This is a genomic window from Haloferax gibbonsii ATCC 33959 (assembly GCF_000336775.1).
Lineage (GTDB): Archaea > Halobacteriota > Halobacteria > Halobacteriales > Haloferacaceae > Haloferax > Haloferax gibbonsii.
On record NZ_AOLJ01000003.1, the window covers coordinates 1 to 57,166 of the forward strand.

General features: G+C 66.1%; 53 protein-coding genes (1 of these 53 cut by a window edge). 32 read left to right on the top strand and 21 right to left on the bottom strand.

Annotation, left to right across the window (positions count from 1 at the left end; all coding sequences use genetic code 11):
• Positions 1–195 precede the first annotated feature (195 nt).
• A complete protein-coding gene (locus tag C454_RS00525; protein WP_004971461.1) occupies positions 196–933 on the bottom strand; it encodes a sporulation protein in 738 nt (245 codons plus the stop codon).
• 318 nt (positions 934–1,251) lie between these two features.
• Here C454_RS00525 and C454_RS00530 point away from each other — a divergent pair, with 318 nt between their 5' ends.
• On the top strand, positions 1,252–1,815 hold the full coding sequence (locus C454_RS00530) for a hypothetical protein (RefSeq protein WP_233516867.1): 564 nt from the start codon (positions 1,252–1,254) through the stop codon (positions 1,813–1,815).
• Positions 1,816–1,903: 88 nt separating this feature from the next.
• On the opposite strand, the gene C454_RS00535 is transcribed toward C454_RS00530, so the two are convergent.
• The gene (locus C454_RS00535) at positions 1,904–2,119 is read right to left on the bottom strand and encodes a hypothetical protein (RefSeq protein WP_004971465.1); all 216 of its coding nucleotides are present in this window, start codon (positions 2,117–2,119) and stop codon (positions 1,904–1,906) included.
• Positions 2,120–2,512: 393 nt separating this feature from the next.
• On the opposite strand from C454_RS00535, the gene C454_RS00540 reads away from it, so the two are divergent.
• Positions 2,513–2,740, top strand: a complete 228-nt coding sequence (locus C454_RS00540) for a hypothetical protein (protein WP_004971467.1) — start codon at positions 2,513–2,515, stop codon at positions 2,738–2,740.
• A 38-nt stretch (positions 2,741–2,778) separates the two neighbouring features.
• Here the strand turns inward: C454_RS00540 and C454_RS00545 are convergent, their stop codons facing one another.
• A complete protein-coding gene (locus C454_RS00545) occupies positions 2,779–3,465 on the bottom strand; it encodes a diadenylate cyclase (protein ID WP_004971469.1) in 687 nt (228 codons plus the stop codon).
• Positions 3,466–3,489: 24 nt separating this feature from the next.
• Between C454_RS00545 and C454_RS00550 the strand changes: the two genes are divergently transcribed.
• Positions 3,490–3,918 carry a DUF7539 family protein gene (locus tag C454_RS00550; protein WP_049904867.1) on the top strand — a complete coding sequence of 143 codons (429 nt, stop codon included), beginning with the start codon at positions 3,490–3,492 and terminating at the stop codon, positions 3,916–3,918.
• 331 nt (positions 3,919–4,249) lie between these two features.
• Here C454_RS00550 and C454_RS00555 read toward each other — a convergent pair whose 3' ends face one another.
• On the bottom strand, positions 4,250–5,458 hold the full coding sequence (locus C454_RS00555; RefSeq protein ID WP_004971474.1) for a CBS domain-containing protein: 1,209 nt from the start codon (positions 5,456–5,458) through the stop codon (positions 4,250–4,252).
• A gap of 318 nt (positions 5,459–5,776) precedes the next feature.
• Between C454_RS00555 and C454_RS00560 the strand changes: the two genes are divergently transcribed.
• The 4 genes from C454_RS00560 (at position 5,777) to C454_RS00570 (ending at position 9,293) form a co-directional block, all read left to right on the top strand.
• A complete protein-coding gene (locus tag C454_RS00560) occupies positions 5,777–6,205 on the top strand; it encodes a universal stress protein (RefSeq protein WP_004971475.1) in 429 nt (142 codons plus the stop codon).
• Positions 6,206–6,328: 123 nt separating this feature from the next.
• Positions 6,329–6,622, top strand: coding sequence for a heavy-metal-associated domain-containing protein (locus C454_RS21160; protein ID WP_338072484.1), 294 nt, complete (start codon positions 6,329–6,331; stop codon positions 6,620–6,622).
• A gap of 11 nt (positions 6,623–6,633) precedes the next feature.
• On the top strand, positions 6,634–8,493 hold the full coding sequence (locus C454_RS00565) for a heavy metal translocating P-type ATPase (protein ID WP_394324750.1): 1,860 nt from the start codon (positions 6,634–6,636) through the stop codon (positions 8,491–8,493).
• A gap of 128 nt (positions 8,494–8,621) precedes the next feature.
• The gene (locus C454_RS00570; RefSeq protein WP_004971481.1) at positions 8,622–9,293 is read left to right on the top strand and encodes an SdpI family protein; all 672 of its coding nucleotides are present in this window, start codon (positions 8,622–8,624) and stop codon (positions 9,291–9,293) included.
• Positions 9,294–9,474: 181 nt separating this feature from the next.
• Here C454_RS00570 and C454_RS00575 read toward each other — a convergent pair whose 3' ends face one another.
• From C454_RS00575 to C454_RS00585, 3 genes are read right to left on the bottom strand one after another with little or no spacing between them, the layout of a single operon-like run.
• Entirely contained in the window at positions 9,475–10,284 is an 810-nt protein-coding gene (locus C454_RS00575; protein WP_004971482.1) for a molybdate ABC transporter permease subunit, read from the bottom strand.
• On the bottom strand, positions 10,265–11,227 hold the full coding sequence (locus tag C454_RS00580; protein ID WP_004971484.1) for an extracellular solute-binding protein: 963 nt from the start codon (positions 11,225–11,227) through the stop codon (positions 10,265–10,267). The genes C454_RS00575 and C454_RS00580 overlap by 20 nt, the downstream gene beginning before the upstream one ends.
• 4 nt (positions 11,228–11,231) lie before the next feature.
• The gene (locus C454_RS00585) at positions 11,232–11,705 is read right to left on the bottom strand and encodes a molybdopterin-dependent oxidoreductase (protein ID WP_004971485.1); all 474 of its coding nucleotides are present in this window, start codon (positions 11,703–11,705) and stop codon (positions 11,232–11,234) included.
• A gap of 298 nt (positions 11,706–12,003) precedes the next feature.
• On the opposite strand from C454_RS00585, the gene C454_RS00590 reads away from it, so the two are divergent.
• From C454_RS00590 to C454_RS00620, 7 genes are all read left to right on the top strand, one after another.
• Complete coding sequence (locus C454_RS00590; RefSeq protein WP_004971487.1) at positions 12,004–13,266, top strand: glycosyltransferase family 2 protein; 1,263 nt, start codon at positions 12,004–12,006, stop codon at positions 13,264–13,266.
• A 122-nt stretch (positions 13,267–13,388) separates the two neighbouring features.
• Entirely contained in the window at positions 13,389–13,979 is a 591-nt protein-coding gene (locus C454_RS00595) for a hypothetical protein (protein ID WP_004971489.1), read from the top strand.
• A 93-nt stretch (positions 13,980–14,072) separates the two neighbouring features.
• Entirely contained in the window at positions 14,073–14,798 is a 726-nt protein-coding gene (locus tag C454_RS00600; protein ID WP_004971491.1) for a hypothetical protein, read from the top strand.
• A gap of 58 nt (positions 14,799–14,856) precedes the next feature.
• A complete protein-coding gene (locus C454_RS00605) occupies positions 14,857–16,692 on the top strand; it encodes a spermidine synthase (protein WP_004971492.1) in 1,836 nt (611 codons plus the stop codon).
• Between the two features lie 6 nt (positions 16,693–16,698).
• A complete protein-coding gene (locus C454_RS00610; protein WP_004971494.1) occupies positions 16,699–17,229 on the top strand; it encodes a DUF2617 family protein in 531 nt (176 codons plus the stop codon).
• 22 nt (positions 17,230–17,251) lie between these two features.
• Positions 17,252–18,223 (top strand): hypothetical protein, encoded by a 972-nt coding sequence (locus tag C454_RS00615; protein WP_004971497.1) that lies wholly within the window; start codon positions 17,252–17,254, stop codon positions 18,221–18,223.
• A 201-nt stretch (positions 18,224–18,424) separates the two neighbouring features.
• Positions 18,425–20,728 (top strand): pentapeptide repeat-containing protein, encoded by a 2,304-nt coding sequence (locus C454_RS00620; RefSeq protein ID WP_004971501.1) that lies wholly within the window; start codon positions 18,425–18,427, stop codon positions 20,726–20,728.
• 27 nt (positions 20,729–20,755) lie between these two features.
• On the opposite strand, the gene C454_RS00625 is transcribed toward C454_RS00620, so the two are convergent.
• Together C454_RS00625 and C454_RS00630 are read right to left on the bottom strand one after the other, a co-directional pair.
• Complete coding sequence (locus tag C454_RS00625; RefSeq protein WP_004971503.1) at positions 20,756–21,586, bottom strand: carbon-nitrogen hydrolase family protein; 831 nt, start codon at positions 21,584–21,586, stop codon at positions 20,756–20,758.
• 42 nt (positions 21,587–21,628) lie between these two features.
• A complete protein-coding gene (locus C454_RS00630; protein ID WP_004971504.1) occupies positions 21,629–21,982 on the bottom strand; it encodes a cupin domain-containing protein in 354 nt (117 codons plus the stop codon).
• 253 nt (positions 21,983–22,235) lie between these two features.
• On the opposite strand from C454_RS00630, the gene C454_RS00635 reads away from it, so the two are divergent.
• Positions 22,236–22,661 carry a DUF5518 domain-containing protein gene (locus C454_RS00635; protein ID WP_049904869.1) on the top strand — a complete coding sequence of 142 codons (426 nt, stop codon included), beginning with the start codon at positions 22,236–22,238 and terminating at the stop codon, positions 22,659–22,661.
• Positions 22,662–22,858: 197 nt separating this feature from the next.
• Here C454_RS00635 and C454_RS00640 read toward each other — a convergent pair whose 3' ends face one another.
• From C454_RS00640 to C454_RS00650, 3 genes are all read right to left on the bottom strand, one after another.
• Entirely contained in the window at positions 22,859–23,581 is a 723-nt protein-coding gene (locus C454_RS00640; protein ID WP_004971509.1) for a ThuA domain-containing protein, read from the bottom strand.
• A 490-nt stretch (positions 23,582–24,071) separates the two neighbouring features.
• A complete protein-coding gene (locus tag C454_RS00645) occupies positions 24,072–26,006 on the bottom strand; it encodes a hypothetical protein (protein ID WP_004971510.1) in 1,935 nt (644 codons plus the stop codon).
• A gap of 258 nt (positions 26,007–26,264) precedes the next feature.
• Entirely contained in the window at positions 26,265–27,203 is a 939-nt protein-coding gene (locus C454_RS00650) for a dihydrodipicolinate synthase family protein (protein WP_049904870.1), read from the bottom strand.
• A gap of 114 nt (positions 27,204–27,317) precedes the next feature.
• On the opposite strand from C454_RS00650, the gene C454_RS00655 reads away from it, so the two are divergent.
• The 6 genes from C454_RS00655 (at position 27,318) to C454_RS00680 (ending at position 34,165) form a co-directional block, all read left to right on the top strand.
• Positions 27,318–28,370 carry a Gfo/Idh/MocA family protein gene (locus tag C454_RS00655; protein ID WP_004971515.1) on the top strand — a complete coding sequence of 351 codons (1,053 nt, stop codon included), beginning with the start codon at positions 27,318–27,320 and terminating at the stop codon, positions 28,368–28,370.
• Between the two features lie 84 nt (positions 28,371–28,454).
• Positions 28,455–29,696, top strand: a complete 1,242-nt coding sequence (locus tag C454_RS00660) for a mandelate racemase/muconate lactonizing enzyme family protein (protein WP_004971517.1) — start codon at positions 28,455–28,457, stop codon at positions 29,694–29,696.
• Between the two features lie 98 nt (positions 29,697–29,794).
• Complete coding sequence (locus C454_RS00665) at positions 29,795–30,931, top strand: mandelate racemase/muconate lactonizing enzyme family protein (RefSeq protein WP_004971518.1); 1,137 nt, start codon at positions 29,795–29,797, stop codon at positions 30,929–30,931.
• 119 nt (positions 30,932–31,050) lie between these two features.
• Positions 31,051–31,500, top strand: coding sequence for a universal stress protein (locus C454_RS00670; protein ID WP_004971521.1), 450 nt, complete (start codon positions 31,051–31,053; stop codon positions 31,498–31,500).
• Between the two features lie 64 nt (positions 31,501–31,564).
• Positions 31,565–32,998, top strand: coding sequence for a family 4 glycosyl hydrolase (locus C454_RS00675; RefSeq protein WP_004971525.1), 1,434 nt, complete (start codon positions 31,565–31,567; stop codon positions 32,996–32,998).
• 84 nt (positions 32,999–33,082) lie between these two features.
• A complete protein-coding gene (locus tag C454_RS00680) occupies positions 33,083–34,165 on the top strand; it encodes an LLM class flavin-dependent oxidoreductase (protein WP_004971527.1) in 1,083 nt (360 codons plus the stop codon).
• 56 nt (positions 34,166–34,221) lie between these two features.
• Here C454_RS00680 and C454_RS00685 read toward each other — a convergent pair whose 3' ends face one another.
• The 3 genes from C454_RS00685 to C454_RS00695 form a co-directional block, all read right to left on the bottom strand.
• Positions 34,222–34,467, bottom strand: a complete 246-nt coding sequence (locus C454_RS00685) for a hypothetical protein (protein WP_004971529.1) — start codon at positions 34,465–34,467, stop codon at positions 34,222–34,224.
• A gap of 60 nt (positions 34,468–34,527) precedes the next feature.
• Positions 34,528–35,181: a ThuA domain-containing protein gene (locus C454_RS00690; protein WP_004971532.1), complete on the bottom strand. Its 654-nt coding sequence runs from the start codon at positions 35,179–35,181 to the stop codon at positions 34,528–34,530.
• Positions 35,182–35,274: 93 nt separating this feature from the next.
• On the bottom strand, positions 35,275–35,958 hold the full coding sequence (locus C454_RS00695) for a carbohydrate-binding family 9-like protein (protein WP_004971534.1): 684 nt from the start codon (positions 35,956–35,958) through the stop codon (positions 35,275–35,277).
• An 86-nt stretch (positions 35,959–36,044) separates the two neighbouring features.
• On the opposite strand from C454_RS00695, the gene C454_RS00700 reads away from it, so the two are divergent.
• The 6 genes from C454_RS00700 to C454_RS00725 all read left to right on the top strand — a co-directional run bounded on the left by C454_RS00700 (position 36,045) and on the right by C454_RS00725 (position 42,394).
• Positions 36,045–37,235: a UxaA family hydrolase gene (locus C454_RS00700; RefSeq protein ID WP_004971537.1), complete on the top strand. Its 1,191-nt coding sequence runs from the start codon at positions 36,045–36,047 to the stop codon at positions 37,233–37,235.
• Positions 37,232–37,543 (top strand): UxaA family hydrolase, encoded by a 312-nt coding sequence (locus C454_RS00705; RefSeq protein WP_004971538.1) that lies wholly within the window; start codon positions 37,232–37,234, stop codon positions 37,541–37,543. Before C454_RS00700 ends, C454_RS00705 begins: the two co-directional genes overlap by 4 nt.
• Positions 37,540–38,709 carry a UxaA family hydrolase gene (locus tag C454_RS00710; protein ID WP_004971539.1) on the top strand — a complete coding sequence of 390 codons (1,170 nt, stop codon included), beginning with the start codon at positions 37,540–37,542 and terminating at the stop codon, positions 38,707–38,709. The genes C454_RS00705 and C454_RS00710 overlap by 4 nt, the downstream gene beginning before the upstream one ends.
• A 150-nt stretch (positions 38,710–38,859) precedes the next feature.
• On the top strand, positions 38,860–40,044 hold the full coding sequence (locus C454_RS00715; protein ID WP_081605169.1) for an MFS transporter: 1,185 nt from the start codon (positions 38,860–38,862) through the stop codon (positions 40,042–40,044).
• 127 nt (positions 40,045–40,171) lie between these two features.
• On the top strand, positions 40,172–41,197 hold the full coding sequence (locus C454_RS00720; protein ID WP_004971543.1) for a Gfo/Idh/MocA family protein: 1,026 nt from the start codon (positions 40,172–40,174) through the stop codon (positions 41,195–41,197).
• A 75-nt stretch (positions 41,198–41,272) separates the two neighbouring features.
• Positions 41,273–42,394, top strand: a complete 1,122-nt coding sequence (locus C454_RS00725) for a Gfo/Idh/MocA family protein (protein WP_004971545.1) — start codon at positions 41,273–41,275, stop codon at positions 42,392–42,394.
• A gap of 113 nt (positions 42,395–42,507) precedes the next feature.
• Here C454_RS00725 and C454_RS00730 read toward each other — a convergent pair whose 3' ends face one another.
• Entirely contained in the window at positions 42,508–43,623 is a 1,116-nt protein-coding gene (locus C454_RS00730) for an ABC transporter ATP-binding protein (protein WP_004971547.1), read from the bottom strand.
• The gene (locus C454_RS00735) at positions 43,620–44,681 is read right to left on the bottom strand and encodes an ABC transporter ATP-binding protein (RefSeq protein ID WP_004971549.1); all 1,062 of its coding nucleotides are present in this window, start codon (positions 44,679–44,681) and stop codon (positions 43,620–43,622) included. Before C454_RS00735 ends, C454_RS00730 begins: the two co-directional genes overlap by 4 nt.
• A gap of 215 nt (positions 44,682–44,896) precedes the next feature.
• On the opposite strand from C454_RS00735, the gene C454_RS00740 reads away from it, so the two are divergent.
• Positions 44,897–45,115 (top strand): hypothetical protein, encoded by a 219-nt coding sequence (locus tag C454_RS00740; protein ID WP_004971551.1) that lies wholly within the window; start codon positions 44,897–44,899, stop codon positions 45,113–45,115.
• A gap of 233 nt (positions 45,116–45,348) precedes the next feature.
• On the opposite strand, the gene C454_RS00745 is transcribed toward C454_RS00740, so the two are convergent.
• Entirely contained in the window at positions 45,349–47,475 is a 2,127-nt protein-coding gene (locus C454_RS00745; protein WP_004971552.1) for an ABC transporter permease subunit, read from the bottom strand.
• Between the two features lie 207 nt (positions 47,476–47,682).
• Positions 47,683–49,779 carry an ABC transporter substrate-binding protein gene (locus C454_RS00750; protein ID WP_004971554.1) on the bottom strand — a complete coding sequence of 699 codons (2,097 nt, stop codon included), beginning with the start codon at positions 49,777–49,779 and terminating at the stop codon, positions 47,683–47,685.
• Positions 49,780–49,933: 154 nt separating this feature from the next.
• Here C454_RS00750 and C454_RS00755 point away from each other — a divergent pair, with 154 nt between their 5' ends.
• The 3 genes from C454_RS00755 to C454_RS00765 all read left to right on the top strand — a co-directional run bounded on the left by C454_RS00755 (position 49,934) and on the right by C454_RS00765 (position 53,373).
• Positions 49,934–50,176: a hypothetical protein gene (locus tag C454_RS00755; protein ID WP_229722663.1), complete on the top strand. Its 243-nt coding sequence runs from the start codon at positions 49,934–49,936 to the stop codon at positions 50,174–50,176.
• A gap of 490 nt (positions 50,177–50,666) precedes the next feature.
• On the top strand, positions 50,667–51,722 hold the full coding sequence (locus C454_RS00760; protein ID WP_004971556.1) for an alpha/beta hydrolase family protein: 1,056 nt from the start codon (positions 50,667–50,669) through the stop codon (positions 51,720–51,722).
• Positions 51,723–51,834: 112 nt separating this feature from the next.
• Positions 51,835–53,373 carry a glycoside hydrolase family 28 protein gene (locus tag C454_RS00765; protein WP_004971557.1) on the top strand — a complete coding sequence of 513 codons (1,539 nt, stop codon included), beginning with the start codon at positions 51,835–51,837 and terminating at the stop codon, positions 53,371–53,373.
• Between the two features lie 48 nt (positions 53,374–53,421).
• Here C454_RS00765 and C454_RS00770 read toward each other — a convergent pair whose 3' ends face one another.
• Entirely contained in the window at positions 53,422–54,771 is a 1,350-nt protein-coding gene (locus C454_RS00770; protein WP_455428722.1) for a nickel pincer cofactor-dependent isomerase, group 22, read from the bottom strand.
• Positions 54,772–54,822: 51 nt separating this feature from the next.
• Positions 54,823–55,971 carry a Gfo/Idh/MocA family protein gene (locus C454_RS00775; RefSeq protein WP_004971560.1) on the bottom strand — a complete coding sequence of 383 codons (1,149 nt, stop codon included), beginning with the start codon at positions 55,969–55,971 and terminating at the stop codon, positions 54,823–54,825.
• 375 nt (positions 55,972–56,346) lie between these two features.
• On the opposite strand from C454_RS00775, the gene C454_RS00780 reads away from it, so the two are divergent.
• Positions 56,347–57,166, top strand: the start of a protein-coding gene (locus C454_RS00780) for a DUF1349 domain-containing protein (RefSeq protein ID WP_004971562.1). Its footprint extends 1,280 nt past the window's final position; only the first 820 of its 2,100 coding nucleotides appear in the window; it begins with the start codon at positions 56,347–56,349; its stop codon lies off the right edge, out of view.

The window sequence follows — 57,166 nt, forward strand, 5'->3', positions numbered from 1 at the left end:
CTTGCCAGCCCGCTCAGAGATGTGTATAAGAGACAGGAACTGGAGTTCGCTCGTCTGGAGGCCCGTCTCGCCGAACGGCACGAAGTCCAGGTCGATGTCTTCGGGTGTCGTCATGCCCGCACAGATACGCCGAATCGACGCAAAAGCGTTGGGTAGCCGGAAGGCGATTGGGGTGAGTCGCCCCGCGTTCCGCCGTCAGGCGTTCGCGCGAATCAGCGATTCCAGTTCGTCGCGCACCTGGCTCGCGTCGGTGGTCCGGACCGTCGTCTGGACCGTCCGCTCGTCCAAGTCGCTAAGCTCGCTCAGCACGCCGCCGCGACGGTCGACTTCGAGGTGCAGTTCGAGCGCGTCTTCGCCCGGTCGCGGCACGACTTCGAGTTCGTCCAACTCGCCGGCGAACGGCCCCGACGTGGGTCGGAACTCGAACTCCTGGACGAAGCGCCTGCTCGCGGTGAACACGCCGTGGGGGTCGGCCTCGCACTCGGCGCTGTGCAGCGAGAAGCCGAGGTCGTCGAGCGCGTCGAAGACGGCCTGAAGCCGCGGCGTCGGCTGGACGTTCAGGTAGTCTTTGTCTTCGGGGTCGACGGCCAACTCGATGTCGAGTTCGGTTTCGACCCACACGTCGACGTTCCCGAGAGTGACGGGCGTTCCGCGAGGGATGTCGAGCGAGACCGATCGCGTCTCCCGCTCGTCCGGTTGGATAGTGAGGCTTTCCGCGAGGGTGTACTGCGCGATATCCACCTCTCGGTAGCCCTCTTCGGTCCGGTAGCGGGTCTCCAGTTCGAACCGAATCTTCCCGATTTCCTGTTCTGTCGAACCCCCTTCGATGCGCACTTCTGCATCGACCGTCTCGCCGGCGCGGACGGTGTCGGAGGGGAGAACGGTATCGACGGTCGCGTTGCCGATTCCGATTCGTGCGAGGACCTTCTTCATGATGCACACCGACCGTCTCGTTCGCGGTGTAAGTATCTCGTGGCTCGCTACTTTCCGAGCGACAGTTGATCTCCTGTGCGACCGATTCGTTGATGCACACGCGTCGAGCCTCCAGAGGATATGGACTTGTCTCCGGATCGGGACTTGTTGACCCGCCTCAAAAAATGTAAGAATTATGAATTTTGTGACGGGTGAGAAATTCAAAATTGTATAATAGCCACCGAACCAGTTCCCTCAGGTGATTTTGATAGTGCCCAGATATGACAGATAAATATCTATTTACCCGCCGACATTGTCTATCACCCGAGGTGTTCAGAAGTGACAACAAAACCACGAACTCGACGAGCCGTCCTTCGGAACGCGGCGGGACTTGTGGGTCTCGTCGCGTTCGCCGGCGTCGGCACCGCGAGTTCGACCGCGAAAAGCCAGTTCGACGACGAAGACGGCAACGGTATCCCTGACGAGGGGGAGGTCGTTACCGGCGCGTACAAGTCGGTCTTGGCGTACGAGGGCGAGTACGGTTCGGGAGCGTATCCGCAGGAAGACTGGTACTGGGACCTCGGCGACGGTCGGGTCAGCGGGACGGTCGACAGCATCGACGAGCTTGACCAGGACCGTCTCACCGTCTGTGAGTACAAAGTCCAGTACCGGGGAACGTACGCGAACGACCCGTTCTTGGACACTGGCTGGGTCAGAAACCAGATCAACTGCCGCGGCTACGACGACAACGGGAACTACAACTACAACATCGTCCACGAGACGGACCCGCGGTACACGGGCGACCGTCCGCCCGCGTTCGGCGGCGACTGGGAGTACCAGACGTACGTCGTCTCCGGCGTCGGTAATCAGGTCACCCGGCCGACGTCACCACCGGGACAATAAGTCGCCGTCATCGCGATGAGTTCGTCTCGCTTCGGCTTTTTTGTCGACGGTCCGCACTCGCGCGCCTCACAGCCCAGCGCGACACGCCTCACGTCACGTACACGTCGCCTTCGACTTCGTAGAGGTAGCCCTTGTTCAGGAGTTCGTCGACGGTTTCGGGGTCTTCGCCCGCCGAGCGCACCCGACGGCGCGCGTCCGCCACGGGCATCCCCGAGTCGCGGTCGGCGACGAGAGGCCGAAGGTGTTCGAACGCTCGCGTCGCGCGAGGAGAAAGCGGCGTGTGTCCGCCCTGTTTCGATGTCATCGAGTCCTCTATTCGCGACCACGGAACGCTCCGTAAAGAAGGTGGGTGCCGATTCGGTCTGCGGGGTGGCCGGGTTCCGACGTGCTTCCCTCTCCGTTTTCGACTCGTTGGGTAGCCCCGCCCGAGCCAACCCATTGGCCCCGTTCTCCATATCGGCGGTGCTGCCGGAAACGGTGTACCAGCCGACCTTCTCGCCGCGAAGGGAGCTCACCGTGCACACTGCGAAACGGTAGTTCTCGGTACAACCGAGCCAGAGTGTATCCTCACCGCTGTCCGAACCGGTGACCCCGAGTGGACGAGAATCACCTCCGACGGTGGGCGATGACACGCTACCGGCTGAACCATGATGGCTGTTAACATCGTGGAGCACGATATCTGCGTATGTCTCGTCACGTGGCTTCCTTCGACATCGACTCAAAGACCGATTCGTACGCCGCTCGACGCATCCTGGAGCGCGTCTACGATACGATACGGGAAGAGTCATCGAGCGGCCGAGGGGACTCGACCGACACGAGCGAACTCCTCGAATCGTTCAAAACGCTTCGAGACGCAGCGAAACGTCCAACGGCAGGCAAGCTAACCATCACCTACGAACAATACGACGACGGATTCGAGAACTGAGTTCGCGGAACATCCGCCGCCGGAAGAGACGCGCAGCCTCAGTGTGCGGTCCGCCAGCGTCCCCCAAGCTCCTCACGTTCGCGGTCAGTATACTCTCCACTCCGAAAGACGGTCACACGGCCGTTCTCTTCGCTCAGCGTTACACTGGCAAGGACTTCTTCCCGGAGAGACACTTCCAACGCACTGAGATGTTTGGTTCCCATCCAAGCGGCAGAGGCGATGGGTGTCTCTTCGACCGCTTCAGTAGTATTTGGAGTCCGAACGCGAACCATCTGTTCTTGGATTGTCTTATCCGCGGCAATGACGACTGCTCCATCGCAGCTGAATGCCACGTTGCGGGCTGCGTCGATGAACTCGTTGGATGTGATACCGACTGACCGGCACTGTTCGACGGGCCACGTGTTGTCTCCCAGTGGATCGGTGTATCTTCCGAAATCGATGTCAGCGACGACAATAAAATAGAGACTCGGTCCGGTCACGTACGGCTCGTCCCACCGGCTGAAAGAGAGACTCAAACTCTCCGCGACATATCTGAGGATGTCGATAGTCTCCGGGATTGTGGCGTACTCCGCCTGACCGTCGTTGGCTTTTACGATAGCTCTCTCACCGACATACTCGATGTACGGGGAGACTCTGTTTGAATGCTCTGCCCGTGATAGAGACGCCTGAGGTACACCACCGCTACTGACGCACCTACCATCCGTGGACGCTGTACAAACACTCATTCGCCTTGCACACCTTCTAGAAGCATGGCCGAGTTCCCAGACGAACGACAACTCGTACTACGGGCGCGTTCCCAGTTGGACCAGTGGACGAGAAGTGCCAGGATGGAGGCGTACACTGAACTGTTCGAGGGTGACGACCCCATCCTCTCCCTCGAAGAAGTGCAACTGCTCGATGCGCTCGACTCCGAACTGGAACGAGAGGGAGGCGATGGTGTCTGGGGAACCGATCAGTACGGAATCCACACGGCGGGAACCTCGAGTTCGGACACCTCACTCGGCGTCGTCTGCGTGTACCACCCACAGATCACCAAAGACTCCGTCCTCCGTGGGGCAGACGACCTCGACGACGAGGCCGAAGAGCGACTCAACGCGGCACTCTGGCGATATAGTGAACGGGTTGCGACGCTCATCGAAGAGAAACTCCACGAGTTCACCCGTCGAACACAGAGCTGAGGTTCGTCTCGCCGCTTTTACTACACTGCCGTCGGTGTGCGACTACCGTCTGGTTCGTCCGCGTTCCGGTGCGAGATTTAAAAATACGTCTTCCTCAGCCCCGCACTCCGGACAGTCGTGCATGAAGTGGAATCCGTCCTCATCGCGCTTTTCGCTCCGACACTCCGACTGAGCGCGGGCTTCGTTCCCGCATACTGGACGGTGTTCGGGATGGTCCGGGAGATATGTGCTCACGAACTCGATGAACGATTTCGTCCCGTGACGGTCGACCGACCACACTGGTAGTCCGTCGATCGACGCCGACCAGCCTTCTCGTGGGAGGGTGAGTTCGTCACCCGCTGAGCCACCACCCGTAGAGGTGCTCTTGAGACTCGGCGTCGGATTGCTTCTTCGATTGACCGTACGTCTTCCCCTTGAGGAGTTGGCGTTCGACCGCGTTTGCGGCGAGTCGGAGTGCGTGGGTGGCGCCGTACCCTTCGCCGTCGGCCGTGAAGTACCCGCGGTCAGTAACCAGTCGAATCCGTGCCAACACGAGTGGTACGCCCCGGCTCTGTTCTTTGTGTTCCTGTAGTTCGATACTGGCCTTGATGACGCTCATCTCGCCGTACTTCGAGGTGACGCTCTCGATCAACGCGGAGACGTCGTCGTAGTCCATCCCCTCTAGCAAGTCGAGTCCGAACACCTGCACGGCATTCCGGTCGTCGCGTTCCCAGGTGAGCGCCTCAATAACGTCCGTCTTGGTGATGATTCCGACTGGCTCGCCCGTTTGGTCGGCCGTGACGACGAGCGACGAGACCTCGTGTTCGAACATCGTTTCGACGACCTCGTCGAGCGGGGCGCTTCGGCGGACCGTCACAACGACATCGGACATCAGGTTTCGGACCGGAAGGTCGAGCATCCGGTCGGAGTCGCCCTCGCGAGCACCGAACCCGCCGTGAGACCCCCCAGAGCGTCCGCGGCCACCGAAACTGCCCGACGACCCTCCCTGGCTCTTGCTTCCACCTCGCGTCGTGAATTCGATAACGTCGTACAGGCTTACGATCCCCACGAGTTCGTCCCCGTCGATAACGGGAAGATGGGCGATACCGGACTCCCGAAGCAGGTTAAGCGTTTTTCCGATCGTCGCCTCGGGCGTCGTGCTGACGAGTTTCGTCGAATACGCGTCTTCGACGGTCACGGCATCGAGAAACGGACGCACGGCTTCGAGGATAGCATCTGCGGTCACCACACCGAAGATACGGTCTTCATCGAGTACGGGAAGCGTTTTAGCGTCGCTCCCGATCATGAGTCGTGCGACCTCTCGAACGTCCTCTGTGCGCTCGACGGTCGGGACGTGCTGGACCTGCGAGCCGACCTTTGCGGAGGGCTGATTGGACGAGGAGGCCAACTGTCGGCGGCTGACAACACCACGATACTCGTCACCGTCGGTCACCACGACGGCATCGAGTTCTTGATTCTCGAATGCGCCGGCGACCTTCGACAGCGGCGTCCCGATATCGAACTCGGTGAACTTCGTGGAGAGAATTTCAGAGATATTCATGAGTAACTCTCTAGACAGAGCGGTGCAGGACGGTTATGCCTGTCCCACCCTTTCGTTGAGTGGTAGAGGCGTCCGAATGGCGAGGTTAGGGCGACGGAGAACGCCGGCAGTCCGACGAGAAGGCTACACCCGACGGCGACGACGCCTATCGCTAGCACACTCACGTCGCCACGCGAGGCAGGTGAGTGCGTTCAACCGCCGAATCCGGCCGAGTGATGTCCGCGACTCGGTCTGTGCGAACGCCCCTCCTTCGCGAATCGTCGGTGCGCCACCCGCGCGGCAGTACGTTCATCCCTACTCACCACGAAGTGTTCTCTCATGCCGGTCACCGTTCTCGTCGCCTTCGATGGCTCTCCGCTTTCAGCGCGCGCGCTCGCATACGCCATCGAGACCTTCCCGGACGCGTCCATCACGTCGATGTACGTGATTAATCCGCTCGACTCGGTTATCGACGTGGAGGCCGGCGGCTTACCAGTCGCCGAAGACTGGCACGAGAACGCGAAAGAAGTCGCAACCGAAATCCACACGACGGCCACGGACCTCGCGGCGGACCGGAATACCGAACTCGTTACCGTCACGGAGGTCGGCAAACCGGCACGAGCAATCTTGGAATACGCCGACGACCACGACATCGATCAGATCGTCATGGGCAGCCACGGTCGCTCGGGAATCGACCGTGCGCTCCTCGGGAGCGTTGCCGAGACGGTTACCCGCCGAGCGCGGATTCCGGTGACGATCGTCAGTTGAACCATTCGGACCAGAAGGGCGCGAGGGCGGTCGACAGTGGGGGCCCGCTTCGTCTGCACTCAGACAGGGACACGATGACAGACCGACAATACAGAATCAGGATGCAGTGTATGGAGAGACCGCGTGACCGTTACTGAATCGTCCCCGCTCTCGACGTGCGCTGTCCAGATCGAGCGACGAGGCGGTCGCGGCGAAGCGGGAGCGCGAGCCCTCGAACGATACCTCCGGGACACGCCCGGCGTCCACGACGTCGACGTCTCGTTCCGAACGGGGAGCGTTCGAATCACCTACGACGAGAGCGTCACCTCGGAGGAACAGCTTCTGTCTCTTATACACATCTCTGATGGCGCGANACGACGCCCGACGAGGCGACCACCCGCTCGGACCTCAGGCGGGAGGCCGTGTTCGTCGGGCTGACGCTGGTCGGCATGGTGACCGGCCTGGCGACGGGATGGCTCGGTGGACCGTCACTCCTCATGTGGGCCGGCTACGGCGTCGCGTACGCCTTCGGTGGCTGGTACGGGCTCAAGGGGGCGATCGAGACGCTCCGTCACGGCGCTGTCGACATCGACCTGTTGATGATCGTCGCCGCGCTCGGGGCGCTCTCTATCGGCGCACCGTTCGAGGGAGCGATGCTCCTCTTCCTGTTTTCGCTGTCGAACACGCTCCAACACTACGCGATCGGCCGCTCGCGCCGGGCGATCAAGTCCCTCGTCGAGATGCGGCCGGACGAGGCGCAAGTCCTCCGCGATGGTGAGGAGGTTACGGTTCCCATCGAGGAGGTCGCCGTCGGCGACGTGTTCGTCGTCCGCCCCGGCGACAGAATCCCGCTCGACGGCGTCGTCACGTCCGGCGAGGGAACGGTGGACCAAGCCTCGCTCACCGGCGAATCAGTTCCCGTACCCAAGGTGCCCGGTGACGAGGTGTTCGGCGGCACGATAAACGAGAGCGGGAGCCTCGAAATCGAAGTCACGCGGCAGGCACACGAATCGGCGATCAGCCGCCTCATCCACATGGTCGAACGCGCCCAAAGCGAGAAGGCCCCGACACAGCGGCTCATCGACCGTCTCGAACAACCGTACGTCCTCGGCGTGTTCGGGCTCACGATTGCAGCTATCGCCGTTCCGGTCGCGCTCGGGAACGAGTTCACCGGGACGTTCTACCGCGCGATGACGCTCATGGTCGCCGCCTCGCCGTGTGCGGTCATCATCTCGACGCCCGCGGCAGTCCTCTCAGCTATCGCCTCCGGAGGCAGACAGGGCGTCCTGTTCAAGGGCGGCGAGCACGTCGAGACCGCCGCGCGCATCGATGCGGTCGCCTTCGACAAGACCGGGACGCTCACGCAGGGGGACACGCAGTTGACCGACGTGTTCGTCCGTGACGGCACGGCAGACGAGACGCTGACCGAGGACGAACTCCGCTCTGTCGTGGCCGCGGTGCAGGCCCGTTCGGAGCACCACCTCGCCCGCGCGACGGTGCGGGCGGCAGATGCTCGATCACTCGACGTCCCCGACGCGGAGCGGTTCCAGTCGGTCGCCGGGAAAGGGGTCAAAGCGGACGTCGACGGCACGACGACGCACATCGGGAACCGCAGTTACTTCGAGACCGTCCTCGGGGACGCGGCGATCGACGGTCTCGAACCGGGCCTCGACCGTCTCCAGACGTTAGAGGAAGAGGGGAAAACGAGCGTCCTCGTCGCCCGAGAGCGCCACGGCGACGTCAGCGTGTCGGGGTGGCTCGCCTTCACCGACACCGTTCGCCCCGGCGCGGCCGAGATGATCGACGACCTCCGCTCGCTCGGCGTGGAGCACATCGTCATGCTGACGGGCGACAACGAGCGCGTCGCACAGCGCATCGCCGACGAAGTCGGAATCGACGAGGTACAGGCCGAACTGCTCCCGGAGGAGAAAGTGGCGACCATCGAGGACCTGGTCGGGCGATTCGAGAACGTGGCGATGGTCGGCGACGGCGTCAACGACGCGCCGGCGCTCGCCACGGCGACCCTCGGCATCGCGATGGGCGGCGCGGGAACCGACGTCGCGCTCGACACCGCCGACGTGGTGCTGATGGGCGACGACCTCAGCAAGATTCCCTACGTGCTCGGTCTCGGACGCAGGACTCGCCGGACGCTCACCATCAACCTCGCAATCGCCTTCGGCGCGATTGCACTCATGGTCGGTGCGATCCTCCTCCGAGGAATCCCGCTCCCGCTCGCAGTAGTCGGCCACGAGGGCTCGACGGTCATCGTCTCACTGAACGGTCTTCGGCTGCTCGGCTTTCGTGGGTGAGCACGTCACGGGCGACGGAGGCGAACTCCCCCCGGTCGCTCGGAGGACCGCCGGCCTGTCGCGATGACGAGAGGCCGGCGGACTTTCCCACCCGCCCGTTCATCTACACGCAGGCCGTACGTTCCAGTATGAAGACGATTCACCGGTTCCTCGCGGCTGCGGGCTTCGTCGCGCTGTCCGGTATCGTGAGCTTGCTTGCCGCGCCATCGCTCCCCGCTGAGCTCGTCACGAACTGGGGGTCGGGTGGCGAGCCCAACGGGACGATGCCGAAGCTGCTTGCCCTCTGGCTCATTCCCGCTCTGACCGCGGGGCTCCTCCTCACGTTCGCCGCCATCCCGCGAATCGACCCGCTCCGAGAGAACATCGCCGAGTTCCGGTCCTACTACGACTGGTTCGTCGTCATCTTCACCGTCTACATGTCCGTCGTTCACGTCGGCATCGTCGCCTTCAATCTCGGCTACGAGTTCGACTTCACCTCCCTGATTCTCGTCGCCGTGGCTGGGCTGTTTTATTATAGCGGCGTCGTACTCGCGCACGCCGAGCAGAACTGGTTCGTCGGTATCCGGACGCCGTGGACTCTCAGTAGCGAGGAGGTCTGGGCACGGACTCACGCACTCGGCGGCCGACTCTTCAAACTCACCGCCGTCCTCACGCTCGTCGGTCTGTTGTTCGGTGACTACGCGCTCTACTTCCTCCTCGTTCCTGCGCTTTTGACAGCCGGCGTTACCGTCGTCTACTCGTACTACCTGTACGAGCGAATCGACGGAAGCTCGGATACCGCCCCGGGCTCGAATCTGTGAGTCACTCTGAGAGCAACAGGAGCGGCGTGCTGAATAGCGCGGCTGGACGTCGCACCGGTCGCTTGTCTCGCATCGTTTAACGCGAACCGGCCGTCTGGTGGATGAGCGAACCTACCTCTCGGTTGGACGACTGGTGTTGGTTACGTTCCGTCTCCTGACGACTCCTGCGGTCCGTTCGCCCTCACTCCCACGGGTTCGTCCCCAGCGCGTGGACCAACAGAATCGCCCCGACGGCGATGCCGACGAGGACGAGCGCGACCGGGAACGCGGCGTCGAGGCCGGTCGAGAGGTACGACACCCAGATCTGCACCGGGAGCGTCCGCGGGTAGTACGCCAGCATGAGCGTCGCGCCGAACTCGCCCATCGCCCGCGCGAACGTCAGGGTCACCCCGGCGAGGATGCCCTGCTTCGCCAGCGGGAGCGTCACGCGCCGGACGCTCCCGATGCGGTCCTCGCCGAGCGAACGGGCCGCCGCTTCGAGTTGCCTGTCCACGCCGTCGAAGGCCGTCTTCGCGGTCACGACCAGAAACGGCGAGGCGACGTAGGTCTGCGCGAGGACGACCCCGACCAGCGAGCGCGTCAGCGGGACGCTCGTCAGCTGACCGAGGCCCGCGGGGCCGACCAGCTTGAGCAGTAACATCCCGCTGACGACCGGCGGGAGGACGAGCGGGAGCATGACCATCGCCAGAATCACGTCGCGGCCGCGGAACGACGTGCGCGAGAGCCAGTAGGCCAAGGGGAGGCCGAAGGCGACGGCGACCAGCGTGCTCAGCGTCGCCGCGACGACGGAGTTGGTGGCGGCGGTCACGACGACGTCGCTCGTCACGTCGCCGACCAGCGACGCCGGCGACTGCGCGAGGACGAGCGCGCCGATGGGAAGCAGGTAGTAGACGAGGAGCATCCCCGCGAGAAGCAGCGTCAAGCCTCGCCACGTCTCGGGCAGGAGCCGCGTGACGCCGCTCTCGCGGCTGTTAGGCTCTCGGTGGGACATCTCCGAAGTAGTGCGGGTGGCTCGCGCGCACGGCGAACCCGGAGGGTTCGAGGAACTCGCCGGCGGTCCCGACGAGCGCCTCGAACACCGATTTCGACGCCGCCGTGTCGGTTCGTCGCGTCGCGGCGTACCGGATTGGGCCGCCGCGGACGGTGATACCCTCCGGGAGCGTGTAGGAGACCGTCGCGTACGCCGACGCGTGTTCGGGGTCGCTCAGGTTGATTTCGGCCGGGAGTTCGAGGTACGGGTAGTCGCGCTCGACGGCCATGCTCCGGTAGACGAACGCCGCGTCGACGCCGCCGGCGTCGAACTGCGCGAGCAGTTGCGTCTCGGGGTATATCTGGTCGCGGCGAAGCAGGTCGGTGGCGAGTGCCGGCCGGTCGTAGTAGTCGGCGGCGAGCGCGAGCGCGAACCGCGTCCGGTAGCCCAGCGGGTCGAGGTCGGGGTCGGTTCGGCCGAGGCTGACGTCGTCGTCGAGGAGGGCGTCGGGCCACGACGCGGCGTCGGCGACTCGCTCGCCGCCGTCGGTCTGGGGGTTGTACGCGACGACGAGCGCGTTGTTGGCGAACGTCGCGTACCACGGGACAGAAAGCGGCGCGTCGAACAGCGTCGTGTCCGCGAGGGCGACGATGTCGGGGTCGCGCTGGTCGTCGGCGACCATCCGCGCCACGCGGGCGGAACCGTGTGCCTCGACCTCCACGCGGGTTCCCTCCGGGGGCTCGAACTCGGCGGTGAGCGCCCGCTGGAGGCTTCCGGCGGCGAGAACCGACACTGTCGGCGTCGACCCTGCTCGACCGAGACAGCCCGCTGTCGCGGTGAGGCCGGTCGCGGCGACCCCGCCGACGGACGCGAGAAACGCCCGCCTGCCCGACCCACTGGCGGACTCGCCGGTGTTCTCCGCCGCGCCCGTTCGGGCCGGCCGATTCCGTCTCTCTCGCGTCATCTGGTCAGGGTTTCTTGGAGATGTCTTCGAGCGATTCGGGGTCGGTAGACGGGTCGAGCGCGCGCGCCTCGACGGCGCGGACGCCTTTCACCGTCCGCGACCCGTCAATGTCGGGCGCGATAAAGCGCGTCTCGTAGCCGTGCTCCTCGCCTATCGGCGTCCCGTCGCGGGCGTAGGCGAGCACGGCGTCGAGAGCGTCGTACACGTCGATACAGACGCGATAACCGTCGGCACTCTCGACGACGAGGTGCGTCGTCTCGTCGTCGAGGCCGACGTCAGCGAAGAGGTCGAAGACCGGAATCCCGGTCCACGTCGCGGTGTGTCGCGTCCCCGACGCGCACGCGACCGTCACCGTTCGGTCCTCGGCGGGGAAGTCGAGTAACTCCGCGCCCGACAGCGACGCTCGGCCGTCGCCGCGGAGGAGAATCGGCTCGGACGGGGCGGTCGCCGGACGCGACCGGTCGTGTTGTGCGTGCATGTGTATTCACTAGTCCGATATTGGTTGACTCTAACGGTGTGTGTAACCTCCAACAATTAAGGGTTTATAAACATCTGAAAATGAATTCCCCGACGTGCTGGGTGGGCGGTTGTCGGAGCCCGCGTGGGCGGTTTCGACCCGATTACGAGTCGGTCGGTCAACGTCGGGGGCGGTCGTGTCGGTTCTCGAATTCCGGAATTCCCCTTCCATCGACGACTCTCAGCCCCTCGAACTACGCCGCGTCGGTCGATTCCGAAGTCCGTACATTCATTGTTCCGAGAATACACGTTTAATCTACATGTTCGAGGTCCAGTCCGAACTGGCGGTGTTCATCCTCCTGATGCTCGTCTGGACCGTCTTCGTGCTGTATTCGGCCTCGGTGTTCACGTGGTTCGTCGAGGTGCTCGTCCTCGCGTGGCGACAGACCGTTCCCGCAGACGACGTCGCCTACGGCTACGACGACATCCAAGTGCGCATCATCACTATCGACGCGGCGAACATCGTCCAATCGACGGTCAACGCGGTTCCCGACGACCTCGCCGACGTTCGAGTCATCGCGGAGAAACCGATTTCGGTCGACGGCGCGACGGTCCACGCCGTTCCCGAGGAGTTCACCTGCACGGCGTCTCACAAGGGCCGCGCGCTCGAATGGGCGCGCCGCGAGGTCCCCTGCGACAAGGAGTTCGTCCTCTACCTCGACGAGGACACGCTGATGGCGAACTTCGAGGGGTTGCCGGAGGGCGACATCATCCAGATAACCGAACTGCCGGTGTACACCGGGTCGTGGGTGACGTACCTCTCGGAGGTGTTCCGCATCGGTTACCAGCGCGAACAGCGGGCGTTTGGCCGCTTCAGCTTCCCGCTGTACGCGTGGGGCGGCGGCATCGCGATTCGGACGAGCCTCGAAAACCGCATCACGTGGGACTCGAAGACCATCACCGAGGACACGGACTTCGCGTGGCGCGCCGCCGCCGCCGCCGACCTCGATTTCAGCGTGCTGAACTGCAAGTTCCGCAATCAGGCCCCGCCGTCGGTGATGACGATGCTCAAGCAGCGTCGCCGGTGGTTCTCCGGGACGCGACAGGATTCGGACCTCCTACCGCTGCACTATCAGATGTTCCTGCAGTTCCGCCTCGTCGCGTGGGGCTTTTCGCCGCTCATCCCGGTGATAACGTTCATCACGTTCCTCGTCCCCGGCGCGCTCCCGGATCTGATGCTCTATCGGGTCGGCTCCCTTCTCGAGTTCGCCACGCTGTTCGTCGTGACGGGGGCCGGCGTGGCAAGTTACTGGTCGGAGTCGAAACTCACGCTCCTCGCGGTCCCGTGGACACCGATTCTCGTCGTTCTCAACACGGCGGGCGCGCTCTGGGGGTTCGTCTCCCCGGTCGAGCACTTCGCCGTCACGACCAAGGTGCCGCTGGAGACGGTCGAAAAGCGCAACCCCGCGTTCGAGCCCGGCTCGCTCACGAAACACGACGGGCGGAACGACTTACCCGAGCGGCTGGACGTGAATCGACTCACGAGCGGGCTCCGGGAGTCTGTTCACGTCTTTGACGATTGACCGCGGCGGTTGCGTGCCGAACCATTCCCGATCGGCATCCGGTGACCACTCTCCTGGGGCTGACTCCCGCGCCGTGACAATCGAGCCACCGTTTGATGCGCTCACGGCACGTCTGCTCGCGTATGAACGCGCACGCGAACACCGGTCCCGACCGCGCTCGCAAACACGAGCCCTTCCCGGCGTACGGACCCGTGGACGCGGCGCTCGGGTTCGTCGTCTTCTACCTGTTCGTCGAGCGCGCCACGCCGACTATCGTCGACACCGTGACGGGTGTCGTTCCCGGGCTCTCGGCGTCGGCGGTCGGCTTCGGACTCGCGGCGTTCCTGTGGTTCATCTTCGTCGTGACGACGCTCGACCAACTCCGCCGGCAACTCGCGGCGCTCGGGGTCGTCGCCGGGGACGCCGGCCGACTCGACCGCGTAGCGTCGGGACGGGCCGTCCCCAGCGTCCCGCGACTTCTCCTGTACGGCGTCGTCACCGTCGTCGGCGGCTCTATCGCCGTGCTCACGTTCGACCGCGCCGTCGACGCGGGCATCGCGTTCATCCGGCTCGTCACGGGCCTCGGTGCCGGCGTATTCCCGTTCGGCGCGGTCCCGCTCGTCGAGTTCCTCGTCATGGTCGTCTTCTTCGTCTCGTTCGGCGCGGCGACGCACTCGCTCGACAGGGTGGTCATCGGGAGCGTCAGGACCGCGTTCGCGACGGTCCGCCCGTAAACCCGTCAGCGGACACGACGTTCTCTCCGACGAGACGTATCGAACCACAAGACTGTTATCCTAGTTTTCTGATTGACAGAGACGAGAGTCCCCATGAAGCGTCGTACGTTCCTCCAACTGACCGGCCTCGGGGCCGTCGGCGGACTCGCCGGCTGTCTCGGTTCGAACTCCCCTCCCCCGCGAAAGTCGAGCGTCGTCTCCGAATTCGAGGTCTCCGACGGCTCGCTCGTCGTCGACCTCGCCGACCAGACGTGGGTGATGTCCCGCTACGAAGCCGCCGACCAGTCGTCGCTGTCAGGGTTCGACCCGCAGTCGCTGGCCGCGCTCAGCCCCGTCGGGGTTGCGAGCGCGAAAGGCAAGGGCGGCGGCGGTGGCGGCCGCGGCGCGACCGGCCGCGGCACGGGCGGCTACGCCTCCGCCCCGCGGACGGTCCACGGCCACGCGTGGTACCACGGCGGCGACTACGCCGACGACTGGTACGAGAACAACGCCGGCAAAGTGAGTCGATTCCCCGTCGGCGTCGCCGCGCTCGGCATCGCCTACCTCGGGTCGACCGCGGCGATGCGAGACGACGCGCCCGACGCCGGCCCGGTGCCGTGGGACCGCGAGATACAGGACCCGAACGACACCGTCCAGTACGACATCGACGACGGCAGCCAGTTTGGACAGGACGGCTGGTACCGCGTCGGCGCGCACGTCGTCGGCGACGACGTGAACCACGACTTCCGCTGGGAGTGTTACGACCTCGAAGTCACCGACGGTATCGGTGATGCGGGGTACTCCATCGAGGAAGAGTGGAAAGTCTCTCCGCGCATCTGAGCGCGGATGACGCGCGCTTTCCCTCGCCCTCTATAACTCACCCACTCGCCCTCCATCGATGTCCAACACGCGAACCGACACGGCGACGCTCCTGACGCTCACCTTCGTGGTGTCGTTCTGTAGCTTCGCCTACGAGTTCGTCTACTCGGAACTGCTGACGGTGATGTACGGCGGGACGGTCACCCAGTACGTCATCACGGTCGGGCTGTACTTCTTCAGCCTCGGCATCGGCGCGGCGCTCTCGGACGACCTCGACGGCGCGACCCTCGGCGGGAACTTCTTCCGCACCGAGGTGCTCCTGGCCGCGGCCGCGCCCGCGGGCTTCCTGCTCATCGTCGGTCTCAACAGCGTCCGCATCCCGCAGGCGGTGCCCGCGGAGGTCATCTGGACCGTCGCCCGCCTCCCCGTCGTCGTCGTCGGGTTCCTCTCGGGGTTCGAACTCCCGCTTTTGACCCGCATGTTCGACGAACTCGGCGACGACGGGTCGGCGACGCCCTCGTGGCTCCGAACCGCAGGCGCGCGAATCCACGATTTCGTCGTCGCCGCTGTCGGTACCCTCTGGACCGTCGAGCGGACCGAGGGCCGCAGAAGCGGGCTGTCTGTCATCCTCGCGATGGACTACGTCGGCGGCCTCGCCGGTGCCGTCGTCTACGCCCGCGTCCTCTACCCGGGTCTCGGCCTCATCCCGACGATATTCGTGCTGGCGCTCCTCAACGGGGTCGCCGCGCTCGTCTTCGTCGCCCACTTCGGCGAGTGGTCGTGGTGGCCCTTCAGCGACGCCGCCCCGTCCGCAAGCCCCGCCTCGTCCGCCAGCGCCGCACACGGCGGGAACGCGACCGACAGCGCCCGAGCCGACCGGTCGCTCTCGGCCGCCCGGGTCTCGAAGACGCTCCTCGTGGTCTGTCTCCTCTTGACGGCGACCTACGCGGGCGTCGTCGCCAAGCACGACGTCGCCGACGAGCGCCTGTCGCAACTCTACCTCGAACAGCAGATAGAAAACGAGTATCCGCCGGGCGCGATGCGCGCGACGGTCACCTCACAGGAGACGACCGCCTACCAGCACGTCATCAGATACAACCGCACGTGGACCGGCACCGGCCCGAACCCGCACTTCGACGGGCGGACGGAACAGTGCCTCCGCCTCGGCGCGGCCGTCCAACTCTGCGAGAGTTGGGCCGACAGCTACCATCGGGGGCTAGTCGACGTGCCGATGTCGCTGGTCGAACCCGGCCCGGAGACCAAGGTACTCGTCGTCGGCGGCGGCGACTGGATTGCTATCGACCACCTGCGGGAGTACGGCGTCACCGTCGACCACGTCGACCTCGACGGCGAGTTCATGCGCGACGCGAAGACGGACCCCTTCTTCCGCCGCTGGCACGACGACGCCCACGAGTACGACCGGCTGAACACGACGGTCGCCGACGGCTACCGGTACCTCCAAGAGACGAACGAGACGTACGACCTCGTGTTGCTCGACGTGCCCGGCGCGACCGACGACGACCTGCTCACGCTCTACTCGACCGAGTTCTACCGCTCCGTCCGGACCCACCTCTCCGAGGACGGCGTCGCGGTGACGTGGGGCTACTCGCCCGACGCCTACCCCGAACACCACAAGGCGTTCGTCAACACCGTCGGGGCCGCGGGTTTCACCCAAGAACTTTCCTACTGGGTGCGCGAGGACCTCGACGACGACGGCGAGACCGAGCGCGTCGAGCAGTTCTACGTGCTCGCGCCCGGCGACCGGCCCCGGCTCACCGGCGACGGCGCGACCCGGTACGTCCGCGCCCGCGAGGAGCACTACGGCTCCCCCGAGTGGCACGCGGTCCCGCACTACCGCGGCGTCCGCGAGAACTCCATCTTCCACCCGAACTACGACATCCTCGTCGACACCTGATTACCAATGCCCTCCCAACCACCTTCCACCACCGAACCGCCCGCCGCCTCCGACCCGTCTCAGCCGGTCGAGACACCGACCGAGCTGTACTTCGGCTACAGCGCCGACGCGCCGGACCTGACGACCGTGGACGTGAAGACGGTCTCCCCGGCGACGCTCGCGGGCGAACCGGCGGTCCTCACCGTCATCGGCGAGTCCCACTACGTCGGCCTGCCGGCGCTCGACTTCCACGAGCTGTGTTCGTGCAAGCCGCTGCCGCACGAACGAACCCACGAGACGCCGCTTTCCGTCGGCGCGGAACGCGAGTTCAGCTTCGAGAGCGACCGACTCGACGCCCGGACGGTCGTGGAGGGGCGCTCGCTCGACGCCTTCCCCGGCCCGGACGACGCGACCGTCGCCTATCGGTTCGGCCCGGAGGCGTGGACCACCATCCGCGTCGGCGACGGCGGCTACGAGACGTACCACACCTACCCGGAGCACGACCTCGCGCTGTACACCGAGACGACGATGACGCCCGAACGAGAGGCTCAGCGATGACTCCCGAACGAACTACCCAACGATGACTCGAAACGCCACCACCTACGACGGCGACGTGACGCTCAACGGCTCCGAACGACCCCCGGTCGAACTGCGCGACCCCGCGGACGTGTTCGTCGGCGGCGCGAGCGTCGCCGGCGACCTCACCGTGCAGAACGCCGAGTACGTCTTCACCCACGCGCCGGTGACCGACGACGCGGCCGTCGGCGACGCGACGGCCGGCGACGCGGCCGTCGAGACCGAAATCCGCGGCAGCCTCGAAGACGGCTACGTCCAGTCGGTCGACGGCGACGTGCTCCTCGGCGACGCCGAAGACGTGTTCATCGCGGCCGACGCCGCCGACGGCGCGGTCTCGGCACCCGGGGCGGAGAACGTCTACGCGGGCGAGGGGACGCCCGGCGCCGCCCCCGACGACTACGACGTGTCCACCTTCGGCTGGAAGCAGTCGGGGAGCGCGACCGACCCCGATACCGGCGTCTACGCCGTCGGCATGGCCCACGACGTCGACCTCACGAACGTCAACTCGGACGTGGAACTCTACCTCGTCGGCCACGGCCACGAGGTGCGGGTCGAGGGTCGAGGTGCGGCAGTCTCCGTCCACTTCGTCGGCTACGACAACACCGTCAGCGTCGGGCCGTACCTCGCGTCGAGCGTCGAGACCGACACCGGATTCGACAACGCGGTCGACGCCGACCCCTACCCCGCCGAGGACCTCGTCGAGATGTCCCGAAGCGAGGCCTACTCGAACGCCGGGTTCGGCCGCCGTAAGGTGACGTTCCAAGAGCCGGCCGACGGCGACGAGTGGTGTCCGAACTGCGGCAAGCCCGCCGAGGCCATCATCGAGCGCCATCAGATGGAGGCGTTTTTCCTCTTCGGCTGGCCGCTTTGGACCTTCGAGCAGAGCACCAACCCCGCCCGCGAGTGCGAACACTGCTCGCCCAACGCGATTCACGCCGAACTCTCGGCGTCCGAGCGCCGCGAGATATTCGACTGACCTCGTCGGCGGTCCGAAGATATATATCAAAACACCAGACAATGTTGCACATACGACTGTCCCCGCGTTCGAACGTCGCACCCGTGTTCGAACGCGCTCGCCGGGTCTGCACCCTCAGCCGCACCCGCCACGCCCGCTGTCCCCGGCACATCCGTCCGCCCCTCCCCAGCCATGTCGAGAAATGAGTCCACGCCGGCCTTGATGTCCTCCTCGTCGTGCCGGTACACGTTCGACCCGTCGGTCCAGACCGACGCCCACCTCCAGACGACGTGGGAGTGTCCGCACGAAGCCCACCCCGAAAGCGAGTTCTGCGTGTTCCACATGAGCCGCGACGAGCGCGCCTCGCTCGACGTGACCGGCGACGACATCGTCGGCGAACTCCGGGCGAACCTCCAGTCGCCCGACACCCGCGTCAACGAGTACGTCGGCGCGGACCTCCCGCACCTCTCGCTCACCTATCAGGACATCAACGGCGCGACGAACCACGTCCTCAACTTCCAGCACGCCGACATCGAGGGCTTGGACCTCACCCACGGCCGCCTCGACCAGGGGTTGATTCTCCGCGAGGCGACGGTCGGCCGCCTCAAACTCGACGAGGCGGTGGTCACCGGCGACGTGGACGCACGGGAGGTCACCGTGACCGACGCGGTGACGACCAACGAGGCGACGTTCGAACAGGACGTCCGCTTTTCGGAGGCGACCTTCCGCGGCGAGGTCCGCTGCGACGAGACGGTGTTCCAGGGGGACACCAGTTTCGCAGACGCGACGTTCCACGGCACGGCGCGCTTCCGCAACGTCGAGACCAGCGGGAGCAGCCACGTCCTCGACGACAACATCACCTTCGCGAACGCGACGTTCCGCGACGACGCGAGTTTCAGACAGGCGATTTTCAATTACGTGACGTTCGAGGGCGCGCGGTTCACCGCGGGGTCGGACTTCGAACACGTCGAGTTCGAGGGCGACGCCCGGTTCGACGGCGTCCGCTTCGACGAGATGGCCGACTTCGACGAGGCGCGGTTCGACGACGACGCGAGCTTCGCCGACGCCCGGTTCATGCAGTTGGCCGAGTTCCGCGGCGTCGAGTTCAACGGCGGGAGCCGGACGACCCACGACGACGTGACGTTCGAGGGCGCGACGTTCGAGGGCGAAGCGGACTACAAGCTCGCTCGATTCCGCTATTCGGACTTCAAGGACGCCGTGTTCAAGGGCGCGGTCAACTTCGACCGCGCGACGTTCACCGCCCGCACCGACTGCTATCGCCTCCGCGTCGATGGCGCGTTCGACCTCTCTTTGGCGTCGTTCGACGGGCAGGCGAACTTCGACGAGAGCGAGTTCCGCGACGCCGTCGTCGCCGAGGAGGCGACGTTCGGGTGCGACGCCTCGTTCGAGGGGGTCGAGTTCGAAGCTAACGCTCGGTTCGGCGAGGCGCGGTTCGAAGAGGACGTGAGCTTCAAGACCGCGGCGTTCCACGGTCTCGCCACCTTCCGCGGGGCGTTCTTCGAGGGCGAACTGCAGCACCTCGAAGCCAACGCCTCGTTCAACGAGGCGACCTTCGAAGCCGGCGCGGAGTTCGAGGCCGCGAACTTCACGAGCGCGTCGTTCTGGGAGACGACGTTCCACGACCGGGCGGACTTCCGGCAGTCTGACTTCGAGACGGCGCGCTTCCGCGTGCTCGTCGGCGACCGCGACACCTACCTCGACTTCACCGACGCGACGCTCTCCGGCGGCACGATTTCGCAGGGCTCCGGCGAGCCGACGCCGTACGACCTCACCCGCGCGACCATCGGCGACCTGACGCTGGAGGGCGACGGCAACGAACACCAGCTTCTTGACCACTTCCGCTTCTGTCTCACCGAGTTCGACCGCTTCGACTTCAGCGACCACCACGGCTACCTCGAACGCAACGACTGGACCATCCACGACTTCGTGGGTAACGGCGCGACCGGCCAGTTCGCCGTGGAACTGACGCCCGATATAATCGAAGAAACGTACCGGAAGGCGCAGGACAGCGCCAACGCCGTCGGTGACACCCCCGCGAGCCGCGAGTTCGAGTTCAAGCGCTACTACTACAACCGCCAGAAGAACTTCGACATCATCCTCAACGAGTACTCGCTGAACACGTGGGCCCGCGGCAAGAAGGTCGCAAGCGTGGGACTGAACACGCTCATGCAAGTCACCTGCGGCTACGGTAACCGCCTCCCGCGAATCGCGGCGTTCACGTTCCTCCTCCCGGCGCTGTTCGGGCTGTGTTACGCCCTCGGCGGGCCGTTTCTGACGCAGGCGGGGAGCGTCTTCGACCCCGCCGCGGTCGACAAGACGACGATGGAGGTCCTCTTCGACAACGTCTACTACAGCTACATCAGCTTCAGCACGGTCGGCTACGGCGATATCAACCCGCTCGGGCCGGCGGCGCGCGTGCTCGCGGCGAGCCAGGGGATGTTGAACGGGCTGTTTTTCACCCTGCTCACGTTCACGCTGTTCAAGCGCGTGCTCGGCGGGAGCTAATCGAGCCGAGTCGCCCGCGTCCCCTCCTCACTCGTCCGACCGCTCGTACACGTCCGGTCGCGCGTGCTGGAGCGTCTGCATGTCGCGGCGGATGTCGTTCAGATGCGACAGGTCGATAGTCGCCGTGACGACTTCCTCGCGGTCCTGCGCCTTCGAAATCACGTTCCCCCACGGGTCGACTACGAGCGTGCGGCCGTAGGTCTCGACCCACGACGGCTTGTCGCCGATTTGGCCGGGCGCGATGACGTACGCCTGGTTCTCGATGGCTCGGGCGCGAAGGAGCGGTTCCCAGTGGTCTTTTCCGGTGTGCATCGTGAACGCCGCGGGGACGAGAAGGACGCTCGCGCCGGACTGCGCCATCGTTCGGTAGAGCTCCGGAAACCGGAGGTCGTAGCAGATAGAGAGGCCGAACGTCGCGAGGTCGGTGTCGACCGTCACCGCCCGGTCGCCGGGGGCGACGTGGTCGGACTCGCGGTGTTCGACGCTCCCGCCGATTTCGATGTCGAACAGGTGGACCTTCCGGTAGGTGTCGAGCACCTCGCCGCTCGGGCCGATGAGCGCCGACGTGTTGTAGACGCGGTCGCCGTCCGGAATCCGTTCGAAGAAACTCCCCGTGTGGACGAAGACGCCGTGTTCGCGGGCCTTCTCCGAGAACCGTCGTACGGTGGGTCCGTCGAGCGGCTCTGCGACCTCGGCGAACCGCTCTTCCGGGCCGATGAAGGTCGTCATCTCCGGGAACGCCACGAAGTCCGCGCCGTCGGACGCGGCCTCGTCGAGGAGGCCGAGCGCCCGCTCGACGTTCGCCGCCTTGTCGTCTCGCGAGTCTAGCTGGCACGCGGCCGCCACGAATCGGGACATCTCGTCGGGAGGCTACGTGGACCGACGATATGGTAGTCACGGTTACTCGCTCGGGTCGAACTCGAGGTAGACCAGTCGCTCGTCGCCGACCGTCCATCCGCGGTGTCCCGGCGGGATGGTCGCGGCGCAGCCGGCGGCAACCTCAGTCTGCGTCCCGTCGTCCAGTTCGAGGCCGAGCGTCCCCGAAACGACGTAGATGTCGTGTGCGTTCTGGCAGTAGTCGAGCTCTGTCTCACCGTGGCCGTCCTCTGTTCCCCATCCCGGTTCCAACGTCGCCCGCGTGACCGCCACGTCGCTTAGGTCGACCGACTCCGTGCGGCCGGCTTCGAGCGCTGTGGATTCCGCGTCGGAAAGCTCCGTGACGACTAGCTCGTCGACTTCGGTACTGTCTGCCATAAAACACGTTATCCGGGGACGGTAGTAGCTCTTACGTCGGTGCCGACGACGTAACTATCTCCTGTAAGAAAAATTTGTAAAACGAGTTCATATACTATTACAGACAATATCGTTCGCGAGGGCTCGTTGGCTCGGCGGGTCCGCTGTCTGCGAGTCGTCACACGAGCGACCCGGAAGCCGATTCGCAACTCGAAATCTCGAGGTCCAGCCCTGCCAAGATATATGAATCCTTAGCAATTTTACATACGCGACTATGGTCTCGACCCCCCGTTTCAGAACCCTCCCTCCAGCATGGAAATCCGCACTTATCGGGGTGATAGCCTCGCTCCCCGTCATTGCGGTTGTCAACTGGCTGCCGGAGTCGGAGTCGACCGTCGGTGCCGGTATGATGGTATTCGGCGCGTTCATCGCGGGGGCCGTCGCCGCGCTCAGCTCGGCGGACCCGGACGCCGCCGGACTCCGCGCCGGCCTTCTCGGTGGCGTTCTGGAGTTGTTGGTGTTCGCAGCGACCGCGGGCACGACGGCGGCGTGGCCGCCGTCCAGAATCGCGTTCTTCGGGCTCGCCGGCGGGGTCGTCCTCTGTCTCGCCTCCATGTTCGGTCTGGGATGCGGTCGAGTCGGCGGATGGACGGTGCGTACCGTCGCCTCACGGTGGAATCCCACTGCGAGTACGTCGTAGATTCCTTGTGACACTTTTCGCAGAATTACCAAATAATAAAGATATATTGAAAACTGATGTTTGAGTCATGACACTCGCTTTTGGGTTCGAACATCGCCTCCGTTCTCACAGCGAAGTGATTTCGAACTCGTTCAGCAACAATAGTCGCGTTTGTTCCTTTGTAGGGAACGGACCCATCGTGACGCGCGTTCTCGTGCTCACTCGTCGACGGGTTCGAGCGGGTCGGTCTTCCCCCACCGCGCCGACGCGCCCTCGGTCGGCGTCGCCCACTCGACGGCGTTGTCGATGACCCGTTTGACCTCGTCTTGGTGGAAGATGGGATACTCCTCGTGGCCCGGTCGGAAGGCGAAGATTCGCCCGCGGCCGCGGCGATAGCAGACGCCCGAGCGGAACACGTCTCCGCCTTCGAACCACGAGATGAAGACGGTTCTGTCGGGTTCCGGGATGTCGTACGGCTCGCCGTAGGTCTCTGTCTCCGGGATGACGAACTGCTCGTCGAGGCCGTCGGCGATGGGGTGGCCGGGGTCTGCGACCCACACGCGCTCGCGCTCGCCGCCGTGGCGGTACTTGATGTTGCAGGTCGTGCCCATCAGCCGCGTGAACGGTTTCGAGTTCTTGCCCGAGTGCAGCGGGATGAAGCCCATCCCCTCGTGGACGCGGTCGACGACGCGCTCCGCGACGGCGTCTTTCACCTCGTCGTTGGCGCAGTGGGACCACCAGACCAGTACGTCCGTCGCGTCCAGCGTCTCCTCGTCTAAGCCGTGTTCGGGCTCCTGCAACGTCGCCGTCCGAACCTCGCGGTTCGGCCCCTCCAGATGTTCCGCGATGGTGCCGTGGATTCCCTTCGGATACCGCTCTGCGACCTCTGGTTCTTCCCGTTCGTGGACGTTCTCGTTCCAGACGGTGACTCGTGTCGGCATGCGCCATAGTGTTCGCCCCCGTTGATAAATTCTCCTCCCGAGCGAGATATTGGCTACCACTCGCCGCTCCGGACTGTTCCCCTAATGGGAACTCACTGCCAATTGTCGACACATGGGCTGTCGCTGCAGAATATGGAACCTTGTAGTTTTGAATGCCGCGTACCGAGGGAATATCCTCGTCTTCCCGGCCGACAAGCATTACGGTTATATGGTTGTAATCTGACTGCCGAAACGTCTCTTCGACGTTCCCGAGACGGCTTCGAGAATAGTTCTCGGTTAATAATTCCCAACAGGGGAACGTCTCTCGACTCGATCCCAGCTCTCGTGAGTCACTTCCACGTCGAATCGCCCGCCTCGTGCCTCACCAATCGCTCTCTTGAATGTCTGTCGGCACACCCCGAATATCGTCGTTCCCCCGAGGGGAACGAAAACTACTATATCGATTTTTCGTGCGCTTCTCCCGAACCCCGCGCGTCGCCGCCGCGGGACCTTACGACGCCGTTTCCGACCACGGGTGTTCGTAACTCGGGTCGTCCGCGAAGCGGTCGAGACCGGCGCGAATCGACATCCGACTTCCGGCAGGGAGCCGCACCCGGAGCGCGCCCGTCCCTTCGTCGCCGTCACTTGCGCTGTCGGAGTCCTCCTCGCCACGCTCCGCGCCGTCGGTCTCGACCGTCGTAAATCGGTGTTCGCCGTACGCGCCCGCTTGGACGACGACCTCCTCCTGTCTCGCCCCGGTGTTGACGAGCGTCAGTTCGATTCCCTGTTTCGTCACCGACTCCACGAGCGCGGCGACGCCCGTCGGCAGTCCCGGCCGCTCCCTGCGGGCGTCGAAGTGCCGCACTTGAGCCATGACGAGGCCGCCGTAGTAGACTGGCTGTGGCGCTCCCATGGTGAGTTGGAGCAGCGCCTTGTGGAACGCCGGGTTTCGGTCTCTGAGGTAGTCTTCGTCCACGGTCGTCGGCTCGTTCCCCTCGGCGTCGAACAGTCGCAGTCGCTCGTCGACGTGCTCGCGCGTCGCTTCGAGGATTCGGTCCGGGTAGTCCGAGAACTCCCCGTCGAGGTAGGCCAGCCACGCGTACTCGTGACCGTCGTCGTGTTTCGTCTTCGCCCGCGGGTCGACGCGTCGCCAGTCCTGTTCGCCCCAGTCGCGGAGCCGACGGACCCGATTTCGGTCCTCGTCGCGCATCGACATGTACCAGAGGTGAACCGCGTAGGGGTCGTCCGTGGGCGGCTGGAACTCGTACCAGCCGTCCCGCCACAGTACCTCCCCGTCGTCCTCCGTGAGGACGCCCGAGGCGTCGTAGTGGTAGTCGCCCTCGCCGCCGTACTTGTGCGGGATGTGGAGGGTGCTGTGTACGTCGTCTTCGGCGACCTCGATGCCGTTTTCGATGAGTACGTCGAGTTGCGACCGCGGGAAGTCGAGGTACTCCCGGTCGCCTTCGAGCAGGACCGCGTTCTCGGCGGCGACCGTCGGCCCGATGCCGATGTAGTGCCACCCGCCCCACGACCAGCCGTAGTAGCCACCGTACCACGACCCGTCTGTGTACTCGCCGATTTCGCCGGAGCGCCCGACGTTGTCGGGGATGATACCGCCGTTTTCGGCCGTCCGCTCCCGCCACGCGTCGAGGTAGTCGGTCACCCACTCCCGGTAGTCGTCGTCGCCCGTGTGGAGATAGGCGTTCGTCATCAGGCTCGTGATGTTGAGGTTCAGCGGGATATCGCCCTTCGCGCAGCGCTCGTTCAGCACCTCGAACAGGCGCTCTTCGTTCGCCCGGTCGAGGAGGTCCGCGGCCTCGTCGAACTCTAAATCCCGCCACGGGAGGCCGTGTCTGGCCCAGCGGTAGTCCGCGCCGTAGGGGTGGTGTTCGTAGGCGGAGAAGTCGCAGAACTCCGGGCCCATGCTCCCGTTCATCGGCCCGCGGACCACCCGATTTTCGGCGTCGTAGTTCCCCGTCTCCGAGTCGGCGGTGTAGAGGTCGGCGAACTTCGTCGCTCGGTCGACGACCGCGTCGTCGTCGGGCGCGGCGAGGCCCATGTTGTACGTGTAGAGGTTGCCCTCCCCGAGGTGGAACCAGTCGCGACACTGTTCGAACTCGTCGACGACCATCGGATGGCCGAACGGCGTCTCCGTCGCCGCGCCGCGTTCCAACGCGGACTCGTACACGCGACGGGCGTGGTCGAGCAGGCGTTCGTCGCCGCCCATCGCGTACACGAGCGGCCAGTTGTAGAACCCCTCGACCACGTCGTCGAAGCCGTCGACGCCCACGTGGTCGTCCGGCGGCCAGAACGGCTCCCCGTCGGGGCCGGTGTAGTCGTCGACGAATCGGTCGACCGCGTCGGCCGTCAGGTCGAACAGTGCTCGCTGTTTGTGCGCCCACGTCGGCGGTCGAGTCGCCTCGGCGGTCGCTTCGAACTCGCGCATGCCAACATACCCCGCGTCTCGGGTGATGAATATTTGGGTCGCGCGAGTCGCGGCGCTCCGGTCGGTTCGGGCGACGACGCTCCGTCCGACCGCGTCGTCGGCGAACCTCCCGATTCAGTCGTCACTCACCGTGCCGACACCGCGCGGCTCGACCTCGTCGCTACCGCGGTTATGCCAGTCGCTCTCGCGGCCCTCGGTCGGTCGCTGGTTGTCGTCGGTCGTTGGTTGTCGTCGGTCGGCGTCTTCTGTGAGTCTCGTTCAGTCGATGAGGCGCTTGATGTCGTCGTCGAGCTGGTCGTACAGCTCCTCCGCCTGGCGCTCGTCTTCGGCCGACAGCGGGCGAATCGGCTCGCGGACTCCCCCGCCGTGCAGGCCGGCCAGTTCGAGGCCCTTTTTCACCGCCGGGACGCTGATGGCGCCGTCGAGGCTGTTGTTCTGTCCGGTCCGGTCACGGAAGTTCTGGTAGGGCAGACAGATGTTCCGAAGCTCGCGGGCGCGCTCCCAGTTCTCTTCGGTGAGTGCGTCGAAGAGTTCGAGCCCGACCTCCGGCCGGAAGTTGCTCACGCCCGCCGAGAATCCCTCGATGCCCTCGTTCCAGAACGAGACGGCGAAGGGTTCGGCGAGGCCGTCCACCCAGACCACGTCGTCGCCGGTGGCGCTGGCGGCCGCGCCGAGTTTCACGGCGTCTTCGATGGCGTACTTGATGCCGACCACGCCGTCGAGCCCCGCGAGGTCGCGGAGGTAGCCGATTGACGGGTCGAACCCCTTGACGTACGGCACCAGCGGGGCCGACGAGGCTTCGGCGAGCTTTTCGTAGTAGCGAAGCAGCCCGCGCTCGTGGACGTACGTGTGGTCCGGCGGCATTATCATCATCGCGTCGACGCCGATGCGGTCGTAGGCTTCGATGAGTTCCCGCGCGCCCGCCGTGCTCCCGCCGACGCCGGCGAGGACGCACACGTCGGACGGGAGCGCATCGACGGCCGTCTCCGTCACGTCGACGCGTTCCTGCTGGGACAGCGAGTGATACTCGCTGATGTTCGCCGACGCGAGGAACGTGCGGATTCCCTCGTCGTAGAGGGTCGTCGCGTTCGCTGCCAGTTCGTCGTGTTCGATGTCGAGGTCGTCGTCGAACGGGGTGAGGAGCCCGGCGGCGACGCCGCGCAGGTGCTCGCGCACACCGCTCTCTGCGAGTGGCATACCCGAACCACCGTGCACTCGCGCATAAAATCTTCGGACAGGGGGGTCGCGAGCGACCACGAGCGCCCGAGGACCGTCAAAACAGTTATCTGCCCCATCTCTGTAGTCGAACCCATGCCGCGTCAGACAGACTCGTCTCCAATCGCCGTCGGAGTCGTCGGCCTCGGAAGCCTCGGTCGTCGGCTCTGTCAACAGTTCGTCGAACTCCCCCGGTCGGAACTCGTCGCCATCTCCGACGTGGACCCGGACGGCCTCGCCGAGGTCGGCGACTCCTTCGACGTTCCCGAGGCGCACCGCTACCGGTCGTTCGAGGCGTTCCTCGATTCGGCCCCGATGGACGCCGTCGCCGTCGCGACGCCCAACGGCCTGCACTACGAGCAGACCTCGGCCGTGTTGGACCGCGGCCTGCACGTCCTCTGCGAGAAGCCGCTCGCGACCGACGCCGAGGAGGCCTACGAACTCACGACCCGCGCCGAGGCGAGCGACCAAACCGTGATGGTCGGCTACCAGCGACACTTCAACCCGGCCTACAAGCGCGCCCGCGACGAGTGGGCCGACGGCGACCGCGTCCCGCGGTTTATCACCGGTGAGGTGACCCACGACTGGCAGTCCTACTACGAGAAGGAAGACGACTGGCGGATGAACCCCGAACTGAGCGGCGGCGGCCACCTCCTGAACGTCGGCACGCACGTCATCGACGCCATCCTCTGGACGACCGGTCTCACGCCGACCCACGTCAACGCCTACGTCGACTTCCACGACGACGAGCAGGTGTTCGACCGGCAGTCCTCTATCAACATCGAGTTCGCGGAGGGCGCGATAGCGAACGTCTCCGACACGGGCGTCGTCGCGCGGACCCGCGAGCACGTCCACATCTGGGACGACGAGGGGGCGATATACCTCGAAGGCCACGAGTGGGACGACCGGACCGGCTACGTCATCGACGACGAGGGGACCGAACACCACCCCTACGACGGCTACGAGCGGTGGCTGAGCAAGGGTACCGCGTTCCTCGACGCGATAGAGACCGGCGAGACGCCGCCCGCGACCGCCCGCGACGGCCTCAAGGCGGTGCTCATCACGATGGCGGCCTACGAGTCGGGTCGGCGGAACGAACGCGTCGCCCTCGACGAACTCTACCCGTTCGCGTCCGACGTCTTCCAGTAGCGCGCCATCGTTTTCTCTCGGCTGTCCCCGCTTGTTCTCCCGCGCGAGGCGGAGTTTTATCGTGGTGGCCGATTCTGTAGAGGTATGCGAATCGCGACTATCAGCGGATACGCTCTCTCGTCACCCATCGAACCGCCGCAGGACCGCCCCTTCCACGGCGGCGTCCGTCGCCTCCTCAAACGCGACGTGGTGCTCGTCGTCGTCGAATCGGCCGACGGAACCCGCGGTATCGCCACCGCCGGCGCGAGCAGTTCCGCGATGCGGGAGTACTTCGAGGGCGAATCGCAGGGCACCTTCGCGGACGTCGTCAACGGCGCGGTCGCCGACGCGCTCGAAGGCGAGACCGTCGAGGAAGTCGAGGACGCGCACGCGATGCTCCGCGACACCGACCTCCCCGACCGGCTCCGCCATCAGGCCATCTCGGCGCTCGACGTGGCCCTGTACGACATCCGCGGGAAGGAGGTCGGCGCGCCCATCTACGAACTGCTCGCCGACGAGTACGGCACCGACCCGACGACGGAGATGCCCCTGTACGCGAGCGCCGGGATGTACATGGAACCCGAGGGGTACGCCGAACAGGCGGCGACCATCCGCGACCTCGGCTTCTTCGGCTACAAGTACCGACCGGGCATCGGCCCCGACGGGGACCGCCGCACCGTCGAACTGCTCGCCGACGTCGCGGGCGACATGGAAGTGATGCTCGACGTGCACACGTGGTGGAAGATTCGCGACGGCTACGACCGCGAGACGGTCGAAGACCTCGTCACCTTCGCCGCCGAGCGGGACTGCTACTGGGTCGAAGAGCCCGTCTCGCCCGACGACCACGCGGGCTACGTCGAACTCGCGGAGACGGGCGCGCCGCTGGCCGGCGGCGAGAGCGAACCGACGCCAGAGGGCCTCGTCGCGCTCGGCGAGACGGGCGCGGTCGACTTCCTGCAGGGCGACGTTCGCCACCACTGCGGCTACACCGGCTGTCGCCCCGCGGTCGAGTCCTGCGTCGGCCGCGACGTGGAGTTCGTCCCGCACAACTTCGGGACGTGGGTCGGCCTGCTCGCCAACGCGCACCTCGTCGCGGCCGCGCCCGAGGTGTCGCTCCTCGAATACCCGGTCTTCGAGGACGACCCGCTCCTCGACACCGAGACCGACCCAGGCATGTACCCCTTCGACCTCGCGTTCGACATCATCGAGGGCCAACCCGCCGTCGAGGACGGCGTCCTCTCGCTGTCCGACGAGCCGGGACTGGGAATCGAGGTGAACCTCGACGTGCTCGACGACTACCCGTTCCGTGACGGGCCGTGGACCGAGTTCCACTACGACGACGACTGAGTCGACGGTTCGAACCGCCTCGGCGCCTTCGTCCCGTCTGTCTCGCCGCGTTCGCCGTCTGCACAAGCTATAATGCGTCTCTCCGTGGTACATTTTTCATGCACGTAACCGACATCGAAGTCATCCCGATATCGCACCGCCTCCCCGACGGCGAGGGCCTCGGCGACGCCCGCGGGTTCGGCCACGACAGGGCGACGACGCTCATCCGCGTCGACACCGACACCGGCGACGTCGGCTGGGGCGAGGCGTTCGCCCCGGGGAGCGTCATCGCGCCCGTCGTCGACGAGTTCTTCCGCGACGACGTGGTCGGCATGGACCCCTTCGACGTGCGACGCCTCGCGGAGGAGTCGTACACAGACCCGTACCACTTCGGCGGGAGCGTCTTCGTCCAGAGCGCCCTCAGCGGCATCGACGTGGCCCTGTGGGACCTCGTCGGCAAGGCCACCGGCAAGCCCGTTCACCGGCTCCTCGGCGGGACGCCACGGGAGACGCTCACCGCCTACGCCTCGACGATGTACTTCACCGAGGCGGACCGCGACATCGCCGAGCCGATTCGAGACGCCGTCGACGAGGGGTTCTCGGCGGCCAAGATAAAAATCGGCAACGGCACGGACTCCGACGTGGAGCGGGTTCGGACCGCTCGCCAACTCCTCGGCGACGACGCGCGGCTGATGGTCGACATCAACGGGAACTACCGGCCGCGACAGGCGATTCGAACCGCGAAGGCCATCGAGGAGTTCGACATCACGTGGATGGAAGAGCCGGTCCCGCCGGAGAACCTCTCGGGCTACCGCGAGGTCAAACGCGGCGTCGACGTGCCCCTCGCGGCCGGTGAGGCGCACTACGGCCGCTTCGAGTTCAAGCGCCTCGTGGACGACCGGACGGTCGACGTGGTCCAGCCCAATCTCGGTCGGTGCGGCGGGCTCTCGGAGGCGAGCCGAATCGCCGACCTCGCCAGCACGGAGAACGTGGCGGTCAGGCCGCACATCTGGAACAGTGCGGTCGGCCTCGCCGCGGCGGTCCAGTTCGCGGCGTCGGTCTCGGACTACCCGCACACGCGGCACGTCCCGGACCCGATGATGGTCGAGTTCGACCGGAGCGAGAACCCGCTCCGCGACGAGATTCTGCAGACCCCGTTCGACCCGACCGGCGGCGAGGTGGACGTGCCGCAGGCCCCCGGCCTGGGCGTCGAAATCGACGAGGACGCCGTCGAACGGTACCGCGCCGACCGCTGAGCGCGGGTCGCTCGGTCGTCTCCCCGGCGCCGCACCGCCGAATCGACCCCGCTCCGTCCCGACTCGCGGGATAGTTTTATGCGTTGAAGCACCGTGGCACCGGTATGCAGTCATCGCTAGTGGTAGTCGACAGTACGGACTCCAACGAGCGCCTCCTCACCGAGGCGGGGCAAATCGCGGCCGGCACGGACACGCCGCTCGTGCTCCTCACGCGTATCACCGAGGACGAAATCGTCGAGAACGCCGAGACGTTGCAGGCGATGAGCGACGCCGCCAACACGCCGCTGGAGTCGAACTCGGCGCGGGAAGTCGCCACGCGATTCGCGTCGCAGGCCGCCGACGAGGCGTTCGAGTCGGTGGACGGAACCGTGGAATACGACGCCGTCACCGTCGTCGCCGACGAGGGCGAGTTCGCGGACGAGGTGATTCGCGTCGCCGACGAGCGCGGCTGTGACCACGTCTACGTCGCCGGTCGACAGCGCTCGCCGACCGGGAAGGCGCTGTTCGGCGACACCGCACAGCGCGTCGTCCTCAACTTCGACGGGCCGGTCACCATCCTGACCGAGTGACGGAGCGGCCGGAACCCCCCGAAACGACAGCTATTTGCGACCGCGACTCGTCACGTGTTATCACATGTATCAGCTGTCGGAGCAAGCGGAGCCTGTACCGTCGGGTTCGTCCCGAACCATCGACATCGGCTACATCGGCGGCGGGAGTCAGGGGTGGGCCCACACGCTCATCAACGACCTCGCGCAGTGTCCGGACCTCGTGGGGAGCGTCACGCTGTACGACGTGAACTACGAGATGGCGTCGAAGAACGCCCTCCTCGGCAACCGCGTGATGGACCGCGAGGAGGCGGTCGGCGACTGGTCGTTCGAGGCGACCCGGAGCATGGACAAGGCGCTCGACGGGGCCGACTTCGTCATCTGCTCGATTCAGGACCCGCCGGGTGAGACGTTCGTCCACGACATCGACGTGCCCCAGGAGTACGGTATCTACCAGACGGTCGCCGACACCGTCGGCCCCGGCGGGGCGATTCGGGCGCTGCGAGCGATTCCGCAGTACCGCGAAATCGCCGCGACGGTCCGCGAGCGCTGCCCGGACGCGTGGGTCATCAACTACACCAACCCGATGACGGTCTGCACGCGGACGCTCTACGAGGAGTTCCCCGACATCAAGGCCATCGGGCTCTGCCACGAGGTGTTCAAGACCCAGAAGCTGTTCGCCGAGATGGCGGAGCGCTACATTGACGAGGCCGAGGACGTCGCCCGCGACGAGGTTCGGGTCAACGTCAAGGGCGTCAACCACTTCACGTGGGTCGACGAGGCGCGGTGGCGCGACCGCGACGTGTTCCAGTACCTCGACGAGGAACTCGAGCGTCGGAAACCGCTTTTCGACCGCGAGCCGGGCGACCTCGACGCCGAGTCCTACTGGGTGAACAACGAGGAAGTCGCGCTCGACCTCTACGACCGCTTCGGCGTCCTCGGCGCGGCGGGCGACCGCCACCTCGTGGAGTTCGTCCCGTGGTATCTGAGCATCGACGAGCCGGAGGAAATCCAGCGCTACGGGATCCGGCTCACGCCGAGTTCGGCCCGCGTCTCCGACGACGAGGGGCCAGACGAGATGGAGCGCTACCTCGAAGGCGACGCGGAGTTCGAGTTCCACGAGTCCGGAGAGGAGGCGGTCGACATCATGCGGGCGCTCTCTGGCGAGGGGACGTTCGTCACGCACCTCAACTATCCCAACGAGGGGCAGGTCGACGGCATCCCCGAGGGCGCGGTCGTGGAGACGAACGCGCTCCTCTCCGGCGACGACGTGACGCCCCTCTGTGCGGGCGGCCTGCCCGACGAGGTCGAGAGCATGGTCGAAACCCACGTCACGAATCAGGAGACGCTCGTGCGCGCGGGCTTCGAGGGAGACCTCGACCTCGCGTTTCAGGCGTTCCTCAACGAACCGCTCGTCACCGTCTCGCGCGACGAGGCCCAGGAGCTGTTCGCCAAACTCGTCGAACTGGAGCGCGGGTACTTCGCCGACTACGACCTCGACGCGTCGGTCCTGCGGGCGTAAGCCGGCGTTTCGAACCCTCGCGAACGCGCCACTCCCCCGCTTTCGGGGCCAGCTATTTATTCCGCCGTACTGTCGGTACACGCGATGTCGAGCGCCAATAGCCGCGGTCTGAGCTTCGGCTGTCAAGTTGTCAGCTACGGAAACGTCGAGGAAACCATCGAGCGAGCGGTCCGAGCCGAGACGGCCGGGTTCGACACCGTCACCGTCCCGGACCACCTGTTTCACCCGACCGGCTCCGAGGAGTATCTGGTGGACCCGCCGTGGGAGGCGTTCTCCGTCCTCGGGGCGATAGCCCAGCGCACCGAGGAGGTGACCCTCATGCCCGGCGTCGCGGACTCGGTGCGCCGTCACCCGACCGAACTCGCGCACGTCACGGCCACGCTCGACCGGATGACGGACGGCCGCGCCGGTCTCGGTATCGGGGCCGGCGAGGCGTTCAACTTCGCCCCGATTTCGGACATCGACTGGGACGACCCGTACACCCGGTTCAGGGAGTGCGTCGCCGTCATCGACGGCCTGTGGAACTCGACGGTCGACGAGCCGTTCTCGTTCGCGGGCGACTACTTCGACCTCGACGAGGCGCACATGGGGCTGAAGCCCGCACAGGAGCCGCGTCCGCCGCTCTGGATAGGCGGTTACGGCGAGAGCATGCGCGGCCTGACGGGCGCGGTCGCCGACGGCTGGTTCCCGTGGATTTACTCGCCCGACGAGTACGCGGCCGACCTTCGGAAAGTCCTCGACGTGGCCGCGGACCGCGGCCGCGACCCCGACGCCATCGACCGCGCGGTCATGATCCCGACGACAGTCTCCGAGGACGGCGACGAGGCCCGTGCGGCCGGTATCGAGCGCAACCGCGTGAACCTCGCGCTCCGACCGCCGCTCCTCGCCGACATGGGCTACGAGGACATCGCGGAGTCGACGCCCATCATGTGGCAGATGGCGTTCGACGAGGAACAGGAGCGTCAGCTGTCGGCGGCGGCCGAGCGCATCCCGGACGAGGCAGTCGACGACATCTGCGTCGCCGGCGACCCCGAGCGCGCCATCGAGCGAATCGAGGCGTTCCGCGACGCGGGCGTCGACAACCTCGTTCTCATCCCCGTCGGAGACTACGAGGAGACGATGCGGCACTACGAAAACGAGATTATTCCGTACTTCGGCGAGCGGTAGCGCGGCCGGGCGAATGGGTGCGCCGGTCGCCGACACCGGCCGATGCGGTCAGTCGGTCACTCCCGTGCGCCGTCGCTGACGCCGGGTTCCTGCCGGTTGTCGTCGTCGTCTCCTCTGCTCGCTTCGATTCGCGGCTCCACGCCGAACCGGTAGTACGCCGTCCAGACGGCCGCTACGACGGCGACGATGGCGAACAGCGTCGGCGACCACTCCATGCCGAGCTGCTGGGCCAGCCACATTCCCGAGAGCATGACGCCGAGGACGAACACGAACACGGTCAGGTCGGCGGTTCGAAGATTCATGTACCGACGTTCGGAACCGACCGGGATAAACGTTCACACGGCGACGCGCGAGCGCCTCGCTCAGTCGCGGACCAGCCAGCCGACGGCGTTGCGGAGCAGCCGCCGGTAGTCGTCGTTCTCGAAGGCCTCGGCGGTGTGTCCGAGCGACGCGTAACAGACTCGCCCCGCGCCGTACTCGCGGACCCACGCGACCGGGTAGTCGGTCAGGTCGGGGTGGGCCATGCGCGCAAGTACGGTCACGTCGTCGTCAACGTCGACCTGATACGGCTCGTCGAACACCTCGAAGTCGCCGACGCCGTCGGTCACGGCGTGGTCGGAGACGATTTCGACGCCGAACGTCGATTGCTCGGGGTGGGTGAGGAAGTGGCCGCCGAGGAGGTCGCGGAGGTCGGGAAACGGCTCGTCGCGCTTGTCGAGGCCGCCGTCGCCGTCGTGGACGTTGATGAGGTCGGCGGCGCAGTGGAGGCCCAGATAGGCTCCGCCGTCGCGGACGAACCCGAGGAGACCGTCTAACTGCTCGGGTGTCAGGGTGGCGTCCGTTAGGTAGTCCACGACGAGGTCGTAGCCTGTGAGGTCGGCGAGGGCGTCTTTGTCGGTCGTCGCGGTCACCTCGGCGGCGTCGCCGATGGCGGACTCGATGTGCGGTCGCATCTCCTCGAAGTCGTGGAACGAGAAGGTCGTCTCTCCGATGACTAACGCGGACGGCTGCTGCATGGGCTGTCGTTCAGTTCCCGCGCGAAAAGTCGTTTCGGTGCCACCGCGGCTTGCTCGGCACGACCGGCCGGGGCACCCGCCCGAGGCGACCGCTCACTCGAACTCGATGCGCCCGAAGTACGCCGGCGAGTGGTACGTCGGCTCCGGCAGCTCGATGCGGTTCCACGTCCCCTTCTGCGCGTCGGGTAGACCGCTCCGGTAGAAGTTCCCGCGCCAGACCGTCCCCGAGTCGAGTTCGAGCGGGAGGTCGGTCAGCGACCGGAGCGTCGACCGCGGGAGCCGCGCCGCGAGCCACCACGAGTCGTCGTCCGGGGACGCGGTCTTCGTGGGGCCGGGGACGGACGTCTCCACCTCGACGGCCGCCGCGTCGGTCGGCGAGACGAGGTCGCGGCCGACGTCGCGCTCGCGCCAGTTCGGCTCCTGCCACGCGAGTTTGAACGTGCCGCAGCAGTTCGCCTCGAAGTTGAAGTACCGCCCCGGCGAGCCGTCCTCGGGCGGGGCCGGCGTGGCGAACAGTTCGACCGAACTGTCCTCGAACGTCGGTCCGTTCAGCTCCGTCACGTCGGCGGTTATCTCGTCGTCCTCGACGTGGAACTGCAGGTAGAGCGCCTCCGCGTCGAACAGCGCCCTGACCGTCGTCTCCGGACCGGGCTCGTCGCCCCACGCGTACTCGTCCAGTCGGGCGACGTTCGCCCGCTCCCACACCGTCCCGTCGACCGCACCGGTCAGCGGGACCGCTCTGTCCGCGTCGATGCGGCTGACTTCGTAGGTTCGCATACGACTCACTCACTCGACCCGCCCGCAAGAGCGTTCCGCCCGCGCCCGACGAAACCACTTTGTCGGGCGCTACCGAATCGCGTGGTATGAGACGAGAGTTCACCGGCTACCGCCGGGAGAGCGGCCGCATCGGGGTCAGAAACCACGTCGCCGTCCTTCCGACCTCGGTCGCGTCGTCCTGCGTCGCCCGCGGCATCGCGGCCGAGGCGGGGGCGTGGGCGCGCGCGACGCCGCACCAGATGGGGGCGAATCAACCGGACGAGGCGCGAGCGCAGACCGAGCGGGTGCTGGTCGGCGTCGGGCGCAACCCGAACGTCGGCGCGGCGCTCGTCGTCGAGTTCGGGACCGAGGACATCGACGCCGCCGACCTCGCGGACCGAATCGCCCGGGACGGTAAGCCGGTCGAGACGCTCTCGGTCCGCGAGGTCGGCGGGACGGCGGCGGCCCTCCAGCGCGGGCGAACCGCCCTCGACTCGCTGAACGAGGCGGCCGCGGACGCCCGCCACGAGTCGGCCGACGCGAGCGAACTCGTCGTCGGCGTCGAGTGCGGCGGGAGCGACGCCACCTCGGGCATCGCAGCCAACCCCGCCGTCGGCGACGCCTGCGACCGCCTCGTCGCGGCCGGGGGAACCGCCTCGTTCAGCGAGACGCCGGAGTTCATCGGCGCGGAGCACGTCCTCGCGGAGCGATGCGCCGACGAGGAGACCCGCCGCCGACTGCTCGACCGTGTCGAGCGCCGCGAGGCGACGGCCGACCTGATGGGCGTCGACCTCCGGGGCGCACAGCCCTCGCCCGGCAATCAGGAGGGCGGCCTCACGACCATCGAGGAAAAGAGCCTCGGGGCGATTTCGAAGGGCGGGACGACCCCCGTGCGCGGCATCGTCGACTACGCCGAGCGCCTGCCGGTCGGCGGCGGCCTCGTTCTGATGGACACGCCGGGCTACGACGTGGAGAGCGTCGTCGGCAAGGTCGCCGGCGGGGCGCAGATTATCGTCTTCACCACCGGGCGCGGGAGTACCACCGGCAACCCCGTCGCGCCCGTGGTGAAGGTCACGGGCAACCCCCGGACGTGGGAGCGCATGCGGTCGAACATGGACGTGAACGCCGGGGCGGTGGTCGAGGGTGACGCGACGATTTCCGAGGTTGGTGAGCGCATCTTCGACGAAGTGCTCGCCGTCGCCGACGGGAAGCGAACCGGGGCCGAGACGCGCCGGATGGAGGAGTTCGCCATCACGGAGATCCACCCGCGCGAACTCGCGGAGGTGCGGGGTAGATGAAGGGCCGCGTCCTCGACGGGGCCGCTCTCGTGTTGGCCGACGGCGACAGCGTGGCGACGGCGCTCGAAGACCTCGACGCCGGGCGTGAGGTTCGCGACGGAGACCGCGCCGTGACGCTCGCAGACGACGTTCCGTTCGGCCACAAGTTCGCCCTCGAACCGCTGTCCGCGGGCGAGACGGTCCGTAAGTACGGCGAGGTCATCGGGCGGACCACGGAGGCCGTCGCGGCCGGCGAGTGGGTCCACACGCACAACTGCGAGAGCACCCGCGGCCGCGGCGACGTGGCGGCGGCGGAGGTGGAGCGATGACCCGGAATCCACACCCGGACCCCCGCCCAGTCACCACAGACTCGTTCGCGGGCTACCGTCGACCAGACGGCCACCTCGGAATCCGAAACCGGGTACTCGTCCTCCCGTCGGTCATCTGCTCGCACGTCGTCGCCGAGGAGATAGCCGCCGGCTCGCCCGGTGCGGTGGCCGCGCCCCACGACCACGGCTGCGGGCAGTTGGGCGCGGACGCCGAGCAGACCGAACGGACGCTCGTCGGCCTCGCCGGGAACCCGAACGTCGCGGGTACGGTCGTCGTCGGTCTCGGCTGCGAGACGGTCCGGAGCGACGTCGTCGCCGCGGCGGTCGAAGAACGCGGGCTTCCGGTCCGCGAACTCACGATACAGGACGCCGGCGGGACCGACGCCTGCGTCGACCGCGGCACGGACGCCGTCGCCGACCTCCGGGAGTCGGCCGCCGCTCGGGGGACGGACGACTCGACCGCAACAGCCGACGAACCGGCGGCGACTCTCGGCGACCTCACGGTCGGCGTCGTCGTCGACGACCTCGCGGACTCGACCAGACGGCACGCCTACCCGCTCGTCGCCGAGTTGGTCGAGCGGGTCGCGTCAGCCGGCGGACGGGTCGTCGTCGCCGGCAACGAGCGGTTCGCCGCGCACCCCGAGGAGACCCGGTCGCTCGTCGGCGACGCGGCCGCCGACCGACTGCTCGACGCGGCCGGTCGCCCCGCGAGGGCGACGCGCGTCGGAACGGAGGCGGCGGCCCGAGGCTTTGCGGCCGCGACGGGATTCATCGGCGACGCGCCGGTCGCGGGTGTCGCGGCGTACGGCCAACGAGTCGATGAAGCTGACGCCGCCGATGCCGCCGCCGGCGCGGTGACGCTGCTCGACGCGCCCTCTCGGGTCGAGGAGGCCGCGACCGGTCTCGCCGCCGCGGGCGCGCACCTCGTTCTCCACGTCACCGGACAGGGAACGCCCGCCGGCCATCCCGTCGTTCCGGTGGTGAAACTCTCGGGCGACGCGGACACGCTCGCGGCCGTCCCCGACGATATCGACCTCGACGCCCGCGACGCCGACGCGGACGACCTCGAATCGCTCCTTCTCGGCGTCGCCGACGGCGACCGGACGTGCGCCGAGCGACACGGGCTCACGGAGTTCGCAATCGCCCGTGCCGGCCCGTCGACCTGACGGTCGTATCGAGTCCCACACCGCCGCCCTCGTCGCATCGTCTTCCGGCTCGCCAATCTTTATTGGGTGGTAGTGTCACACCCGGTCGTAGTGGTAGTCAATCAGCAGGCTCGACCAGCGGGTCGTGGACAGCGGAGCGCACTCGCACTCATCGGCATCTCTCGCGTCGCGTGTGGGTCGCTCTTCGGCACGGCGATGGCGCTCTACATCGGAGAACAGGGGTCGCCGTTCGCGGTGAGCCTCGCGTACGCGGCGTTCTCCTTCGGACTGTTCGTGTTCGCCCCGGTCTGGGGCGCAATCGCCGACATCACGGGGCGGCGGCGGGCGATACTCATCGGGACCGCGTTCCTCTCGACGCTCGCCATCGTCCCGCTGACCGTGACAGCGTCGGTCCCGCTCCAAATCGTCTGTCGGGGCCTCTTCGCGGTGTTCACCGCCGGCTTCCAGTCGGTGATTCTCACCATCGTGAGCGAGTCGGGCGGCGAGTCGGAGCGCGGGCGGTCCATCGGTTTCTACAGCAGCGCCCGCTCTACCGGAGCCATCAGCGGTCGGCTGTTCGTCGGCTACCTCGTCGGCCTGCTCGTGCCGACCGACCTCTATCTCGTCGTCGTCGGCCTCGGCCTCGTGGCGACGCTCCTCACGCTCCGCATCGCCGACCCGACGCCGCCGTCCGAAGAGACGCTGACCACGGGTCGACTCCTGGGGGAAGTCCGCGGGCGACTCCTCCCCGGCGGCGCGCGGCGGGAACTGTTCGAGCGGACCGGACTCGGCTGGCTGTACGTCGGTATCGTCCTCCGGAACATGACCGAGAAGGGCTTCATCTCGGTCGTCCCGGTGTTCCTCGTCGCCGACGTGGGGCTCTCGAACGTCGTCATGGGCGCCGTGCTCGCGGTCAGTCCCGCGGTCCGAGTCGTCTCGATGTACGGCTTCGGCCGCCTGAGCGACAGCATCGGCCGGAAGAAGCTCATCGTGGGCGGACTCGCCGGCAGCGGCGTGCAGGCGCTCGTCGTCGTTCTCGCGCTCCTCCCCGACGGGCAACTCGCCCGCATCGGTATCAGCAGCACCGCCTTCGTCGTCCACGCGGTCACGTTCTCGATGCTCACCGTGGGCACCATCGCCTTCGTCGCCGACGTGGCCCCCGTCGACCGCGAGTCGGAACTGATGGGGCTCCGGTCGACCGCCCGCGGCCTCGGCGGCGTCCTCGGACCGCTCCTCGTCGGCGTGCTCGCCACCCGGTTCGACTACGCCACGGCGTTCGTCTGTACCAGCGTCCTCGCGTTCGTCGCCGCCGGGCTGGTCGGGCGGACGCTCACGGAGAGCTTCTCACCCGAGTGAGCCGCGCCACACCGTACGACCGCCCGGCCGCGACCCCCGCTCGTAAACGCTTATCACGCCGCCCGCTGACGTTCCAGTCGATGACGCCTACAGTCACAGTCACGCTTTCGCCCGACGGTGAGCGCCGATGACCGAGACGCCGGTTCGGGTCGGCATCGTCGGCTGTGCGAGCATGGGGCGGTCCCACGCCGAAGCGCTCGCAGACACCGACGGTGCCGAACTCGTGGGCTGTGCGGACCACACCCCGGAGACCGCTCGTTCGTTCGGCGAGACGCACGGCTGTCCGTCGTACACCAGCCACGCGGACCTGTTCGCCGACGCCGCGCTCGACGCCGTCTGCGTCTGCACGCCCAACGGGGCCCACCGAGACATCGTCGTCGACGCCGCGGCGGCGGGCATCGACGTACTCTGCGAGAAACCGCTGGAAATCACGCCCGGCCGCGTCGACGACATGGTCGCCGCCTGCCGCGACGCCGGCGTCACCCTCGCTTGCATCCTTCAGCGACGGCTGTTTCCCACGATGCAGTTCGCCCGCGAGGTGGTCGGCGACGGTCGGCTCGGACGGCTCGTGTTCGCCGACGTGCGGGTGAAGTGGCACCGCGACCGGTCGTACTACGACGACTCGTCGTGGCACGGCAGCGCGGACCTCGACGGCGGCGTCTTGTTCACGCAGGCGCTCCACGGTATCGACCTGCTCCAGTGGGTCGCCGGCGACGTGTCACGGGTTGCCGGCACCGGCGACGCGCTGTATCACGACATCGAAGCTCCCGACACGGCCGCGCTCTCGCTGCGGTTCGAAGACGGCGCGCTCGGGCAGGTGTCGGCGACGACGGCGACGCGGCCCCAACAGCCCATCAGCCTCGAATTCAACGGGACGGAGGGAACGCTTCGCGTCACCGAGACGGGCGTCGAACTGTTCGAGGTGAACGGGGAGAAACAGCCCGTCGACCTCCCCGACCCGCGCCCCGACGGCCCGCACGTCGCCCAGATACGTGACTTCGTCGAGGCCGTCTCCGCGGGCCGACCGCCGATGGTGCCGCCGGACGAGGCGAGAAAGGGAGTGGACATCATCTTCGCCGCCGAGCGCTCGGACAGTCGCGGCGAGTGGGTATCGGTGTCGTCGGTCGGCGACCTCCGCGACGCGGACGACTGAATTCGCTGACGCACTTGACAACCGTCGCGCTCGCCCCGTCAACAACTATTAGGACTTCTCCCGCGTCGCCCCGGTATGGAGAGTGTGACTCTCGGTATCATCGGTTGTGGAGCCATCAGCGACGTGTACTTCGAGGCGGGGAACCGCTTCGACGCCCTCGACATCGTCGCCTGCGCCGACCTCGATGCGGACCGCGCGGAATCGAAGGCGGACGAGTACGGCGTCCCCCGCGTCCTCCCGACTGAGGACCTGCTCGCAGACCCCGAAATCGACGTTGCGGTCGTGCTCACGCCGGCGGGAACCCACGGCGACCTCGTGTCCGCCGCCCTCCGAGCGGGCAAGCACGCCTACACAGAAAAGCCGCTCGCGGCGACCAAGGCCGAGGGCGAGGCGATTCTGGAGACCGCCGCCGAGCGCGGACTGACCGTCGGCGTCGCGCCCGACACCGTTCTCGGCACCGGTATCCAGACCTGTCGCGACCTCATCGACGAGGGCCGCATCGGCGACCCCGTCGGCGCGACGGCGTTCTGGTCGAACCACGGCCACGAGCACTGGCACCCGGACCCCGACGGCTTCTACGCGGAGGGCGGCGGCCCGCTTTTCGACATGGGGCCGTACTATCTCACGTCGCTCGTGACGCTCCTCGGCCCGATTCGGTCGGTCGCCGGGACCGCGAACACGCCGTTCGCAGAGCGCGAGATAACGAGCGAGCCGCGCCGCGGCGAGCGGATTCCGGTGTCGGTGCCGACCCACGAGACGGCCGTCGTGACCTTCGAGAACGGCGCGACGGGGACGCTTCTGACGAGTTTCGACGTGTGGGAGTCCGAACTACCGGGGTTCGAGATTTACGGGACCGAGGGGACGCTGAGCGTCACCGACCCCAATCGGTTCGACGGGACGCCCCGCGTCCACCTCAGCGACGACGAAGACGGCGAGTGGCGAGAGATTTCCGTCGAGCGCGACCACCCCGGCCAACAGCGCGGCCTCGGCCTCGTCGACCTCGCGTACTCGCTCGACTCCGACTGGGACCACCGGACCAGCGGCGACCTCGGGTTCCACGTCCTCGAAGCGATGGACGGCATCCGCGAGTCCGCCGAGGAGGGCGCGTACGTCGAACTCTCGGCGCAGTGCGGGCGTCCCCCGTCGGTTCCCGACGGCTTCCCGACTGAGGTCGGACCCGCGGGCGACGCGGAGTGAATTCGGGAGTGAACGCAGGAATCGGTGCGGGAGCGAAAACAGGCATCGGTGCCGGTACCGGTTTCGGTGTTGGCGACGGCGTCTGAACAGCAGTCTCAATCGAGGCTTTTCTTTCAGTCGGCCGGTTGTTCCGCGTCGTCCGCGACGTCGATGTCGAGGTCGTCGGTGAGCGGCTCGCTGTTCCGGTAGTCGATTCTGTCGTGCGCGTCGAAGCAGGCCGCCTCGTGGCGGTCAGACGGGCCGCTCATGCCGGAGAGGTCCGGCGTGTTCGACGTGCAGTACTCGCGCGCTTCGGGACAGCGGGTGTGGAACCGACAGCCGCTCGGCGGGTTCTCCGGATCCGGGATGTCGATTTTCCTGACCGGCGGCGTCTCGATGGGGTCGTTTATCTCCGAGAGGCCGGAGGTCGCCCACAGGAGGCTCTTGGTGTACGGGTGCTGGGGGTTCTTGATAATCTCGTCCGCCGGGCCGATTTCGACGATACGGCCGAGGTACATGACGGCGATGCGGCCGTCGGCGCGACCGGCGAGGTACCGGGCGTTCGCCATGTTGTGCGAGATGAAGACGAACGAGGTGCTGAACATCTCCTGCAGTTCGAGGAGGAGGTCCATCAGGTTCACCCGCAGCGACACGTCGAGGGCGCTCACGGCCTCGTCGGCGAGGATGAGGTCCGGTTCGAGGAGCATCGACCGGACGATGACGGTCCGCTGGGCCTCCCCGCCGCTCAGTTGGTGGGGGTACCGAGAGGCGTAGTCGTCCGCGGGCGTGAGCCCGACCGTGTCGAGCATCTGGTGGACGAGCTCCCGGCGCTCGACGAGGTTGAGCTCCGGCCGCCACTTCTTGAGCGCCGGGTTGAGGTTCTTGAATATCGTCCGGTTGGGGTCCAGCGAGTTCCCGGCGTCCTGGTGGACCATCTGGAGCGACTTCCGAATCTCCTTGTACGGGATGTCGCCGGGTTCGAGGTCGGACTTCCAGATGTCCTGTCCGCGGAAGCGGACCGTCCCCGAGGTGGGGCGCTGGAGGCCGATCATGGCCTTTCCGAGCGTCGTCTTGCCACAACCGGACTCGCCGACGAGCGCGACCACGTCGTTCTCGCCGATGTCGAGCGAGACGTTGTCGACGGCGCGGACGACGCCCTTGTCGTCGCCGAGGAAGCGGTCGAGGATGCCATTGTTGCCGCCGAAGTGGACGCTCAGGTCGTCGACGCGGAGCAGGGGGTCGTCGCTCATTTCGACACCTCCTTCTTGAGGGGAATCGTCTCGCGGGCTTCGTCGGTGTAGAAGCAGGCGGCCCCGTGGTCCTCGGACACCTCGATGAGGTCCGGGTTCGTCGTTCGGCACTGCTCGTCGGCGAGCGGGCATCGGGTGTGGTACGAACAGCCCTTCGGGACGTTCAGCGGGTCGGGACTCGTCCCCTCGATGGACGCCATCTCGTCGAGGTCGGCGTCGATGTCGGGTATCGAGTTGAGTAGCTCCCGCGTGTAGGGGTGGGCGGGGTCCATGACGATGTCTTGGACCGGGCCGAGTTCGAGCAGTTCGAAGGCGTACATCACCGCGAGGCGGTCGGAGATGCGCGCGACGTGGCTCAGGTCGTGCGTCACGATGACGATGGTGAGGTCGTACTCGGTTTTCAGCTCCGAGAGGAGCTTCAGAATCGACTGCTGCATCAGGAGGTCGAGCGCGGCGGTCGGCTCGTCCATCACGAGCACGTCGGGGTCGAGGATGAGGCTCAGCGCGATGAGCGCGCGCTGTTTCATCCCGCCGGACAGCTCGTGGGGGTACGCGTCGAGGACGCGGTCGGGTTCGAGGTGCACGTCGGAGATGAGCTGTCGGGCGCGCTCCATCCCCTCTTGGATGTCGTAGTCGTGCGCGCGGAGCGTCTCGACGAAGTGGTCGCCGATGCTGAGCGTCGGATTGAACGAGTCGAGCGCCCCTTGGACCACCATCGAGACGCGCTCCCAGCGGAACCGGCGAAGCTCCTCCTTGCTCAGGTCGTTGACCTTGATGGGCTCGCCGCCCTCCGGCGGGTTGAACACCACGTCGCCGGTGAGCGTCCCCGGCGAGTCGATGGCGTCGAGCATGGAGTCCGCCAGCATCGACTTGCCGGAGCCCGACTCGCCGACGACGCCGAGGACTTCTCCCCGCCGGACGTTTATCGACACGTCGTCGAGGACTCGGGCGTCCCCGCGTTCCATCGCGAACGCGACGCTCGCGTTCGTTATCTCTAGCACGTTGTGCTCGGCCGTCGGTTCGTCTGGCATCTTCTGTTTGGTGTGTTGTGTCGCCATGGTCAGTCCCTCTCGTCGGTTCGTACGGCGGGCGAGCGACCCCACCCGTCACGCGTGCCTATCGTCAACATGTGACCGTAGTAGGAATCTATCACGTTCAATACTACTTAATACTTTCCGCCGCCGCAGTCGAGGAGCGCCGATATCGGAGTCTTCGCCGGGTTCGGCTGCCGATACCGGCAAACTATAAGTTCGTCCGCGATGTCCGTGCTGACATGGCGCAAGCGCAAACGCGACAGAACGTGCTGTGGACAGTTCGCTCCAAAATCGGCGGTATCACCTCGACGGTGGTCTTCCTCGGCGCGCTGTTGATTCTCTTCGGTGCCGCACTTCAGACCGGCGTCTGGGCGGGAATGTTCGGAATAATCGGTGGATTGCTGGTGTTCGTTGCCGTCGCGTTCCGGGTACTGCTCTGGGCGTACCGGCTGTTCTGATCACATCATGGTGAATCCGTAGTACACCCCGACGAGCAGGATTACGAGTATCACGAGGCCGAGCAGGTACCGCGTCGTATTTCCTTCTTTCTCCACTTTCATGGTTGAAGTCCGTTTCGTAGGTCGATAGCGCGTGTGTTAACCTTTTCCCTGAGACAGCGTGGCACGACCGCTCTCGGGTCGAGATAATCGAAAAAAACAGCGACGCGAAACGGACCGGCTGGTCCGGTCGGTCAGTCCGCGGCCGGTGCGGCACCGTCGCCGCCTTCCGAGCCGCCGCGACCGCCTTCCATGTCGTCGGTCGAGACGGTGGCCGCGTGCCGCGCGCGGAGGCGGGGGTTGAACAGTCGGTCCGTCCCCTGCGCGAACAGCTGGAGGCCGTACGTCATCGTGACGATGAACAGTATCGGCGCGAGCAGCCAGTGGAAGCGGTCCATGCCGGACAGCGCGCCGCCGTTGCGGGCGATGTTGAGGACGACGCCCCAGTTGCTCGTCGTGAACGGCAGCACGCCGATGAAGTACAGGCCGACGGACTCCATCAGGATGTTCCGCATGGAGCCGACGGTCCCCATCGTCAGCATCGGCATGAGCCGGGACATGACGTTCTTCGAGAGGATGCTCGACGTTGGCAGTCCGAGCACGCGCGAGGCCTCGACGTGGGACTCACTGCGGATAGTGAGCACCTGCGAGCGGAGCTGTCGGGCCAACCGTGGCCAGTTGTCGATGGCCAGCACGAACCCGACGAACACCGGGCTCTTCGGTTCGAGAATCACGGCGAGGACGATGACCAGCGCCAGGCCGGGAATGTTCATCATCACGTCCGTCACCGTCATGAGCACCTTGTCGATGACGCCGCCGAGGTAGCCGGCCGTGACTCCGAGAAGGATGGCCAGGCCGAGCGTCACCGCCGCGCCCGACAGCATCATGATGAGCATCGGGCGGGTCGCGAGCACCTGCTGTGCGAGGAGGTCGCGGCCGATGTCGTCGGTGCCGAGCGGGTAGCGCATGTTCTCCAGCGGTTGCAGGAGAATCGGCCCCTGCATCGGCCTGACTTCGGGGACGATGTACGGCCCGAACAGCCCGAGGAAGCCGAAGATGCCGAGGATTATCGCGCCGACCCGCGCCCGCGGGGAGGTCCAGATGATGCGGAACGGGGTCAGGAGGCTCTGGTCGATTCGCTCTCTGATGTATTCTCCGCGCGAGAAGTCGGAGCTATCGACGTCGAAGCTCATCGCGCCGCTGGCCGAGATGCGGTTCCCTTCGATGCGGTCGTCGATGGTTTCCGTCTCGTCCGCGCCGCCGCCCCGCAGGCGGTTGACGAACCGCTGGAGCGTCTCGCGGTACGACCGCGAGTAGGACTCGCGCTGGGTGTGCCCGGCGCGGGGGTCGATGAAGCCGTAGGTGAAGTCGGCGATGAGCAGGCCGACGACGGTGACGATGGTAAACAGGATGACCGCCGCCATGACCGTCGTGTAGTCCCGCGCCATCGTGGCTTCGTAGAAGTAGAAGCCCATGCCGCGGTAGCGGAATATCTGCTCCATGATGACCGACCCGCCGAACAGGCTGGCGAGGCCGGCCATGAGGCCGGTGTACATCGGCAGCATCGAGTTCCACCCGATGTACCGAAGTTGAATCCGGCTGTCGGGCAGTCCCCTGAGCTCCGCCACGTCGACGTAGTCCTCACCGATGATGCGGGTACAGTGCGCGCGGAACTCGAGGCCGCCCCACGAGGTCAGCGCGAACGACATGATAGGCAGCGCCGCGTGCCGCAGCACGCTGGCCATGAACTCGATGTTGAACCCCGGCGTGAGCGCGTTGTCGTACCGCCCCCCGTTGGGGAAGAACTCGGTACCGAATCCGAGCGTGAAAAGCAGTACGAGCCCGACGATGTAGTACGGGACGGCGTCGGAGAAGATGACGAAGTAACTCCCGACCACGTCCCAGGTGTCGCCCTCGTGGACGGCGAGGAAGCCGCCGATGAGAAACACCATGATGGTGCCGATGACGAGGGCGAAAAGCGAGACGAACATCGTCCACGGGATCGCCGGTCCGAGCACGCTCCAGACCGGGTCCGCGTAGAAGATAGACCGTCCGAAGTCCAGTTGCGCGACCGATACGATGTACTCGACGTACGCCTGCAGCATCGGCTTGTCCGGGTTGACGTTCGAGTACATCTCGACCATCTGGTTGAGGCGGGTCGACGAAACCGCCCCTCCGGACCGCTGTCTGATCTGCGCGGCGATGTAGTCCATCGGTCCGCCCGGTATGAGCCGAACCGTCACGAACGAGAACGTGATCGCCGCCCAGACCGTTATCAGGGCCTGCGCTATCCGGCGCACGTAGTAATTTTTCTCGACCATCCTTGCTAGTTCTTACCTCTCATGTGGGTACTTAATCATTATGAATAGGGCTACTTTCGTCCGCACTCGTCCGAACCGACCTCGCCGTCGTCGCGTCCGGAGGCGGCGCGTTGCGCCTCCGGACGGGGAGTTCACCGTATGGCTGATACGTTCTGGCTGATTTGGTGAGACGACGGTTTCTCGTTCAGGTGGCGGCGCCCGACGCGGTTACTCCCCTCCCTCCGCCGGGTGGAAGTATTCCGTTCCCATCTTGGCCATGTACTGGCAGTAGGAGTACTGCCCGATCTCGACGATCTCGTAGCGGTACGCCGGGTTCAGGTTGTTGTTCGGCGGCTTCGTCGCCCAGTTGTCGTGATTCAGCCAGTAGCCGCCCGTGCCGCCCTCCTCGTTGATGAGCATCATCGGGAGCGACTGGTTGAATATCCACGAGACTTCCGCGACCTTCTGTCTGCGCTCTTCGTCCGACATCTGCGTCCGAAGCTCGTTGAGCTTGTCGATGACGTCGACTTCCTGGAGGTCGCCGGCCGGGTCGCCGATGGGGTACGGCACCTCGACGACGCGGTCCATCGCCCAGCTGTCGTTGCTCGGAAGCGGCTGTCCGGACAGCGACTCCTGGACTCTGAAGGAGTTCGAGAAGCCGAGGAACGGCGGGCCGGACTTCGCGCCGCCCCAGTTGTCGAACAGCAGCTCCCAGTCGCCGGATTCCATGGTCTTGCCGGCGCGGATAGTCGCCTCCTGTGCGGTCACTTCCGTCTGCAGACCGAAACTGTCCAGGTAGGACTTCGCGATCTGTGCGAACCGCAGGGCCATCGGCTCCTCGTCGGACGTCGCCGTGTAGAACCGAAGGGTGACGTTCTCCCCGTTCGGGTCCTTCCAGCGGTTGCCCGACTTCGAGAAGCCGGCGGCCTCGAGGAGTTCGGTCGCCCGCTGTTCGTCCACGTCGTCTTCCGTGTGGGCGTACCGCTCGAGCTTCGCGAGGTCGCCGCTCGGCCAGTTCGAGTTCCCGCCGAACCATGGCACTTCCTTGTCCTGCCCGATGCCGGACGGAATGCGGTCTTCGACCCAGTAGGTGCCGTAGTCCGGAACCCACTCGACGAGCGGCTTCCGGGGGACGATGTGGTGAATCGCCTTCCGGACGCGCGGGTCGCCGGTGATGTCGCTCTGACAGTTGAGCAGGACGCCCATCGCCCCGCTGCGCATCTGCGGCGTAATCTGGTCCTCGGAGAGGCTGTCGGCCGGCCCCCACCCGTTCTCCTTGAGTCGGTCACGAGCGGACTGCGACTCCGGCGGGTAGCTCACGTCGATGACGCCCTCCTGCATCGCCTTGGTCCGCTGTTGCTGGTTCGGGTAGCGGTGCCAGTCGAGGCTGTAGTCTATCATGTCGCCCGTAATCTCGCCGTTCGACCACTCGGCGTCGCTGAAGGGACTGACGTAGTCGTCGTAGGGTTCGAAGTGCGCGACGTTCTCCTCTCCGCTGACGAACTCCCAGACGGAGTTCCCCGGGACGTTCGCGTTGTCCCAGACGTTCTGTTGGACCGCCTGCATCAGCTCCTGTTGGGCGGAGGTCCGCTCCGACTCGGTGGTGGCGTCGTCGAACATCTCGGCGTACTTCCCCCAGATGTCTCGGTGCGCCCAGAGCCACGCGCGGCGCTTCATGTGACCGAACTCGAATATCTCTCGGCTGATGTCGGGCTCGACCAGGTCGAACGTGAGTTCGTACTTCCCGGTCGTCTCCACGTTCTCGTACAGCGGTTGCGCGCCGTAGCCCTTGTGGACGGTCTGCATCAGCTTGCCGATTTTGAGCTGGGTCGCCACGTCCTCCGCGGTCAGGTCGTCGCCGTTGTGCCACGTGTAGGAGTCGCGGACGTTCCACGCGACCTGTCCGCTGTCGGCGTACTCCCAGTCCTCGATGACCATCCCTTTCGTCTTGTTCGACACCTTGTCGTGGACGGCCAGTTGGTCGAACATCGCCCAGTACCACCGGAACGAGAAGTTCGCGGCGTTGCCGTACGGATTGAACCGGGCGTTCGTCGGCGCGAGCGAGATGATGTGGTCGAGCGTTCGGCCCGACGACTGACCGTTCGATTCACCGTCCGTCGTCGTGCTCCCGCCGCCACCACCCTCGTTCTCGAGCGGCGTCGGCGTGTCTTCGTTACCACCACTACTACAACCGGCTAGCGCGGCGGCGCCGGCCGTAGCACCGAACGCGTTTCGAAGCAGACGACGGCGCGTCTGTGGCGATACGTCTTCCCACTCGTCGTCGCTGATCCACTTGTCGGACTCAGCGCTGCTTTGCGAATCCATCACACAGTACCCATTATGACTATCCCATATATACCCATCGATAATGGTAATTATCCAATGACACTATTTGATTACGCGGTCGCGCCCGTGGCTCTCGCGACGCGCGGGGCGGTCCCCCAAAGGACTATTATCCCGTTTTGCGAAATCGCCGGTAATGGGAACCTCAGAACGGTCGTACTTCAAATGTTGGATCTGCCGAAAGAAGATGCTGTGGACGAGCGTGCTCTCGTTTACGCTGCTCATCGTCGTCCTCGGCCTTCTCGCGATGACGGGCATCGAGCGCGGGACCGCGTCGTACGTCGTCCTCATGATGGACTTCGCCCTCGCCGGCGTGCTCCTCGCGACCGTCGGCGTCGTCTTCTGGCGGTGCGGCTACCTGAGTGATGCCCTCGACTGAACGCTCTCGGCTCTCTGTTTTCTCCCGTCGTCTCCCCCGACTCGGCTCACCGCTGTTCTTCATATCATAGTATCACTTTCATCGCTACCTCGCCGCAGTCTTCCGATTTCCGTACCTAATTTGTAATCGAGATGTTAGTTTTTGTTCGCGTATGGGGAACTCGATATCCGAATTCGGTTGGGCGTCCTCGCCGAGTGGCGTCCCAGTCACCGCCGCGAACATCAGAATCGCGGTTTTTGAGGTCTCTACTAGGTGAAATTGGGCTCGATTCGGTTCGGTACGCGCCGTGACGACGCTACAACCGTAATGCTCATTCCCCCGGTTTCAGGTCGGTTCGAGCTCCATCGAAAACGACCGAAAATCGGCGGGATATGGGTTTTACGCCCGGTTTTCCTCGAATTCGGCCATGTTCGCCCACGGGGAACAATCTGCCGGTCCGCGACGTCGACACGCACTTGTGAACCCGTCGCGTTCGTCGGAACGACACCGAATGACTGGCTTCGACTACGACGACTGGTTCGACGGCGTCCTCCGAGCGCCCGACAGCTCGGCCGCGTACGCGGGCGAGACAGGACAGGAATTCGAGGCGTGGCAGAAGTCGTTCCGCGCCGAACTGCGCGACGTGCTCGGATTTCCGGCGATGCGCGACAGCGCCGTCGAGGACATCGACCCGCGGCGACGGGAGCGTCCGGAAGCGACGGTTCGACACCGGAGTTACGAGCGACAGACGTGGAGCGTCCGCACCGAACGGGGGTTCCGCGTCCCGTTCTACCTGCTTCTCCCCGACTCGGTGGACCCGCCGTACCCCGTCGTCGTCGCGCTTCACGGCCACACCGAACACGGTAAAGACCTCGCCGCCGGCGTCGCCGAGGGCGAGGCGGCCGGCCGTCACATCACCGACGACCGACGAGACATGGCCCGACAGGCGGTCCGGCGGGGCTTCGCCGTCGTCGCTCCCGACATGCGCGCCTTCGGCGAGTTATCACCCGACACATCCGACGACTCGGATTCGCCCGACGCCGTCAGCGCGTGTACGCGCTGGCAGAAGCGCGCCCAACTCCTCGGCCGGTCGCTCGTCGGCGAGCGCGTGTGGGACGTGCGCCGTCTGGTCGACTTCGTCGAGGGACACTCCGCGCTCGACGCCGGCCGACTGGCCGTCTGCGGCCACTCCGGCGGCGGGACCGTCGCGCTGCTCGCGGGCGCGCTCGACGACCGAATCGGGCACGTCGTCGCCTGCGCGTCGGTCTGTCCGTTCGAGGACTCCATCGTCCCCATCGACCACTGTCTGTGCAACTACGTCCCCGGCCTCCGACGACTCGGCGAGGCGTGGGACATCGCCGGCCTCGTCGCCCCGCGGTCGCTCCGCATCGTCGCGGGCGAATCCGACCCCATCTTCCCGATAGCCGGGACGAGACGGGCGTTCGACCGCATCCAGGGTCGGTACTGCGCCGCGGATGCTGAGGGGAAGTGCAGTCTCTTCGTCGGCGACGGTGGCCACCGCTTCTTCGAGGCGGGCGCGTGGCCCTTCCTGCGCGACCGACTCTGAGCCGGCGCGCTGTCCCCGACCCCGCTTCCGTCTCTCGCCTCGCGTCGCCGATACCGGTGCCTCGTGGTACCTCGGCACAACGTTTATCAACGCGCTCGCGGATGCTTCAGGCGTGACTCTCGAACAGCGGAACGTTCGCGACTACGGTATCGACGACGACGATTCGCTCGACACGGCGGCGATTCAGGCGGCGCTCGACGACTGCGCCGGCGAGGGCGGCGAGGTGTATCTCCCGCCGGGGACGTACCGAAGCGCCCCGCTCCGCGTCGGCGACGACACGACCTTCAGACTGGCAAACGGGGCGGAACTCCGGTTCGTCCAGGACTTCACCGAGTTCCCGACGGTCGAGAGCCGCTGGGAAGGGTGGGACCAAGACGGCTTCCACCCGTGTCTCCACGTGGCCGACGCCTCGAACGTCACCATCACCGGCGAGGGCGTCATCGACGGCGGCGGTTCGTACTGGTGGGAGTTCGTGTCGTTACCGCCCGAAGAGTACCCGGCCGAGCTCGCCGAGCGACTCGAGGAGATTCGACGCGGCAACCAACAGGACGAGGTGAGCACGTTCACGGTGCGTCCGCCGCTGCTCCAGATAGACGGCTGTGAGAACGTGACCGTCTCCGGCGTGACGCTCCGGAACTCCCCGTTTTGGAACACGCACGTCGTCTACTCCGACGACGTGACGATTCACGACGTGTCGATTCAGAACCCGCCGGACGCCCCGAACGGCGACGGCATCGACATCGACTCCTCGCGCTTTGTCAGGGTCAGCGACACCCACATCGACGCCGGCGACGACGCCATCTGCCTGAAGTCGGGCAAGGACGAGCAGGGTCGCGAGGTCGGACGCCCGACCGAGAACGTCGTCGTGACCAACTGCACGGTCGAACACGGCCACGGCGGCGTCGTCATCGGGAGCGAGACGGCCGGCGACGTGCGGCACGTCACCGTCACGAACTGCACCTTCACCGACACCGACCGCGGTATCCGCATCAAGTCCAAGCGCGGCCGCGGCGGGACGGTCGAGGACCTCCGGTTCGACACCATCGTCATGCGCCGCGTCGCCTGCCCGTTCGTCATCAACGGCTACTACCAGACGGACATCGACAGCGAGCCCGAGCCCGTCACCGAGGCGACGCCGAACGTCCGAAACGTCGACTTCCACCACATCACCGCCGAGGAGGTCGAGTCGGCGGCGTTCCTCGCCGGCCTCCCCGAACAGCGCTTCGAGGGCATCTCCTTTACCGACGTGGACATCGACGCGACCCGCCCGTTCGACGCCTCGGACCTCTCGCCGGCGATGGCGAAGGGGTACGACCAGCGACACGGCGTCTTCTGTAAGTCGCTCGGCAGCGTCTCGTTCCGAGACGTTCGCGTGACGGTCCCCGACGGGAGCGGGACCCCGCTGACCGCGGAAGCGAGTTCGACCGTCGTCCTCGACGGCTTCGAAGCCGAGTCCGACGAGGGACCTGCCGTCGAGGCAGCCGGCGTCGAGAACCTCCGAATCGGCGGCTGCGTCGCCCCCGACGACGGCGAGCCGTTCGCCCGCGTCCGCGACGGCGAGGCCGACGAGCCCTCGGTACTCCTCGCCGGCAACTACGGCGACATGGACGAGGCCGTCGTCTCGGTGCAGCCAGAGACGGTCGAGCAGTAGGCGACGCCCGACGCACTCGTTTTTCCGAAAAAGACGCGCTCGCGTTCTTCAGTCCCGGAGCGACGGCGCGGCGAACTGACCGGCCTCGAACGCTATCGGCGAGGGTTCCTCGACCACGCGCAGGTCGTCTCGCTCGCGGGCTTCCTCGACGAGCGCCGGCGAGGCGTACAGCCGGTGGAGGTGCATGGTGTCGGCCGCGCGGACGACGCGGACCGTGTCGGGGTCGACGACGCCGATTGTCGACAGCGCGGCGACCACGCCCGCGCGGTCGGTCTCGACGACGGGCGGGAGCTTCACGCCGCGGATGGTGCTCGCGGTGAGCGCGTTGATGAGCGTCGTCTGCGCGTCCAACTCGGCGACGATGTCCTCGTGAATCACGTCGGCCGACCCGACGCCCATCGCGTTGCCGTGGGTCTTCTCGGTCAGCCCGTGGGTGTAGATGCGCTTGATGTTCGGCTTCTCGGGCGCGGGCTCGTTGATGGAAAACGGCCGGCGGCCGATGACGTTCGTGTCCATCCCCTGCCCGCTAATCTCCTTGCCCTGCCGGTCGAAGACGACCAAATCGAGCTCCTCGAACGGGAGCTTCGGCATCAGTTCGTACGCGGTTTCGAGCAGTTCGCGCTCGCGGTCGAGGAAGCCCGACGGGGGGACGCCCTCGATGAGCGTGGTGTCGTCGTGCTGGTCTTCCACGACGGCGACGCCGCCCACGATGGGAAGCGAGTCCAGCAGTTGCTCGGTGATTTCGGGAATCATCCGTCGGAACGACCAGTCGACGGCCCACTTGTGGGCGATTTGCGCGCCGCGCTGTTTGCCCATGCCGATGACGAGCATCTTCGACAGCCCGCTTTCGACCTCGCCGTCGAAATCCGTGTGTGGCTTGACGCGGTTGATGGGGACGATGGCGTCCGCGCCCGCGGCGTTGGCGTCGGCGACCACGGGCACGTCGCGGTCCGGCGTGCGCCCGACCTCCACGACCTCCATGCTGGACCGAATCTCGCAGCCGATTCGCTCCTCGGTGATGCCGAGTTCGTTCAGCATCTCCCGCTGTCCCTCGCCGGTCGCGCCGCCGTGGCTCCCCATCGCGGGGAAGACGAACGGCTCGTAGCCCGCCTCGGAGACGGCGTCGACGACGCCCGCGACGATGTCGGGTATGTTCGCGATACCGCGGCTCCCGACGCCGAGCGCGACCTCGCCGCCCTCGGGAACGTCCGCGAACGACAGCGCGGCGACGGCCTTCGCGGCTGCCTCCGGCACGTCGGCCGCCGGAATGGGATTCGTCTCCCAGACTTGTTCGATGATACCTAACTCGGGGAGCGAGGGGTTACCGCACGCTTCGAGGATAACGTCTTCCGGGACTGAGAGCCAGTCTACGGGGTTCTCGTCGCCATCTGTGTGCATGCGGAACTCGACGGCCGAGTTCGACATAAAACTGTTCGTCGGGGGGCCTCTCTACACGCTGAGGTCGTCGAGGACGACGCGGCGGCCCTCCTCTGAGGACCGATAGCTCGCCTCTGTGAGCTGGACGCCCCGAGCCCCGGCGGTGAAGTCCCACGGGAACGGTTCGTCGGCGACGACGTGCCGGATGAACTTCTCCCACTGGAGCTTGAACGCGTTCTCGAACACCTGATTGTTCGGGACGCCCGTCCAGTCCTCGTAGAAGTCGTGTTCCTTCGGCGTGTCGGGGTTCCACTCCGGTTTCGGCGTGTTCGCGTGCCCCTGCGTCTTGCAGTCGCGCAGGCCGGCGACCGCGCTTCCCTCGGTCCCGTCGACCTGAATCTCGAGGAGGTCGTCGCGGTTGACGCGGACGGTCCACGAGGAGTTGAGCTGGGCGACGATGTCGTCTTCCAGCTCCATGATGGCGTAAGCGGCGTCGTCCGCGGTCGCCTCGTAGGACTCGCCGTCCTCGTCGATTCGCTCGTCGATGTGGGTCTTCTGGAGACAGCGGACGGACTCCACCTCGCCGAAGAGGTTCTCCAGCACGTAGCTCCAATGGGAGAACATGTCGTCGACGATGCCGCCGCCGTCCTCGGCGCGGTAGTTCCACGAGGGGCGCTGCGCCTCCTGGCCGTGACCGGTGAACACCCAGTAGCCGAACTCGACGCGCACCGAGAGGATGTCGCCGAAGAAGTCCTGTTCGATGAGCCGCTGGAGCTTCAACAGCCCGGGCAACCAGAGTTTGTCCTGGACGATACCGTGTTTCACGTCGCTCTCTTCGGCCATCCCGGCCACGTCGAGCGCGGCGCTGAGGTCGCTCGCGAGCGGTTTCTCGCAGTAGACGTGCTTCCCGGCGTCGATAGCCTTCATGACGCTGTCCGGGCGGCGGGGGGTTATCTGCGAGTCGAAGTACACCTCGTCGTCGCCGTCGAGACACGTCTCGAGGTCGGGGTCGACGGTCCAGCGGTCGATACCGTGTTCCTCGCTCAGTTCGCGGAGTTTGCGTTCGTTACGGCCGACGAGAAGCGGGTCGGGCATTACTCGTTCCCCGCTGGGAAGTTCCACGCCGCCCTCCTCGCGCAGCGCGACGATGGAGCGGATGAGATGCTGATTCGTTCCCATCCGGCCGGTCACGCCGTTCATGATGATACCTAGCTCTTGCATGTGCTGACTCGTTGCACCAATCTGCTGGTCGGAGTGTAATAACCTTTTGCATGGTTTCGGTTTCCGCCGGAACGATTCGCGCGCCTGACCGTCGCCTGCACCCGCGAGCCGTCGATTACGACGATGTCCGACAGCGCGTAACCGAGGACGCGTGTGATTGAGCGCATCTATTCGAACATCTCGAACTTTATAAGGAATCGGAGATGTGTTACAAACATATGAGTGTAATAGATTATATCTCATCTCGTCATTTCGAACCGGCGTCGGCGTCATTCGTTCGGCACTCTCGAACTTTATATGCTGGTCGACCTCAGATTCAGGCTGCCATAAATTATAACAATCGTTGAATATGTTGTCTGTTCGAGTGATGCACTCATGAAACCCGACAGACGGACGTTCCTCCGCGTGCTCGGAGCAGGAAGTATCGGTGCGGCGACGACTGGCCTCTTCGGTGGCAGCGCCGCGGCCGCGACCGTGATTTCGATGCGGGGCGGCGGCGACGACATCTGGGGCACCGCCGACGCGTTCCACTACTACTACACGGAACTGAGCGGCGATTTCGACGTCGCCGTCCAGAACACCGGCATCGACAACGTCGAAAGCTGGACGAAGGTGGGGCCGATGGTCCGCGAGTCGCTCGACCCCGACTCGAAGAACGTCATGGTCCGTCGCCGGCCCAACGGAGAGGCGTCGATGCAGTATCGACCCGAAGACGGCGCTGAGACGGACAGCGTCGGCGGCACACCGGCCGACTGGCTCCGCCTCAAGCGAAGCGGAGACGCGATAGAGACCTACCACTCCACGGACGGCGAGACGTGGACGTCGATTAACACGCTCGACGCCGCCGACATCTCGCTGGGCGACAGCGTCTACGTCGGACTGGCGGTCACCAGCCACCTCTCGGGGACGCTCGCGACGGCGACGTTCCAGAGCCTCTCGGGGGTCGACCCCGACCGGAACCGCGATATCGGCGACGTCGAAGTCGCGGGGAGCGTGGAGAACACGACGGGCGTCCCGCTCGTCTCGACCGGCGACGTGACCGACATCGGCCCCGGGTCCGCCACGCTCACCGGCGACCTCGGCGACCTCGGCGGTGCCGACTCCGCAGAGTGTTACTTCGAGTACCGGGAGGTACCCACCGAGTCGTGGAAGACCACGGATTCGACGGTGCTCACCTCGTCGGGCGCGTTCAGCG

Bases quoted from the DNA above. Each gene is read 5' to 3' on its own strand.
- C454_RS00535 (WP_004971465.1), bottom strand. From the start codon at position 2,119: ATGACATCGAAACAGGGCGGACACACGCCGCTTTCTCCTCGCGCGACG.
- C454_RS00750 (WP_004971554.1), bottom strand. From the start codon at position 49,779: ATGGATTCGCAAAGCAGCGCTGAGTCCGACAAGTGGATCAGCGACGAC.
- C454_RS00570 (WP_004971481.1), top strand. From the start codon at position 8,622: ATGAAGACGATTCACCGGTTCCTCGCGGCTGCGGGCTTCGTCGCGCTG.
- C454_RS00560 (WP_004971475.1), top strand. From the start codon at position 5,777: ATGCCGGTCACCGTTCTCGTCGCCTTCGATGGCTCTCCGCTTTCAGCG.
- C454_RS00600 (WP_004971491.1), top strand. From the start codon at position 14,073: ATGAAGCGTCGTACGTTCCTCCAACTGACCGGCCTCGGGGCCGTCGGC.
- C454_RS00695 (WP_004971534.1), bottom strand. From the start codon at position 35,958: ATGCGAACCTACGAAGTCAGCCGCATCGACGCGGACAGAGCGGTCCCG.
- C454_RS00590 (WP_004971487.1), top strand. From the start codon at position 12,004: ATGTTCGAGGTCCAGTCCGAACTGGCGGTGTTCATCCTCCTGATGCTC.
- C454_RS00775 (WP_004971560.1), bottom strand. From the start codon at position 55,971: ATGCAAGAGCTAGGTATCATCATGAACGGCGTGACCGGCCGGATGGGA.
- C454_RS00635 (WP_049904869.1), top strand. From the start codon at position 22,236: ATGGTCTCGACCCCCCGTTTCAGAACCCTCCCTCCAGCATGGAAATCC.
- C454_RS00605 (WP_004971492.1), top strand. From the start codon at position 14,857: ATGTCCAACACGCGAACCGACACGGCGACGCTCCTGACGCTCACCTTC.
- C454_RS00660 (WP_004971517.1), top strand. From the start codon at position 28,455: ATGCGAATCGCGACTATCAGCGGATACGCTCTCTCGTCACCCATCGAA.
- C454_RS00565 (WP_394324750.1), top strand. From the start codon at position 6,634: ATGGTGACCGGCCTGGCGACGGGATGGCTCGGTGGACCGTCACTCCTC.
- C454_RS00680 (WP_004971527.1), top strand. From the start codon at position 33,083: ATGTCGAGCGCCAATAGCCGCGGTCTGAGCTTCGGCTGTCAAGTTGTC.
- C454_RS00550 (WP_049904867.1), top strand. From the start codon at position 3,490: ATGGCCGAGTTCCCAGACGAACGACAACTCGTACTACGGGCGCGTTCC.
- C454_RS00700 (WP_004971537.1), top strand. From the start codon at position 36,045: ATGAGACGAGAGTTCACCGGCTACCGCCGGGAGAGCGGCCGCATCGGG.
- C454_RS00760 (WP_004971556.1), top strand. From the start codon at position 50,667: ATGACTGGCTTCGACTACGACGACTGGTTCGACGGCGTCCTCCGAGCG.
- C454_RS00710 (WP_004971539.1), top strand. From the start codon at position 37,540: ATGACCCGGAATCCACACCCGGACCCCCGCCCAGTCACCACAGACTCG.
- C454_RS00730 (WP_004971547.1), bottom strand. From the start codon at position 43,623: ATGAGCGACGACCCCCTGCTCCGCGTCGACGACCTGAGCGTCCACTTC.
- C454_RS00685 (WP_004971529.1), bottom strand. From the start codon at position 34,467: ATGAATCTTCGAACCGCCGACCTGACCGTGTTCGTGTTCGTCCTCGGC.
- C454_RS00575 (WP_004971482.1), bottom strand. From the start codon at position 10,284: ATGTCCCACCGAGAGCCTAACAGCCGCGAGAGCGGCGTCACGCGGCTC.
- C454_RS00770 (WP_455428722.1), bottom strand. From the start codon at position 54,771: ATGCACACAGATGGCGACGAGAACCCCGTAGACTGGCTCTCAGTCCCG.
- C454_RS00735 (WP_004971549.1), bottom strand. From the start codon at position 44,681: ATGGCGACACAACACACCAAACAGAAGATGCCAGACGAACCGACGGCC.
- C454_RS00555 (WP_004971474.1), bottom strand. From the start codon at position 5,458: ATGAATATCTCTGAAATTCTCTCCACGAAGTTCACCGAGTTCGATATC.
- C454_RS00705 (WP_004971538.1), top strand. From the start codon at position 37,232: ATGAAGGGCCGCGTCCTCGACGGGGCCGCTCTCGTGTTGGCCGACGGC.
- C454_RS00725 (WP_004971545.1), top strand. From the start codon at position 41,273: ATGGAGAGTGTGACTCTCGGTATCATCGGTTGTGGAGCCATCAGCGAC.
- C454_RS00585 (WP_004971485.1), bottom strand. From the start codon at position 11,705: ATGCACGCACAACACGACCGGTCGCGTCCGGCGACCGCCCCGTCCGAG.
- C454_RS00630 (WP_004971504.1), bottom strand. From the start codon at position 21,982: ATGGCAGACAGTACCGAAGTCGACGAGCTAGTCGTCACGGAGCTTTCC.
- C454_RS00640 (WP_004971509.1), bottom strand. From the start codon at position 23,581: ATGCCGACACGAGTCACCGTCTGGAACGAGAACGTCCACGAACGGGAA.
- C454_RS00645 (WP_004971510.1), bottom strand. From the start codon at position 26,006: ATGCGCGAGTTCGAAGCGACCGCCGAGGCGACTCGACCGCCGACGTGG.
- C454_RS00755 (WP_229722663.1), top strand. From the start codon at position 49,934: ATGGGAACCTCAGAACGGTCGTACTTCAAATGTTGGATCTGCCGAAAG.
- C454_RS00610 (WP_004971494.1), top strand. From the start codon at position 16,699: ATGCCCTCCCAACCACCTTCCACCACCGAACCGCCCGCCGCCTCCGAC.
- C454_RS00595 (WP_004971489.1), top strand. From the start codon at position 13,389: ATGAACGCGCACGCGAACACCGGTCCCGACCGCGCTCGCAAACACGAG.
- C454_RS00615 (WP_004971497.1), top strand. From the start codon at position 17,252: ATGACTCGAAACGCCACCACCTACGACGGCGACGTGACGCTCAACGGC.
- C454_RS00620 (WP_004971501.1), top strand. From the start codon at position 18,425: ATGTCCTCCTCGTCGTGCCGGTACACGTTCGACCCGTCGGTCCAGACC.
- C454_RS00580 (WP_004971484.1), bottom strand. From the start codon at position 11,227: ATGACGCGAGAGAGACGGAATCGGCCGGCCCGAACGGGCGCGGCGGAG.
- C454_RS00650 (WP_049904870.1), bottom strand. From the start codon at position 27,203: ATGCCACTCGCAGAGAGCGGTGTGCGCGAGCACCTGCGCGGCGTCGCC.
- C454_RS00690 (WP_004971532.1), bottom strand. From the start codon at position 35,181: ATGCAGCAGCCGTCCGCGTTAGTCATCGGAGAGACGACCTTCTCGTTC.
- C454_RS00745 (WP_004971552.1), bottom strand. From the start codon at position 47,475: ATGGTCGAGAAAAATTACTACGTGCGCCGGATAGCGCAGGCCCTGATA.
- C454_RS00625 (WP_004971503.1), bottom strand. From the start codon at position 21,586: ATGTCCCGATTCGTGGCGGCCGCGTGCCAGCTAGACTCGCGAGACGAC.
- C454_RS00665 (WP_004971518.1), top strand. From the start codon at position 29,795: ATGCACGTAACCGACATCGAAGTCATCCCGATATCGCACCGCCTCCCC.
- C454_RS00545 (WP_004971469.1), bottom strand. From the start codon at position 3,465: ATGAGTGTTTGTACAGCGTCCACGGATGGTAGGTGCGTCAGTAGCGGT.
- C454_RS00740 (WP_004971551.1), top strand. From the start codon at position 44,897: ATGGCGCAAGCGCAAACGCGACAGAACGTGCTGTGGACAGTTCGCTCC.
- C454_RS00655 (WP_004971515.1), top strand. From the start codon at position 27,318: ATGCCGCGTCAGACAGACTCGTCTCCAATCGCCGTCGGAGTCGTCGGC.
- C454_RS00720 (WP_004971543.1), top strand. From the start codon at position 40,172: ATGACCGAGACGCCGGTTCGGGTCGGCATCGTCGGCTGTGCGAGCATG.
- C454_RS00525 (WP_004971461.1), bottom strand. From the start codon at position 933: ATGAAGAAGGTCCTCGCACGAATCGGAATCGGCAACGCGACCGTCGAT.
- C454_RS00675 (WP_004971525.1), top strand. From the start codon at position 31,565: ATGTATCAGCTGTCGGAGCAAGCGGAGCCTGTACCGTCGGGTTCGTCC.